This is a genomic window from Streptomyces sp. NPDC049879, from assembly GCF_044461265.1.
In the GTDB taxonomy this organism is placed as follows: domain Bacteria; phylum Actinomycetota; class Actinomycetes; order Streptomycetales; family Streptomycetaceae; genus Streptomyces.
This window is the reverse complement of record NZ_JBITKT010000005.1, coordinates 524,321-565,248: the sequence shown is the minus strand read 5'-3', so window position 1 is coordinate 565,248 and position 40,928 is coordinate 524,321. Positions and strand designations below refer to the sequence as shown.

Here is a 40,928-nt window from a genome sequence, read left to right as displayed (position 1 = left end):
CGCCCGGTTACATTCCGAACCCGGAAGCTAAGCTCTCCAGCGCCGATGGTACTGCATGGGGGACCGTGTGGGAGAGTAGGTCACCGCCGGACAATTATTGAAAGAGTAGGGCCCGTTGACACCTCAACGGGCCCTACTCGCATTTGTGTGCCGCCGCCGGGCGGTGTGCGGGCGGGCGATAATGTGGCGTCCATGAGCGGCACAACGCGACTGATGTGGCATCCCGACGTCATGGGATACGACTTCGGTCCGACGCATCCCATGAACCCCGTCCGGCTCGTGCTGACCATGCGGCTGATCGAGGCCTTCGGGCTCGACAGCCGGCTCGACGTCGTCGCGGCCCCGCAGGCCGGTGAGTTCACGCTCGGCCTGGTCCACGACGCCGACTACCTGGCGGCCGTGAAGCGCGCCGGGGCCCGACCCCGGGACGCCGACGAGTCGTTCGGCCTCGGGACCGAGGACACCCCCGCGTTCCCCCGCATGCACGAGGCCGCCGCGCTCATCGCGGGGCAGACCGTCGCCGCCGCCGAAGCGGTCTGGAACGGCGACGCGGCCCACGCCGTCAACTTCACCGGCGGCCTCCACCACGCCATGCCCGGCGCCGCCTCCGGGTTCTGCGTCTACAACGACGCCGCCGTGGGCATTGCCCGCCTCCTGGAGCTGGGTGTCGAACGCGTCGCGTACATCGACACCGACGCCCACCACGGCGACGGCGTACAGGCCGCGTTCTGGGACGACCCGCGCGTCCTCACCATCTCCCTCCACGAGCACCCCCGCACGCTCTTCCCCGGCACCGGACTGCCCTCCGAGACCGGCGGCGGCGGGGCGGACGGCTCCGCGGTGAACGTCGCCCTCCCCGCGGGCACATCCGACGCCGAGTGGCTCCGGGCCCTCCACGCGACCGTGCCCGAACTCCTCGCCGCCTTCCGCCCCCAGGTCCTCGTCAGCCAGCACGGCGCCGACTCCCACTTCGAGGACTGGCAGAGCAACCTCACCCTCAGCCTCGACGCGCAGCGCGCCGCCGCCGACGCCTGCCACAGCTGGGCCCACGAGTACGCCGACGGACGCTGGCTCGCCCTCGGCGGCGGCGGGTACGCGGTCGTCGACGTCGTGCCGCGCAGCTGGACGCACCTCGTCGCCATCGCCGCCCACAGCCCCCTCGAACCCGGCACCCTGGTGCCCGACGAGTGGCTGCGGACCGTCTACGCGCTGACCCGCCAGCAGGGGCCGCGGCGCATGACCGACGGCCGGACGCCGGCACCACGTCCCTGGACGGCGGGCTACGATCCGGCCAGCGCCGTCGACCAGGCCGTCCTGGCCACACGGGGCGCCGTCTACCCCGCACACGGGCTCCTGCCCTGACGGACAGCGGGCGGTCCACACCCAGGCGCCGGACCCTCCTGGCCACCGAGCGCAGGCCGGCTCAGCCCGATGCACGCGTCCACTGTCGACATAGCGACCCTATTCCGCCTACGCAGGCGGTGGTCGAGGACCGGGTCGCGCACGGGTCGGGTCATGCGCGCGGCATATGCGCGGCGGTGGTCGTGCGCCGGTGCGCGGGGGCGCTCGCCGGACGGCGGCGGCCGTACGCGCGGCGGGCCGCGGAGGCGGGCCGTTGGGCCGCGTTTGCCCTGGGGTGCGGCCGATCCGCAGGTCAGCCCCGTGGGTGACGGCGGCCGCCGCGTGCCGCGCAGGGTGGCGCATCGTCAGCACAAGGGGCGCACAAGGCAGTTGAACGTGTTGTGTGAACGCTGTGGACGGCGCACGTCGATCTTCGCGAGCCGCCCACGCGCTATGTGTTCAATCGGGCTTCTCTGTCACGGTAAGAGCCCCCTCGTAGTAAAAGGGTGGTTGCGGCACCTCTTCCCCACTCGCATCACCCGCACCTAACCTGGGGAGGAGCGCACATGCGAGAGGGAGTCACCGGAGGGGAAGCCGGTGTCCGACATGTGCGGAAGGTCAGGTGTGACATGGCTGCTGAAAGGCTTCTAAGCGAGGCCAAGTTCCTGACCGTGGCGGAGGTCGCCGCGGTGATGCGAGTCTCCAAGATGACTGTGTACCGCCTGGTGCACGCCGGTCATCTGCCCGCGATCCGGGTGGGAAGGTCCTTCCGGGTCCCCGAGCAGGCCGTCCACGAGTACCTCCGGGAATCGTTCGTGGGCGTCGAAAGCGCGTAAGCCCGCACGCAGGGAAGCAGAGAGCAGGGAAGCCGGGAAATGCCACCCGGACCGCGGTGACCGCCGTAATCGCGCACAGCGGTGACGGGCGTGCCGCCGCGGCCGGGGGATTCCCGCACCCCTCGATTAACCCGCACCACTCGGTGACCGGTAGGCTGGCCCCATGTAGGTCGTGTGGGCTCCGACGCCCCGCACCGGGAAAGCGAAGTGAGCGAGGGTAGTCGTGGGCTCTGTTATCAAAAAGCGGCGCAAGCGGATGGCGAAGAAGAAGCACCGCAAGCTGCTCAAGCGGACGCGCGTTCAGCGCCGCAACAAGAAGTGAGCGAGCGCCGCTGACCGGCCCTCCCGTCCGAACGGCGACGGGAGGGCCGTACGCTTGGGACCCTGAAGCCTGGGGCAGGGGGGTCTCGTGGGCAGGACCGTGCTCGTCACCGGCGCCGCCCGGCAGCTCGCCGGCCGGTTCGTCCGCCGCCTCCTGCGGGAGCAGGACGACCGTGAGGAACTGCGGGTCGTCGGGGTGGACGCCGTGCCGCCCGACCGGCTGCCCGAGGACGCGGAATCGTTCCGCTTCGTCCGCGCCGACATCCGGCAGCCCTCCGTCGTCACCGTCCTCGCGCAGCACGCGGTGGACACCGTGGTGCACCTCGACGTGCACGCGTCGTCCGGGCCGCACGGCGGCGGGCGGGCGACCGCCAAGGAGATCAACGTCCTCGGGACGCTCCAACTCCTCGGCGCCTGCCAGAAGATCCCGACGCTGCGCCGGGTCGTCGTCGCGTCCAGCACCCAGGTCTACGGGAGCACGCCGCGCGATCCGGCGGTCGCGGACGAGGCCAGCCGCCTCGCCGCCCCCGCCGGGGGCGGGTTCGCGCAGGACGTCGTGGAGATCGAGGGATACGTACGGGGCTTCACGCGGCGCTGCCCCGATGTCGCGGTGACCGTGCTGCGGTTCGCGCACGTGCTCGGCCCCGGCGCCGAGACCCCGCTCGCCGCCTACTTCCGCCTGCCGGTGCTGCCCACCGTCCTCGGCTACGACCCGCGGCTCCAGTTCGTGCACGAGCAGGACGCGGTCGACGTGCTGTGCCGGGCGGTGCGCGGCGAGGGGCCGGGCGCCGTGGGGCCCGGCGCGTACAACGTGGCGGGTGAGGGCGTCCTGCTGCTGTCGCAGGCCGCGCGGCGGCTCGGAAGGCCCGTCGTGCCCGTCCTGCGGTCGCTGACGCCCTGGCTCGGGCCCGGCGCCCGGGCGCTGGGCGTGCACGGGGTGTCGGGCGAGCTGTTCAGGACGCTGACGTACGGCCGTGTCGTGCGGACCGACGCGCTGCTGGCCGCGACGGGCGGGCCGCTGGAGTACTCCACCGCCGGGGCGTTCGCCGACTTCGCGTCCGTCCACGGCCCCGGGCTGCTGCCGCCCGCCCTGCTCGGGCGGGCCGTCGACCGTATCGAAGGGGCGCTGCGCCATGGCTGACGCGAAGGTCATCCCGATCCAGGAGGGCACCCGCAGGCTGCGGGAGCAGCGGGTCGCGGACGGCGCCGCGCCTGGCGGGGAGGACCGTACGGGGGCGGGGGACGGGCTGGACCGGGCGCTGGCGCGGGGGCTGGCGTTCCTGCGGCGGCGGGTCACGGGCGACTACGAGGTGGACGACTTCGGCTTCGACCGCGACCTCACCGACGAGGTGCTGATGACGGCGCTGCGGCCCCTCTTCGAGAAGTACTTCCGGGTGGACGTGCGCGGCATCGAGAACGTGCCCGCGACCGGCGGCGCCCTCCTCGTCGCCAACCACTCCGGCACCCTGCCCTGGGACGGCCTGATGCTCCAGGTCGCCGTCCGCGACCGGCACCCGGCGGAGCGGCACCTGCGGCTGCTGGCGGCCGACCTGGTGTTCCGGCTGCCGGTGGTGAACGGGCTGGCGCGCAAGGCCGGGCACACCCTCGCCTGCGCCGAGGACGCCAGGGAGCTGCTCGACCGGGGCGAGCTGGTGGGCGTCATGCCGGAGGGCTTCAAGGGCCTGGGCAAGCCGTACGCCGAGCGGTACAAGCTCCAGCGGTTCGGGCGGGGCGGGTTCGTCGCGACGGCGCTGCGGGCGGGCGTGCCGATCGTGCCGTGCGCGATCGTCGGCGCCGAGGAGATCCACCCCATGGTGGGGAACTCGCGGGTCCTGGCGCGGCTGCTGGGGCTGCCGTACTTCCCGGTGACGCCCACGTTCCCCTGGCTGGGGCCGCTGGGCGCGGTGCCGCTGCCGACGAAGTGGACGATCCAGTTCGGCGAGCCGATCGAGACCGGGGACCGGCCCGCCGAGGCGGCCGAGGACCCGATGCTGATGTTCCAGCTGACCGACCAGGTGCGGGAGACGATCCAGCACACGCTGTACAAGCTGCTGGTCGGGCGGCGTTCGGTCTTCTTCTGAGGGCGGGGCGGCGGGGCGCTCACGCCTGGCGGGTGGGCAGGGCGACGATCTGCCGCAGGTTGACGTGCCGGGGGCGGCTGACGGTGTACGCGACCAGGTCGGCGATGTCGTCGGCGGACAGGGTGCCGAACGCGTCGGCCATGCCGTCGAGCTGGCCGGCGAGCCGGGCGTTGTCGACGTGCCCGGCCAGCTCCGACTCGGTGAGGCCCGGCTCGATGTTGGTGACGCGCACGTCGCGCGGGCCCAGTTCGGTGCGCAGCGACTGGGACAGGTAGGTGAGCGCGGCCTTCGTCGCGCCGTAGACCGCGTAGTCGGGGAACGGGATGTGCGCGCCGATCGAGGAGATGTTCACGAGGTCGGCGGGCGCGCCGTCGGCCGCGGCGGCGACCAGGTCGGGCGTGAGGGCGCCGATGACGGTCAGGGCGCCGGTGAGGTTGGTGTCGATCATGCGCCGCCACTCGTCGGCGCGCCCGGCGGCGACGGGGTTGGGCAGCATGACTCCGGCGGCGTTGACGACGAGGTCGACACGGCCGAACGCCTCGTGGGCGCGGTCGGCGGCGGCCCGTACGGCGGCGGGGTCCGTGACGTCGGCGGTGACGGCCAGGGCCTGGCCGCCGTGCGCCGTGACGGTGTCGGCGAGGGCGGTGAGGCGGTCGGCGCGGCGGGCGGTGAGGACGACGCGGGTGCCGTGGGCGGCGAGGGCGCGCGCGGTGGCGGCGCCCATGCCGCTGGCGGCTCCGGTGACGAGGGCGGTGCGGCCGGCGAGGGTGGCGTAGGACATCGGTGGTCTCCTGGGGAGTCGGGGCCGGGCGGGGGGTTGTTCCGTCCGGCGGGGACCACACTCGTACGGCGCGGGGAGCGGAGGCAGGGGGATGGTTTTCCTGGGTCTGGCAGAACCAGTCTGGGCTGTCGGCCGGGCGGTCTACGATCGGGCGCATGGCGACGGACGCGCACATAGGGGACTTCCTGCGGTCGCGCCGTGCGCGGATACGGCCCGCCGATGTCGGGCTGCCCGAGTACGGCAGGCGGCGGGTGCAGGGGCTGCGCCGGGAAGAGGTCGCGCAGTTGGCCGGGGTCAGCGTGGACTACTACGTGCGGCTTGAGCAGGGGCGCGGGCTCAGTGTCTCGGACGCGGTGCTCGACGCCGTGGCGCGCGTGCTGCGGCTGGACGCGACGGAGCGGGAGTACCTGTACGCGGTGGCGCGCCCGGACAGGAGCGGCGCTGGGGTGCCGGCGGTGCAGGACGTACGGCCGGGGCTGCGGCTGCTGCTCGACTCGCTGGCCGGGACACCCGCGTTCGTCCTCGGGCGCCGGATGGAAGTCCTGGGGTGGAACGCGCCGGGTGACGCGGTGATGGGCTTCAGCCGGATGGGGCCGGGGACGCCGGACATCCCGCGGCACTGCTTCCTGGACCCGGCGTCCCGCACGCTGTATCCGGAGTGGCCGCTGGTGGCCGCCGAGTGCGTCGCGTTCCTGCGGCTGGCGGCGGCGCGGCACCGGGACGACGGTGAACTCGCGGCGCTGGTCGAGGAGCTGTCGCTGCTGAGCGACGACTTCCGCCGCCTGTGGGCGGACCACGGGGTCACGGAGAAGACGTTCGGGGTGAAGCGGCTGCTGCACCGGACGGCGGGGGAGCTGACGTTCTCGTACGAGACGCTGCGGACGCCGTCCGACGAGGACACGCTGCTCGTCGTCTACACGCCGGAGCCCGGCACGGGGACGGCGGAGCGGCTCGCGGCGCTGACCGCGGGGGCCGTGGGCGCGCCGCCCGCCTGATCCTTCGCGGTGGCGGAGAGGGCGAGCGCGCGCAGGCGGCACGCGTACCAGCTCGTCGCCAGGCAGACCACGAGGTAGATGCCGACCGCCTGGAGGGCGAACGCCGGGTAGTGGAAGATCCAGCGGTCGGCGGCCGGGTCGGTGCCGAAGGCCGGGTTGTCCTCGATGTGCGGCACGAGCCAGGCGAGGGCGCCACCGGCGCACTGCGCGCCGATGTAGAGCGCGACGAACTCGCCGAGCCGCCGCGCGTACGCCCGGCGGTCGTGCCGTATCAAGGCGCGTACGCGGGCGCGTGCCGTGCCGGGGCGCCACCGTTCATCACCGGGCGCCACCCGGGCCGCGACCTCGGGTGCGACGACCACGGCGGCCACGACCAGCGCGCACAGCGCCGTGACGCAGAGGGCCATGGTCGTCTCGGAGCCGACGCGGCTGCGCATCTGGGGCAGCGACTGCACGGCGAGGATCGGCAGGTTGACCAGGAGGGAGGCGGCATAGACGCGGCCGAGGACGGTTCGGGGGGCGCTGACCATGGGCCGAGTCAAGCACAGGTATCTCACTTTGGTGAAGGGTTTTTCTTCACCGAAGTGAAAAAGGCGTAGGGTCGCGCCGTGGACACCGAGAAGGACAGGCCGCCGGACGGCGCGGCGCTCGGCGCCGAACTGAGCCTGCGCGTGGTGCTCTTCCACCAGGCCGTCGCCGACCGGCTGGGGCTCAACGCGACGGAGCACAAGGTCCTGGGCCTCATCAGCCGCAACCCCGGGATCTCGCCCGGCCGGCTCGCGGCGGAGACCCGGCTCAGCGACGCCGCCGTCACCAAGATCGCCCACCGCCTCGTCGCGCTCGGCTACGTCAGCAGGCGCCGTGACGCGGCGGACGGGCGGCGCGTGCGGCTGGCGGCGGGACCGGCGCACGGCCCGTCCATGGGCGCGCTGATGCGCCCGCTGGCCGAGCGCATGGCGCGGGTGACCGGGGAGTTCACCGAGGACGAGCTGCGGACGATCGGGCGCTGGATCGACGGCACCATCGGCGCGCTCCGCGACGCGACGGCGGCCCTGGGCGAGGAGGAACCGCGCGCCCAGGAGTGAGGCGGGGACGGGTGTGCCCTCCCCAGGGCCGGGGAGGGCACACCCGCGTACCGGACGGCGCGCCTAGTCGGTGTCCCGCTCGCCGACGTCCAGGCCGAGCCCCGGCAGGAGGTCGTCCACCAGCGGCGGGATCGTGATGTCCGGCCGCGGCAGGCCCGTGCCCGGGGTGCTCGGCTCGGCGCTCGGCGAGGGCCCGGCCGACTCGCTCGGCGCGCCCGCCGAGGGGCCGAGCAGGTCCACGCCGTCGAGGAGGCCGTTCCGCTCCGCCGGGGAACGCCGCTCGTCCGGGTCCGCCGCCGGGCTGTCGTCACCGCTCGGGGGGCTGGGCGACGACGGGGCGGTGGGCGCGGACGCGGTGGCGTCCGTACGGGCGGGCGGGCCGCCGCGGTCGTCGGCGGCCGCCGTGCCCCGCGGCTCGTCGGGCAGGAGGGACTGGAGGGGCGCGATGTCGTCGTCCATGCGGTCGAAGACGTGGCTGACCTCCGTGCCGACGTCCCGCAGCTCCGGGGGGAGCTGGCGCCGGATGAGCGTCCAGGTCGCCCGGTGGCCCTCGGAGAAGGCGGAGAGCGACTGCATCGGGCCGAGCGAGCCGTCCGCCTCGTACGCCTGGGAGAGCAGGCGGTGGCCCTCCGCGGCGTCGTCGCGCATGTTGGACAGGGCGCGGCGGATCTCGGCGAGGTCGTCGATCCCGAACGGCCCCGACCTGCCGCGCTCCAGGAGGCGGCGCGCCTCGTGCAGCCGGGTGGAGGCGTGGTCGAGGTAGACGCGGCCCCGGTCCGTGTCGCCGTCGGCGAAGTCGAGCCTCAGGTCCTCCATCCCGCGCTTGAGGCCGTAGAGCGTGTCCCCGGGGAGCGCGTCGGTGCTGGCGGCGGCGACGCCGCCGAAGGCACCGGCGGCCACGCCCATGGTGAGCCCCCCGGCGGCGAGGCCCTTGGTCAGCCGCGACCTGGGCCGCAGTCTGGCCAGCGCGCCGCCCTGGACGGCGCGGTGCAGTCCCCGGCCGCCGCGGGCGCGGCGCTGGGCGGGGACCTGTTCGGGGCGCGGCGGGCTCTCGGCCGCGCGGTCACCGGCGAACGCCTCCTGCATCGCGGCGATCAGTCCGGCGCGCTGGGCGGCCCTGGTATCGGGCGCCAGCTCCGGCCCCGGCAGCGCGGCGAGCCGGTCAGCGACCGACAGCAGCGCGGCCTGTTCGCGGGCGTCCGCAGGGATGTCCGCCGCCGTCGCCGCGTCCCCGGGCCGCGGCTCGGCGAGCCGCGGTTCGTCGAGGAGATGGGCGAAGGCGTTGGCCCGGCGGTTCGCCGACACGGAACCGATCACGGGCGGCACCTCCTCTCGTCACAGGCTGCTTCTCTTCACAAGGCGGGCTCCTCGTCACCAGGACGACTCCCTGCGCGGCGCAGAGGTTTCCGGTCCCGGCCATGTCCACCCGGACGGGTGAGAAGCCATGGCCAGGACCCGGCTGTGGGAAGCCCACGAACCCGACAACGAGCAGACAGGCACTCGGGTTACGGCTGGCAGATTATGTGACTGATTGGCGGAGCTTGCTCACGAAGCGTGCGGAGGTGTGCCGGAAGCGTCGCTCAGCGGGCGTCGTCGGGCAGCAGACGGGCCAGGGTGCGGACCGCGCGGTACTGCAGCGTCTTGATGGCGCCCTCGTTCTTCCCCATGACCCGGGCGGTCTCGGCGACCGAGAGGCCCTGGAGGAAGCGCAGGGTGACGCACTCCTGCTGCTGCGGGTTGAGCTTGCGGACGGCTTCGAGCAGGGCGGAGTTGGCGAGGGACTCGAGGACGGACTCCTCGGGGCTGCGCTCGACCTCGTTCGCGTCGAGCATTTCGCCGGTGGTCACTTCGAGGCGGAACCGGCTCGACTTGAAGTGGTCGGCGACCAGGTTGCGCGCGATGGTGACCAGCCACGCGCCGAAGTCGCGGCCCTGCCAGGTGAACGTGCCGATCCGGCGCAGCGCGCGCAGGAAGGTCTCGCTGGTGAGGTCCTCGGCCGTCGCCCGGCCGCCGACGCGGTAGTAGATGTACCGGTAGACGGTGTCGGCGTAGTGGTCGTACAGCTGGCCGAACGCCTCCGCCTCGCCGCCCTGGGCCCGTTCGACCAGGTCCATCATGCGGCGGCTGTCGCTGTCCGCCGCCGGGCGGCGGGCGGTGGAGGTGCCGGCGGCGCCGGAGCGGGCACGTCTGCCCGCGGTGCCGGTGGCCGGTCCCGCCGGGGCGGGTGCGGGGGACTGCGCCACGGCGCCGGCGTCCGCGGTCCGGTCGGCGAGCGCGTAGGCGGGGGCCGCGGGCGCGGGGGGGCGTACGGGGACTGCGGGAACTGCCGGGACTGCGGGGACGGGGACTGGTGTGGCGGCGAGGGGGGGGACGGCATACGCGGTGGGGACGAGGGCGCGCAATCGGTCGAGGACCGTTGAGCGCGGCGCAGCCAGGCCCGAGGCGTCAACCCCGACGTGTGGGTACACGGGACTCCCAGAGGCTTAAGCTTCCAACACGTGCAGTGGTGGGTCCGTCACCCGTCACCTGGCTGGGAACGGCTGGGGACCGGATTGCGTCTGAGGAGAATAACGCTTCGTGCTGACGGTGCTACGCGTAGTTGCGAAAATCGCCGAATAGCTTTGATCTGTGACACGTTGTGGTCGCATCGCCACGCATACGCCATGCCAAAGCTGATCACTTGGTGATCGGGCGTGTGATCGCGTGACCGAGATTGATCAATGGCCGTGCGGAGGTCTGCCGGGCGCCGCCGCGGGGTAAGGCACTCGGAATGCGGGGCACCGCCCTGCGGCCGACCCCGGTACGCGGCGCGGGAAAGCGCTAGCGGCGGCGCCGTTGCAGGGCGAGGGCGGCCATCGCGCCCCCCGCCACGGCACCCGCTCCGGCCGCCGCTGGGACCCCTACGCGGACCGCCTTCCGGCCCGTTCGGTAGTCCCGCAGCCGCCAGCCCATCTCCCGGGCGTGCGCGCGCAATTTGCTGTCAGGATTGATCGCATAGGGATAACCGACAAGCGACAGCAGCGGGATGTCGTTGGCCGAGTCGCTGTACGCGGCGCAGCGCGACAGGTCCAGGTCCTCCGCCTCGGCCAGTGCCCGCACGGCGATCGCCTTGGCGGGACCGTGCAGCGGCTCGCCGACGAGGCGGCCGGTGTAGACGCCGTCCACGGACTCGGCGACCGTGCCGAGCGCCCCCGTCAGCCCCAGGCGGCGGGCGACGATGCGCGCCGTCTCGACCGGCGCGGCCGTGACCAGCCAGACGCGCTGCCCCGCGTCGAGGTGCGCCTGGGCGAGGGCCCGCGTGCCCGGCCAGATGCGGGCGGCCATGTACTCGTCGTAGATGTCCTCGGCGATCGCGGTGAGTTCCTCGACGCTGTGGCCGCGCACGATGCCGAGCGCGCTGTCCCGCGCGTCCTGCATGTGGCCCGCGTGCTCCGCCCCGGCGAGGCGGAAGTACGCCTGCTGCCAGGCGAACCGCGCCAGCTCGCGCTTCTGGAAGAACTTCCGCTTGTACAGCCCGCGGCCGAGGTGGAAGATCGCCGCGCCCTGCATCACCGTGTTGTCGAGGTCGAAGAACGCGGCGGCCCGTGTGTCGCCCGGCGTGGGGAAGACGGGCTCGCCGGTGTCGCCCGCCTCGGCCGCCTCGGCGACCTGTGCCACCGCCGCCTCGGCGGCGGCCTCGCCCGCCAGTTCCTGCCGCGCGCTGCGCGGGGCGGGCGTGGTGGCGTGCTCGCGTTCGGCGGCCTGCTCACCGGCGCTTTCCGTGGCCGTGCGCCTGCGAAGGGTGAACCAGCGTCCCCTGGCGGCGGACTGGGCGGTGCGCGGCTCGGAGGGGCGTGGCCTGGCCATGCGTCGAGCATAGCCACCGCTTCCCGAAGTCCCGGTTGCGTGGGCATGACCACACGGGGCTCCCGCGCGGCACAATGGGCCCATGACTCCCTTGCTCCGCCCGCGCCGCGACCGTTCCGCCGGTGCCGCGCGTCCCGTCACGGCGCCCGCCGACCGGCTCGTCACGCTGATCGGGCGCCCCGGCTGCCACCTGTGCGACGACGCCCGCGCCGTCGTCGAGGCCGTGTGCGCCGAAACGGGCGCGGCCTGGGAGGAGAAGGACATCACGGCCGACGAGGAGCTGCACCGGCTCTACTGGGAGCAGATCCCCGTGGTCCTCGTGGACGGCGAGCAGCACGACTTCTGGCGCGTGGACGCCGGGCGGTTGCGCCGCGCGTTGGGAGCTTGACCCGGTTTGGATTACGATACGAGGTCGTTTTATCCGCCCGTGAGGCAATGGCAGCAATGGTGAGGAGTGTGGCCCGGTGTCCCCGTTGATCCGTGTGGCACCGGTCACTTTGGGCGGACAAAATGGACACCATCTTTGTGCACGCGTTCACAAAGACATAGCCTGGTCACGACGGAACGGTCCCGGTGCACGCTCGCGCGCCAGGGGCGCCCGCCCTCCGCTTGGCCCGACCGGCAGGAGCACCGTGGCAACTGGCCGACAACACCGACCGGCGACCCGTAGCCGGGGAATCCCCGAGGCTACCGTCGCCCGGCTCCCGCTGTACCTGCGGGCGCTGACCGCGCTCTCCGAGCGCTCGGTCCCCACGGTCTCCTCGGAGGAGCTGGCCGGTGCCGCCGGCGTCAACTCGGCGAAGCTCCGCAAGGACTTCTCCTACCTCGGCAGCTACGGCACCCGCGGCGTCGGCTACGACGTCGAGTATCTCGTCTACCAGATCTCCCGTGAACTGGGCCTCACCCAGGACTGGCCCGTCGTCATCGTCGGCATCGGCAACCTGGGCGCCGCCCTCGCCAACTACGGCGGCTTCGCCTCCCGCGGCTTCCGCGTCGCCGCGCTGATCGACGCCGACCCCGCCATGACCGGCAAGCAGGTCGCGGGCATCGCCGTGCAGCACGTGGACGACCTGGAGACGATCATCCACGCGGGTGGCGTCTCCATCGGCGTCATCACCACTCCGGGTGGCGCCGCGCAGCAGGTGTGCGACCGGCTGGTGGCCGCCGGGGTCACCTCCATCCTCAACTTCGCCCCGACCGTGCTGACCGTGCCCGACGGCGTGGACGTGCGGAAGGTGGACCTGTCCATCGAGCTGCAGATCCTCGCGTTCCACGAGCAGCGCAAGGCCGCCGAGGACCTCGGCGGGCCGATCGGCCGCGACCTCCCCGCGCCCGGCGGCGACGACGAACCCGGCCCCGGGGACGGCATGCAGGCGGTGGTGCCCGCATGACGCTGCTCGTCATCGGCATCAGCCACCGCGGCGCGCCCGTCAGCCTCCTGGAACGGGCCGCGCTCGCGCCGGAGGAGCGGCCCGCGCTGCTGCACGCGGCCGTGGGGACCCGCGGCCTCGGCCCGGCCGCCGAGGCCGCCGTGCTGTCCACCTGCAACCGCATCGAGCTGTACGCCGCCGTGGAGCAGGATGCGCGCGACGGCGCGGACGCCCTCACCGCCCTCCTGGCGCGGCACAGCGGCGTCCCCGCCGCCGAGCTGGCGCCGTACCTCTACCTGCACCACGAGGACGACGCCGTCCGGCACCTCTTCGACGTCGCCTGCGGGCTGGACTCGATGGTCGTCGGCGAGGGGCAGATCCTCGGCCAGATCAAGGCGGCCCTCGCCCTCGCCCAGGACGAGCACACCGCGGGCCGCCTCCTCAACGACCTCTTCCAGCAGGCCCTGCGCGTCGGCAAGCGGGCGCACAGCGAGACCGCCATCGACCGCGCCGGGCAGTCGCTCGTCACGGTCGGCCTCGACCAGCTCGCCCCGGCCGCCGGGACGGAGTGGCCGCGCGGGCGGCGCGCCCTCGTGATCGGCGCCGGTTCCATGTCCTCGCTGGCCGCGACGACGCTCGCCCGCGCCGGTGTGTCCGAACTGGTGATCGCCAACAGGACGCTGGACCGCGCCGAACGCCTTGCCGGGGCCCTCGGCGCCGGCGAGGGCACCCGCGCCCGCGCCGTCCCGATCAACGCCATCTCCATGGCCGCCGAGCTGGCCCTCGCCGACATCGTCGTGTCCTGTACGGGCGCCACCGGCCTCGTCCTGACCGCGGGCGCCGTCGCCGGAGCCCTGCGCGAACGCGCCCGCCGTGCCGCCGCCAGGCCCTGCCCCGCCGTCGAGGGCCACACCGACCCGGCGCCCGAACTGGCCGTGCTCGACCTGGCGATGCCCCGCGACGTGGACGCCGACGTGCACCGCCTCACCGGCGTCCGGCTCGTGGACATCGAGTCGCTCGCCGCCGCCTCCGCCGACGCGCCGATGGCCGCCGACGTGGACGCCGTGGGCCGCATCGTCGCCGAGGAGGTCGCGGCCTTCCGCGCCGCACGGCACGCCGCGTACATCACGCCCACCGTGGTCGCCCTGCGCGCCATGGCCGCCGACGTCGTCGCCGCCGAACTCGCCCGGCTGCACGGCAGGCTGCCGGGACTCGACGACAAGGAACGGACCGAGATCACCAGGACCGTGCGCCGCGTCGTCGACAAGCTGCTGCACTCGCCGACCGTCCGCGTCAAGGAACTGGCGGGCGAGCCGGGCGGCGCGTACTACGCGGCGGCCCTGCGCCAGCTGTTCGACCTCGCGGGCGCCGACGCCGGGGACGGCACGGCCACCCCCGGCACCCCCGTCACGCTCGGCGCGGGACGACTGCCGGAGACCGTTCCGGCCCCCACGCCGTACGCCCACCACACCCACCACGCCCACCCGGAACAGGAGCGGTCATGAACGCGACGCACCGGCCCCTGCGGCTCGGCACGCGGCGCTCCCAGCTCGCCATGGCGCAGTCGGGGGGCGTCGCCGAGCAGGTCACCCGGCTGACCGGCCGCCCCGTCGAACTGGTCGAGATCACCACCTACGGCGACGTCTCCCGTGAGGCGCTCGCCACCATCGGCGGCACCGGCGTCTTCGTCTCCGCGCTGCGCGAGGCACTGCTCGCCGGGGAGATCGACTTCGCCGTGCACTCCCTGAAGGACCTGCCCACCGCCGAGCCCGAGGGCCTGGCGCTGGCCGCGCTGCCGACCCGCGCCGACCCGCGCGACGTCCTCGTGGCACGCGACGGGCTGACGTTCGACGGGCTCACGGCGGACGCCACCCGCCCGGTGCGCATCGGCACCGGCTCGCCGCGCCGCGCGGCACAGCTCAACTCCTGGGCACGCTCGCTCGGCCGCCCCGTCGAGACGGTCGCGATCCGGGGGAACGTGGACACGAGGATCGGCTTCGTCCGCTCCGGCGAGCTGGACGCCGTCGTGCTCGCCGCCGCCGGGCTGCACCGCCTCGGCCGCGCGGGGGAGATCAGCGAGGCGCTGTCCCCCGACATCATGCTGCCCGCCCCCGGCCAGGGGGCACTGGCGATCGAGTGCGCCGCGTCCGACGCGGACCTCGTCACCCGACTCTCCGGCCTCGACGACCCGCACACCCGGGCCGCCGTGACCGCCGAGCGCGCCCTGCTCGCCACCCTGGAAGCCGGTTGCAGCGCGCCCGTGGGCGCGTACGCCGACCTGCTCCCGGGCGACGGAACGCACGGGCAGAACGTCACCGAACTGCGCCTGCGCGGCGTCGTCGGCACCACCGACGGCACCACGCTGGTGCAGCTGTCCACCACCGGTCCCCTGCCGGCGTCCCCCGGAGAGGCGGCGGCCGTCGGCCGTGCGCTCGCCGAGGAGATGCTCGCCAAGGGCGCGGCCGGTCTGATGGGGGAGCGAGAACATTGAGCCCCACCGCCGCACGCACCACACGCCCCCAGCCGCACGTCACCGCGAAGCCGGCCGGCGAAGTCCACACAGCCCTCGGGCACGTCACCTTCCTCGGCGCGGGACCCGGTGACCCGGGTCTGCTGACGTTGCGCGCCGTCGACGCGCTGCGGCAGGCCGACGTGCTGGTCGCGGACCCGGAGGCGTACGAGGTCGTCCGCGAGCACGTACGGCCGGAGACGGACACGCCGCTGCAGGACGCCGCGGCAGCCGTCGCCGGTGATGTCGCCGATCTTGTCATGCGGGCCGCGCGCTCCGGCAGCCGGGTCGTCCGTGCGGTCGCGGGCGATCCCGGCCTCGACACGGACGCGACGGCCGACATGCTGGCGCTCGCCGGCGAGGGCATCACCTTCGAGGTCGTGCCCGGCGTCTCCCACGCGGTGGGCGTGGCCGCCTACGCGGGGGTGCCGCTGCGGCGCCCCGAGGGCGGCGACGTGCGCTTCGTGGACGCCGCCACGGCCGACGAGCGCTGCTGGAACGAGGTCGGCACGTCCGACGCGACCGTCGTCGTCAGCACGTCCCTCGACACCGTGGGCGTCACGGCGGCCCGGCTGGTCGCCGCCGGGCGCAAGCCGGACACCCCGCTGTCCGTCACCGTCGCGGGCACGACGACGCGCCAGCGCACCTGGTCGGCGACGCTCGGCACGGTCGAGCGGACCCTGAAGTCCGCCAAGGTGCTGCCGTCCCCGGAGGGCGACCGCTCCGTCATAGCGGTCGTCGGCGCGGGCGGCGCGGCCGAACGGCGTGAGCCGCTGTCGTGGTTCGAGTCGAAGCCGCTGTTCGGCTGGCAGGTCCTGGTGCCGCGCACCAAGGAGCAGGCGGCGTCGCTGTCCGAGCAGCTGCGCTCGTACGGCGCGGTGCCGAGCGAGGTGCCGACGATCGCCGTCGAGCCGCCGCGTACGCCGCAGCAGATGGACCGGGCGGTCAAGGGCCTGGTCACCGGCAGGTACGAGTGGATCGCGTTCACGTCGGTCAACGCGGTGCGGGCGATCCGCGAGAAGTTCGAGGAGTACGGGCTCGACGCGCGCGCGTTCGCCGGGATCAAGGTGGCGGCCGTCGGGGAGCAGACGGCGCGGGCGCTGCGCACGTTCGGCGTACGGCCCGACCTGGTGCCGAGCGGCGAGCAGTCGGCCGCCGGGCTGCTGGAGGACTGGCCACCCTACGACCCGGTGTTCGACCCGATCGACCGCGTCTTCCTGCCGCGCGCCGACATCGCCACCGAGACGCTGGTGGCGGGCCTGGTCGAGCTGGGCTGGGAGGTGGACGACGTGACCGCCTACCGGACGGTGCGCGCCTCGCCGCCGCCCGCCGAGACGCGGGAGGCCATCAAGGGCGGCGGGTTCGACGCGGTGCTGTTCACGTCGTCGAGCACGGTGCGCAACCTCGTCGGGATCGCGGGCAAGCCGCACAACGTGACGGTGATCGCCTGCATCGGCCCGGCGACCGCGCGGACCGCCGAGGAACACGGCCTGCGCGTCGATGTGATGGCGCCCGAGCCCTCGGTGCAGAAGCTGACCGAGGCCCTGGCGCAGTACGGTGCCGACCGGCGGCTCGCGGCCCTGGAGGCCGGCGAGGTGCTGAAGCGGCCGAGCGAGAAGCGCCCGCAGCGCAGGCGGACCCGCACCCCGTAAGGCGGTGGTGCGGGCCCGCGCGCCGCGCGGCGCGTGAGAGGACGTCATGAACTACCCCCGGACGCGCCCCCGGCGGCTGCGCACCACCCCCGCGATGCGGCGGATGGTGGCGCAGCACCGGCTGGACGCGGCGGACCTGATCCTGCCCGCCTTCGTGCGCGAGGGGATCTCCGAGCCGGTGGCCATCTCCTCCATGCCGGGGGTGTCCCAGCACACGCTGGACTCCCTGCGGAAGGCGGCGGCCGAGGCGGTGGAGGCCGGGGTCGGCGGCATCATGCTCTTCGGTGTCCCCGAGGACGCGAAGAAGGACGCGGTGGGCACGCCGGGCACGGACCCGGACGGCATCCTGCAGCGCGGCCTGCGGGCGGTGCGCGAGGAGGTCGGGGACGACCTGGTCGTGATGTCCGACGTGTGCCTGGACGAGGTGACCGACCACGGGCACTGCGGCGTGCTGGACGCGCGCGGGCGGGTGGACAACGACGCGACGCTGCTGCGGTACGCGGAGATGGCCGTGGTGCAGGCCGACGCGGGCGCGCACGTGCTGGGCCCGAGCGGCATGATGGACGGCCAGATCGGCGTGATCCGCGACGCGCTGGAGGCGGCGGGGCACCAGGACGTGGGCGTGCTGGCGTACTCGGTGAAGTACGCGTCGGCGTTCTACGGCCCGTTCCGCGAGGCCGTCAACTCGTCGCTCAAGGGCGACCGCAGGACGTACCAGCAGGACCCGCCGAACGCCCGCGAGGCGCTGCGCGAGCTGGAACTCGACGTCGCCGAGGGCGCCGACATGGTGATGGTGAAGCCGGGCATGCCGTACCTCGACGTGCTGCGGAGCGTCGCGGACGCGTCGCCGGTGCCGGTGGCGGCGTACCAGATCTCCGGTGAGTACGCGATGGTCGAGGCGGCGGCGGAGCGCGGCTGGCTGGATCGTGAGCGGGCGATCGAGGAGACGCTGATGTCGTTCCGGCGCGCCGGTGCCGACATGGTGCTGACGTACTGGGCCACGGAGTTCGCGCAGCGGCTGCGGGCGGCGGGCGGGTGAGCGTCGCCCGGTCGATCGCGCTGTTCGTGCTGGCCGCGCTGTGCGAGATCGGCGGGGCGTGGCTGGTGTGGCAGGGGGTGCGGGAGCACCGCGGCTGGCTGTGGATCGGCGGCGGTCTGGTGGCGCTCGGGGTCTACGGCTTCGTGGCGACGCTCCAGCCGGACGCCGAGTTCGGCCGCATCCTGGCCGCGTACGGCGGGGTGTTCGTCGCCGGGTCGCTCGCGTGGGGCATGGTGGCGGACGGGTTCCGTCCCGACAGGTGGGATGTGATCGGGGCGCTGATCTGCCTCGTGGGCGTCGCGGTCATCATGTATGTGCCACGGGAGCACTGAGAACGCGGGAGGCACACGTGTCGGACAGGCCCATCGCCGTCGTGACGGGCGCGAGCAGCGGGATCGGGGCGGCCACGGCGCGGCGCCTCGCGGCCGAGGGGTACGAGGTGGTGCTGACCGCCCGCCGTGCCGAGCGGATCGAGGAGCTGGCCGCCACGCTGACGGGCGGCGGCCGGGCGGCGCGCGCCCACGCGCTGGACGTCACGGACCGGGCGGCCGTGGACGCGTTCGCGGCGTCGCTTGAGCGGTGCGACGTGCTGGTGAACAACGCGGGCGGCGCCCTCGGCATGGACAGCGTCGCCGACGCCGACCCGGGCGACTGGCGCGCGATGTACGAGGTCAACGTCCTCGGCGTCCTCCACGTGACGCAGGCCCTGCTGCCCGCGCTGACCGCCTCGGGCGCGGGGACGGTGGTGGTCGTCTCCTCGACGGCCGGGCACGGCACGTACGAGGGCGGCGCCGGGTACGTCGCCGCGAAGCACGGGGCGCACGTGCTGGCGGAGACGCTGCGCCTGGAGATCGTGGACCGTCCGGTGCGGGTGATCGAGATCGCGCCGGGCATGGTGCGGACCGAGGAGTTCTCGCTCGTGCGCTTCGGCGGCGACGAGGCGCGGGCCGCGAAGGTGTACGAGGGGGTCGCCGAGCCGCTGACGGCCGACGACGTGGCGGACACCGTCGCGTGGGCCGTGACGCGGCCGCCGCACGTGAACGTCGACCTGCTGGTGCTGCGTCCGCGCGCCCAGGCGTCCAACACGAAGGTGCACCGGGAGGCATGACGCACGTCCTGCGGTACGGGTCGCCGCGCGAGGCCGGGCTCGATCCGGCGGGCGTCGCGCGGATCGTCCCGGCGGCGCGCGGGCACCTGCTGCGCGAAGGGGCGGGCGCGTACCCGGGGTTCGTCGTGCTGGCGGCGCGGCGCGGGGTGGTCGTCGTGCACGAGGCGGGCGGCTCGGCGGTGCGGTTCGGGGGCGAGGACGTCGCGATGCGGCGTGACACGGTGTTCGATCTCGCGTCGCTGTCCAAGCTGTTCACGGCCGTGGTGGCGGTGGCGCTGGCGGAGCGCGGGGAGTTGGACCTGGACGCGCCGGTCGCCGCGTACCTGCCGGGCTTCCCGCAGGCGCCCGGGCTGACGCCGCGCGGGCTGCTGACACACACGGGCGGCCTGCCGCCGGTGATCGACCTCGCGCCGTACGACGGCCGGGACGCCGTGCTCGCCGCCATCGCCGGGCAGCCGCTGACGCCGGGGTACGCGTACTCGGATCTCGGGCTGATCGCGCTGGGCGCGTGCTGCGAGGCGGTGGCGGGGCGGGGGCTCGACGCGCTGGTGGCCGAACTGATCACCGGGCCTCTGGAGTTGGCCGACACCGGCTACCGGCCGCCCGCGTCGCTGCTGCCGCGCGTCGCCGCGACGGAGGCGCAGCCGTGGACGGGCCGCGCGCTGGTGCGCGGCACGGTGCACGACGAGAACGCCCACCACCTCGGCGGTGTCGCGGGCCACGCGGGGATCTTCTCCACCGCCCACGACCTGGCCGTCTTCACGCAGACGGTGCTGAACGGCGGCGCGTACGGCGACCGGCGCGTCCTGTCGCCCGCGTCCGTACGGGAGATGCTCAGACCGCAGAACGGCGCGCAGCTCGGGCCCGAGGCGGCGCGCGGCCTGGGCTGGCAGCTCGACCAGCCGGGCTGGATGGGGGAGTTGGCGTCGCCCACCGCGTTCGGCCACACCGGCTTCACCGGCACGAGCGTCGTCGCCGACCCGGCGACGGGCGTGCTCCTCGTCCTGCTGACCAACCGCGTGCACCCCACGCGCGCGCAGGGCGTGGGGCACGACTACCGCCGCGCCCCCGCGCGCGAGCTGGCACGAGCCGTGCTGCCGCTCTGACGCGCGGGGGCCGGTGGTGGGGGTCAGCTCACCTGGAGGAGGGTGCGCGTGGTGCTCGCGCCCTGGTTGGTGACGGTGTTGGGCTCGCCCAGGGCGACGACCGCGTTGCGCACGGCCGCCGGGCTCGCCGTCGGGTTGGACGACAGGTAGATGGCGGCGACGCCCGCGACGTGCGGCGTGGCCATCGACGTGCCGGAGATGTTGTTGGTGGCGGTGTCGGACGTGCTCCACGCCGACGTGATGCCGGTGCCGGGGGCGTAGATGTCCACGACCGCGCCGATGTTGGAGAACGAGGAGCGCGCGTCGTTGCTCGCGCTCGACGCCACCGTGATGGCCTCGGTGACGCGGGCCGGGGAGTAGTTGGCCGCGTTGGCGCCGTAGCTGTTGCCGGCGGCGATGGCGTAGGTGACGCCGGAGGCGATGGAGGCGCGGACGGCCGCGTCGATCACCGGGTCGGGGCCGCCGCCGAGGCTCAGGTTGGCGACGGACGGTCCGTCGGCGTTCTCGGTGACCCACTCGACGCCGTTGGCGACGGTCTCGGTGGTGCCGTAGCCGGAGTTGTCGAGGACGCGGACGGAGACGAGGTCCGCGTTCTTGGCGACGCCGTAGCGGGTCCCGGCGGCGGTCCCGGCGACGTGGGTGCCGTGGCCGTAGCCGTCGGAGCCGTTGCCGCCGAAGGCGTCGTAGCCGAACGTGGCCTGGCCGCCGAAGTCCTGGTGCGTGTAGCGGATGCCGGTGTCCACGACGTAGATCGTCACGCCCGAGCCCGCGCTGTTCGGGTACGTGTAGGACTGGTTGAGCGGGAGGTCGGGCTGGTCGATCCGGTCGAGGCCCCAGGACGGCGGGCTCGGCTGGGTCGCGGCGACGCGGACGCGCTGGTTCTGGACGACCTGGGCCACGGCCGGGTCGGCGGCGAGCGCCACGGCCTCGGCCTCGGTGGCCTCCACCGCGAAGCCGTTCAGCACGGTGTCGTACGTGCTGGTGATCTCCGTCTCGTAGGAGGCGGCGAGGCGTTCGGCGCGGGGCGAGCCGGCGGCGAACGCGGACTGCTCCAGCAGGACGATGTAGCTGCCCTTGACGGTGCCGGGGGCGCCCGCGTTCGCGATCAGCGCGCGGGCGTCGGCCGGGGCGGCGTCCTGCCGGACTCCGGCCTCGGCGGGGAGGCTGAACGCGGCGCCGAGCGTGAGCGCGGCGGCGGCGAGCGCGGTGGTGCGGAGGGTGGTACGCAGCACTGCCATGCGAGGGGTCTCCTCCTCATCGGTGGTGCGTTGCGGGGGTGTGGTGCGGGGTGCGCGGTGCGGGAGGGCGCGCGGCGGCATCCTCGGAGTGGCATGGGCATGACATTCCTGGGGCCGGAACTGTTGTACGTCCGTTCGCCGTTCGCTCACCTGTCGGAAGCATCGGCTGCCGGGAGGCGCCACGGCAAGGGCGCCTCCCGGTCGGTCACGCGATGTTCATCAGGAACTGACGCTGCGCAACAGCCGCTTCACAGCCGCTCGGGCGTCTCGATCCCGAGCAGCGCCATGCCCTGCGCCAGCGTCCGCGCCGTCAGCCCGCACAGGAACAGGCGGTTGGCGACCGTCGCCGCGTCCTCGGCGCGCAGCACCGGGCACTGGTCGTAGAACGTCGTGAAGTGCGAGGCCAGCGCGTAGAGATACCCCGCCAGCTTGTGCGGCTCGTAGCTCGCCGCGACCCCTTCGAGGGTCTCCGCGAAGTCGTCCAGGTGCAGCCCGAGCGCCCGTTCGGCCGGGGCGAGCGCCAACTCCCGGTGCGCGGCGGCCGGTCCGGCCGACCGCTCAGCGGCGCGCCGCAGGATCGACTGGATACGGGCGTACGCGTACTGGAGGTAGACGCTCGTGTCGCCGTTGAGGGACACCATCCGGTCGAGGTCGAAGACGTAGTCGCGCGTCCGCGAGGTCGACAGGTCCGCGTACTTGACCGCGCCGATGCCGACCTCGCGCGCCCGTTCCGCCGCCTCGGCCTCCGGCAGGTCAGGCGCCTTGGAGCGGACGACCTCGGCGGCCCGTTCGACGGCCTCGTCCAGCAGGTCCATCAGCCGCACGGTCTCGCCCGAGCGCGTCTTGAACGGCTTGCCGTCCTTGCCGAGCACCGTGCCGAACGGCAGGTGGTGCGCGACCCCTTCGGGCAGCCAGCCCGCGCGCCGCGCCGTCTCGAAGACCATCTTGAAGTGCAGCGCCTGCCGGGCGTCCACGATGTAGAGCATCGTGTCCGCGCCGAGGACGCCGACCCGGTTGCGGATCGCCGCGAGGTCGGTCGCCGCGTACCCGAAGCCGCCGTCCGCCTTGCGCACGATCAGCGGCACCGGCTCGCCGTCCTGGCCGCGCACGTCGTCGAAGAACACGCACAGCGCGCCCGCGGACCGCACCGCGACGCCCGACTGCTCCAACTCGTCCGCGAGCGTGGCGAGATCGGAGTTGTACGCGGACTCGCCGACGATGTCGTCGTCCGTCAGCAGCACGTCCAGCCGGTTGTACACCGCGTTGAAGTACACCGTGGACTCGTCCACGATGCGCCGCCACAGCGCGACGGTCTCCGGGTCGCCCGCCTGGAGCGCGACGACGCGCCGCCGCGCGCGCTCCTTGAACTCGGCGTCGCTGTCGAACACCGCGCGCGACGCACGGTAGAGCCGGTTCAGCCGGGACATGGCGGCGTCGCCCGCGTCGGCGTCCGCGCCGTGGTCGAGTTCGCCCGGGTGCTCGGTCAGGTACTGGATGAGCATGCCGAACTGCGTGCCCCAGTCGCCGATGTGATTGCGCCGGATCACCTTCTCGCCGCGGAACTCCATGATCCGCACGAGCGCGTCGCCGATGACCGTCGAGCGCAGGTGGCCGACGTGCATCTCCTTGGCGACGTTCGGCTGCGAGTACTCGATGATCATCGTGCCGGGGGCGGCGGCCAGCGGGACGCCGAGCCGCTCGTCGGCGGCGCGCGCGGCGAGGGTGGAGACCAGCGCCTCGTCGGTCACCGTGATGTTGAGGAATCCGGGCCCCGACACCTCGATGCCGCCGATCAGCCCGTCACGCGCCACACCGGCGGCGACCGTGCCGGCCAGCTCGCGCGGGTTGCCCTTCAGCCGCTTGGCGAGGGCCAGCAGGCCGTTCGCCTGGAAGTCCGCGCGGTCGCTCGGTCGCAGCAGCGGATCGGCGCCGGCCGCGTCGGGCAGGGCGGCGTCGATGGCTGCGGAGAGGAGGCGCTGGACTGAGGTGCTGAGGGAGGGGACCGCGGTCATGGGCGCCAGTATCCCACGGGCGTCCGCCCGCCCGCTGGTGGAAGAATGGGGGCCGTCGGCCCCACCGCCGACGTCCCGGACGCCCCTGACAGGGGCCCTCCGATACCCATCCGATCCCCATTCGATCCCAAGAAAGTGTGTGCCTGCTGTGGTTCAGACCACCCCGGAGACCGCGGACTGGGTCTCCCGACTCGCGGACGAGGTCATCGCCGAGGCGGAACGACGCGCCCCCGGCAAACCCGTCGTCTGCGCCTCCGGGCTGAGTCCGTCGGGCCCCATCCACCTCGGGAACCTGCGCGAGGTCATGGTCCCGCACCTCGTCGCCGACGAGATCAGGCGCCGCGGCATCCCCTGCGACCACCTGGTCTCCTGGGACGACTACGACCGCTTCCGCAAGGTCCCGGCCGGGGTCGGCGTGGACGCGTCCTGGGCCGAGCACATCGGCAAGCCGCTGACCGAGGTGCCCCCGCCGCCCGGCAGCCCGTACGCCAGCTGGGCCGAGCACTTCAAGGCGCCGCTGGTCGCCGCGCTCGCCGAGCTGGGCGTCGAGGTCCGCGCCATCTCGCAGACCGAGCAGTACACGTCAGGCGCCTACCAGGAGCAGATCCTCTTCGCCATGCGCGAGCGGCGCCGCATCGACGCCGTCCTGGACCGCTACCGCACCAAGCAGGCCAAGGAGGCGCCCGAGGCGTCGGACGACGCGGCGGAGCAGGCGGCCGTGGAGGGTTCGGGCGCGGCCAGCGAGGACGACGGCAGCGGCGGCAGCGGCGAGTACTACCCGTACAAGCCCTACTGCTCCGTCTGCGGCCGCGACACCACGGCCATCACCGCGTACGACGACGAGACGACCGACCTCGACTACGTCTGCGAGTGCGGGCACCGGGAGAGCGTGAAGCTCGCCGTCCACACGCGCGGCAAGCTCGTGTGGAAGGTCGACTGGCCCATGCGCTGGACGTACGAGGGCGTGGTCTTCGAGCCCGCCGGTGTCGACCACCACTCGCCCGGCTCGTCCTGGGTCGTCGGCGGGCAGCTCGTCAAGGAGGTCTTCGGCGGCGAGCGGCCGATCGGCCCGATGTACGCGTTCGTCGGCATCACCGGCATGGCCAAGATGTCCAGCTCGCGCGGCGGCGTGCCGATCGCGGCCGACGCGCTGGAGATCATGGAGGCGCCGCTGCTGCGCTGGCTGTACGCGCGGCGGCGGCCCAACCAGTCGTTCAAGATCGCCTTCGACGGCGAGATCCAGCGGACCTACGACGAGTGGGACGCGCTCGACCGCAAGGTCGCCGACGGGACCGCCCAGCCGGGCGACCTCGCCGCCTGGACCCGCGCGGTCGGCACGGCGGCGGGTGCCCTGCCCGCGACGCCGCGGCGGCTGCCGTACCGGACGCTCACGTCCGTCCTCGACATCACCACAGGGGACGAGGAGCAGACGCTCCGCATCCTCGCCGACCTCGACCCGGAGCACCCGGTCGGCTCGCTGGACGAGGTGCGGCCCCGGCTCGACCGGGCGGCGCGCTGGGTGGAGACGCAGATGCCGCCCGAGGCGCGCACCCGCGTGCGGGCGACGCCGGACGAGGAACTGCTCGGGTCGCTCGACGAGCAGCGGCGCGAGTCGCTGCGACTGCTGCTCGCCGGGCTCGACAGCCACTGGTCGCTCGACGGGCTGACGTCGCTCGTCTACGGCGTGCCCAAGGTGCAGGCCGGGCTGACGCCCGACGCGAAGCCGACGCCCGAACTGAAGGCGGCGCAGCGGGCGTTCTTCGCGCTGCTGTACCGGCTGCTGGTCGGCGGCGAGACGGGGCCGCGGCTGCCGACGCTGCTGCTGGCGGTGGGCGCCGACCGGGTGCGGGCGCTGCTCGGCGGCTGAACGGGGCGCGGGGGCGCCGGCGGTCAGACGCCGGTGCCCATCTCGCCGCTGTAGCGCTGCTTGAAGCTGCGGATGAACTCGCGGAGGTACTGCTCGCTCAGCAGCGAGCCCTGGCCGTCCGTGATGCCGAAGCGCTCGTTGAGGAACCGCGAGAGGAGCCGCGCGTTGGGGAACTCGCCGTTCTCCAGCACGTACTGGCGGAAGGCGGCGTAGTACGCCTCGGCGTCGGCCGCGCTGAGGGGCGTGGCCGGGTCGGCGGGCTGGGGCTGTTCGGGCTGGAGCTGCTGGGGCTCGGGGACGGGCTCGGGCTCGGGTTCCGGTTCGGCGGGCCTCGGTTCCTGCCGCGCCTGCGGGACGATCTGCGGCGGCGCCTCCGGGCGGTGGTACTGCGCGTGGCCGTTGACGGGGGCGCTGCCGAGGGGACGCACCCTGCCGCCCGATCCGACCGGCACGGTCATCTGCGGCTGGGGCTCCGGCTGCGGCTGGAGCTGGTGTTGCGGCTGGTTGTCCACCCACCACGGCTCGCCCGGCCCGCCCTCGTCCACCGGCGCGGTCGGCGCCGCCGGGGCCTGCGCGCGCGGCGCCTGGCCGTACGTCCGCTGCTCGGGGACGTACGCGCCGCCCGGCGGCAGCGCCTCGCGCTCCGCCGCCGCGAGGCCCGCGGGGGCGGTCTCGTGCAGCGGGACCCCGTACCGCGCCAGCTTCAGCGGCATGCGCGCCTCGACGGGCGCCCGCCGCCGCCACCCGCGCCCGTAGTCCGCCCGCAGCCGCGCCTGGTACACGAGCCGGTCACGCTCCATCCCGATGACCTCCTCGTAACTGCGCAGCTCCCACAGCTTCATGCGCCGCCACAGGCGGAACGTCGGCAGCGGCGAGAGGAACCAGCGCCAGATGCGCACGCCCTCCATGTGCTTGTCCGCCGTGATGTCCGCGACGCGGCCGATCGCGTGCCGCGCCGCCTCCACCGTGATGACGAACAGCAGCGGGATGATCGCGTGCATGCCGACGGCGAGCGGATCGCCCCAGGCGGAGGCGCCGTTGAACGCGATCGTCGCCGCCGTCAGCAGCCAGGCCGACTGCCGCAGCATCGGGAACGGGATGCGCAGCCACGTCAGCAGCAGGTCGAGCGCCAGCAGGACGACGATGCCCGCGTCCACGCCGATCGGGAAGAACGGCGAGAAGGCCCCGAAGCCCTTCTCCTCGGCCAGCTCGCGCACGGAGGCGTAGGAGCCCGCGAAGCCGATCGCCGCGATGACGACGGCACCGGCGAGGACGATGCCGACGAGTATGCGGTGTGCGCGTGTGAGCTTGATCGCGGCCACCCGCGGTCCCTCCCGACTCGACTGGACAACTGAACGAACGGAGAGAACTCCGGCCGCCAGACTGGCACATGCGTCAAGAGAGGTCAGCCGCGGATCCGCACAAACGCGCGAACTCCCGCCGGGGGATCACCCGTTGTCGTCGGGCTTGTCCTGAGCGTTCCCCGGGGGCTCGTTCTCCTCCGACTCGCCGGAATCGCCCGACTCGTCCGGTGCCTCGGACCCGTCCGACTCCGGCGCGCCGCCCGCGTTCTCCTCGCCCCACGCGTCCAGCCGGGCGGTGGCCTCGCGCGCCACCGCGACCGCGCCGTCCGCGATCGCGTCCGCGCCCGGCATGTCCTCGCCTTCGAGGCCCGCGCCCGAGTAGTCCACGGTCAGCACGACGTTGTCGACGCGCGCGACGACGCGGTTCTCGCGGTAGTCCTGCTCGTTGTCGTCCTCGTCGGTCTTGGTGACGGAGTAGCCGATCCAGCCGGCCTCGTCGCCCGCCTCGTCCAGCGCGCCCGTCTCGACGTCCTGGTTGGCGTCGTCGCCGGTGACCTCCTCGGTGACCTGATCCGCGTAGCCCGCCGCGCGCTCGTCGCCGCTGCCGATGGACAGGTCCGAGTCGAAGCGCCGCAGCGAGACGGTCAGCGAGCGGAACTGGTAGTCGTCCAGGCCGCTCCACAGGCAGGTCGCCGAGCTGGTCGTGTCCGAGGAGGTGAGCGTGTCCCCGTCCTCCGGGTCGGCGCGGGGCACGTACTCCCCGATCAGATCGGCCCCGACCGTCGCGCAGACGTCCGGCAGCGCCGCGAACCGTACGGGCTCGGGCGTCGGCGCCGCGCTCGTGGGGCCGTCGGAGCCCGCCCCGTCGTCGGAACCGGACGAGTCCGAGGAACAGCCGGCGGCGAGCAGCACGGGCACGGCTGCCCAGGCCGCCGTCCGCACGGCGAGGCGCTTGGCGTTGCGGTCCATGAGGTTATCGCTCCTGTGGTCGGTGGCAGGCCGCCTCCACGGCGACCCGTCCCGGCTAGGCGTCGAAGCCGTCCGCGAGCCCCCGGGCGACGGTCCCGGCCCGCTGCTGGAGCGGTTCGCTCTCCGGCACGGCGTCCGGCGCGCTGGTCGAGACGGCGTACTGCACAGTGACGATAACGTTCGCGCTCCTGAAGGTCAGATCGATCTCGCGCGTCGGGCCGCCGTCTGACGCGATCAGCCGGTCGTCGACGTACGCGATCTGGCCGATGCCCTCCAGCATCCGCGGCGCGAGCGCGCCCCCCGCCGGGGCGTCCGCGGGGATGCCCGCGTCGGTGGCGCGTTCCTCGAAGTCCCGTTCCGCCTGGTCGTCGTCGCTGACCGCCGGGTCGTAGGAGACGACGCGCAGCATGCCGATCGCGAGCCGGTACGCGTCGGCGCCGTCCACCGTCCCCCAGGAGCAGCCGACGCGGCGGCCCGTGTCGTATGTCACGCGCGGCTCGCCCGCGTAGTCCTCGGCCGCGCCGCCCGGCAGCAGCTCGCGGAGCGTCTCGGCCGGGATGGCGCCGCAGGGCTCCGGCAGGCCGGAGAAACGTCCCGGCGCCGGCTCCTGGGCGCGGGGCGCCGCGGGCTGCTCGCCCGGGTCCTCCGTGTCGCCGCCGCCGAGCCCGGGGGAGCAGGCGGCCAGGAGCACCGCCGTCAGCCCCCCGAGAAGCGCCTGCGTCGTGGTCGCGGTGCGCCGCACCGGTCGCCCTCCCTCGATCGAACCGGCAGGGCCACCATGTCTACCGCATGGGGTCAGGGCCAGACCAGGCAGTACGGCTGATGACCGGCCTCGTGGAGGCGGCGCGAGAAGTCCTGCCACTCGTTGAGCAGCCGGTAGACGCCGAACGCGTCGCTGGGGCCGCTGCGGTCGGGGACCGTGGACCAGATGAACGCCGCCGCGCCGACCGTCTCGTCCCCGATGCCGCGCAGCGGGTCCACGGCCGTTGTGGGCAATTTCACGACCGCGTAGTCGGGGTGGAGGACGACCAGCTCCAGCGGCGGGACGCGGTGCAGCGGGATGCCCTCGATGCCGGTGAGGACCATGGCGGCCATCGTTTCCGGCTTGATGCGCGTGAACATGCCCTGGCCCAGCTCGTCGCCGCCCAGCTCCTCGGGCCGCATCGACAGCGGCACACGGGCGGCGGTGGCGCCGTCGGGGGCGCCGAAGTACTTGTAGGTCACCGCCATCCGGCCGCTCCGGCCCCTGGGGTCGAAGTCTCCGGTGACACCGTCGGCCCCCTTGCGGCGATGCCTGCCGCGGCGGGCCCGCGCGCGCGGCCCCGCGGGCTCCGGCCCGAGATCCCCGGTTCCCTCGCCCACTTCGCCACCGCGCTGCATGTCACCACCTGACTACTCGCGACCCCCGCCGCGCGACCCGATCATCGTTTCGGAAGACCTCCCCCGTCAGGCCGCGGCGAAACGCCCTGAGACCGACCTGTACGCGGCTCTGTCACCATGGATCGCGTGACGCCATCCTACGCAGAAGCCCCAGTTTCGCAGACGCTGTTCGCCCGCGCCTCCGCCGTGACCCCCGGCGGCGTGAATTCGCCGGTCCGTGCCTTCGGCGCGGTGGGCGGCACGCCGCGGTTCATGGCGTCGGGCTCCGGTCCCTACCTGACGGACACGGACGGACACGAGTACGTGGACCTGGTGTGCTCCTGGGGACCGATGATTCTCGGCCACTCCCACCCCGAGGTGCTGGCCGCCGTACGGGAGGCCGTGGGGCGCGGCACGTCGTTCGGCACGCCCACGGCGGGCGAGGTCGAGCTGGCCGAGGAGATCACGGCGCGCGTCACGCCCGTCGAGAAGGTCAGGCTCGTCTCGTCAGGAACCGAGGCGACGATGTCGGCGATCCGGCTGGCGCGCGGCTTCACCGGGCGGGCGAAGGTCGTGAAGTTCGCCGGCTGTTACCACGGGCACGTGGACGCGCTGCTGGCGTCGGCCGGTTCCGGCGCGGTGACGTTCGCCCTGCCGGACACCCCGGGCGTCACCGGCGCGCAGGCGGGCGAGACGCTCGTGCTGCCGTACAACGACCTGGACGCCGTGCGGGCCGCGTTCGCCGCGCACCCCGGCGAGATCGCCTGCGTGATCACCGAGGCGGTGCCGGGCAACATGGGCGTCGTCCCGCCGCTGCCCGGCTTCAACCAGGGGCTGAAGGACCTGTGCGCGGCCGGGGGCGCGCTGCTGATCTCGGACGAGGTGATGACCGGCTTCCGCATGAGCCGCGCGGGCTGGTTCGGCGTCGAGGGCGTCGTCCCCGACCTGATCACGTTCGGCAAGGTGATGGGCGGCGGCTTCCCGGCGGCGGCGTTCGGCGGCCGGGCCGACGTGATGGCCAGGCTGGCGCCCGAGGGGCCGGTCTACCAGGCGGGCACCCTGTCGGGGAACCCCGTCGCGACCGCCGCCGGGCTCGCCCAGCTGCGGCTGCTGGACGACGCGGCGTACGCGCGGCTCGACGCGACCGCCGCCGAGCTGCGCGGCCTCGCGGGCGCGGCGCTCACCAAGGAGGGCGTGCCGCACGTCGTCTCGGGGGCGGGGAACATGTTCTCCGTCTTCTTCACCGACGCGCCGGTCACCGACTTCGAGGGCGCCAAGGCCCAGCGGACCGACCGCTACACGGCCTTCTTCCACGCGATGCTGGAGCAGGGCGTCTACCTGCCGCCGTCCGCGTTCGAGGCGTGGTTCGTCTCCACGGCGCACGACGCGCAGGCGATGGAACGGATCGCCGCCGCACTGCCCACGGCCGCCCGCGCGGCCGCCGAGGTCTGAGGGGGCGGCGACGGTGACGGAGGAGAACGGGATAGCGGACGGGCACGGGCGGATGAACACAGCGGACAGCGCAGGGCCGGACAACAGTGCAGGACAGGACAGCGGCGCGGCGGAGAAGGCCACGGGGCGCACCGTCGTCCACGTGATGCGGCACGGCGAGGTGGAGAACCCCACCGGCGTCCTCTACGGGCGGCTGCCGGGCTTCCATCTCTCCGCCCTCGGCGTGGAGATGGCGGAACGCGTCGCCGTCCACCTCGCCGACCGCGACATCACCGAGGTCGTCGCCTCGCCCCTCGAACGCGCGCAGGAGACCGCCGCCCCCATCGCGGCGGCCCACGGCCTCACCCTGCGCACCGACCCCCGGCTCGTCGAGGCGGCCAACGTCTTCCAGGGCAGGACCTTCGGCGTCGGCGACGGCGCCCTGCGCCGCCCCGGCAACTGGCGGCACCTGCGCAACCCGTTCCGCCCCTCGTGGGGCGAGCCGTACACCGAGCAGGCGCGGCGGATGCGCGAGGCGCTCGACGCGGCGCGCGACGCGGCGCGCGGCCACGAGGCGGTCCTCGTCAGCCACCAGCTGCCGGTGTGGGTGCTGCGCTGCCACGTCGAGCACCGCAGGCTGTGGCACGACCCGCGCTCGCGCGAGTGCACCCTCGCGTCGCTGACGAGCTTCACCTACGAGGGCGACGAGATCGTCGCCGTCACCTACTCCGAGCCCGCCGCCGACCTGCTGCCCGCGCACCTGCGGGCCGGGGCGCGTCCCGTCAAGGGGGCGAAGGGCTTCGGCGCCTGAGGCGCCTGGCCACCGGGGGCTCACCGGCCCCCGGACAGGCCGTCCCACCTGGGGAAACAATGGGACAAGGGGGGCACCGAAGATCGCCCGTACACGCATGGGAAACTTTTCACATGATCCAGTTCCGGTCTCTGGCCGTGGGCGTCGCCGGGCTCGCTGCCGGGGTGCTGACGCTGACGGCCTGCACGGGCCAGCAGGCGGGTTCCTCCGGTGACAACACCAACATCGTCCACGGCACGGGCGAGCTGATCGCGGTCGCCGAGGCCGACCGGCAGGAGCTGCCGGACATCGAGGGCGAGACCCTGGAGGGCGACCGGCTCCGCCTCGCCGACTACCGGGGCGAGGTCCTGGTGCTGAACGTGTGGGGCTCCTGGTGCGCCCCCTGCCGCGCCGAGATGCCGCACCTGGTGGAGGTCGCCAACGACACCGCCGACCAGGGCGTGCAGTTCGTCGGGCTGAACGTCCAGGACCGGTCCAAGGACCAGGCCAACGCCTTCGAGGAACGCTTCGACGTCCCCTACCCGAGCCTCTACGACGCGGACGGGCAGCTCCTCCTCGACTTCCCCGAGGGCACCCTCAGCCCGCAGGGCATCCCGTCCACGCTCATCGTGGACCGCGAGGGCCGCGTCGCCGTGCGCGCGCTGAAGCCGCTCGCCGAGCAGGAACTGCGCGACGCCCTCGACCCGATCATCGCCGAGGGCTGACCCGGTCATGGGCCAGAACGAGACGATCCTCACCGGCGCGCTGCTGCTCGCGATCCCCGTGGCGGTCTTCGGCGGGCTGGTGTCGTTCTTCTCGCCGTGCGTCCTGCCGCTCGTGCCCGGCTACCTCTCCTATGTGACGGGCGTCGGCGGCGCCGACCTCGGGACCGCCAAGCGCGGCCGGATGCTCGCGGGCGCCTCGCTCTTCGTCCTCGGCTTCACCGCCGTCTACGTCTCCTCCGGCGCGCTGTTCGGCGAGTTCAGCCGCAACCTGCTGCGCCACCAGACGGGCCTCCAGCAGATCTTCGGCGCTCTCACGATCGTGCTCGGGATCGTCTTCATGGGCGTCGTCCCCCGGCTGGGGCAGCGGGAGTTCCGCCTGCACCGCAGGCCGTCGATAGGGCTCGCGGGCGCGCCGATGCTCGGCGTGGTCTTCGGCATCGGCTGGACGCCCTGCATCGGCCCGACGCTCAGCAGCGTCCAGTTCCTGGCCCTCCAGCAGGGCACCGCCGAGCGCGGCGCGCTGCTCACGTTCGCCTACTGCGTCGGCCTCGGGCTGCCGTTCATCCTCACCGCCCTCGCCTTCCGCCGGGCGCTGGGGGCCTTCGCCTGGGTGAAGAAGCACTACGTGTGGGTGATGCGGATCGGCGGCGGCATGCTGATCGTCACCGGACTGCTCCTCGTCACGGGCGCCTGGAACGACGTGACGTCCGAGCTGCGCTACTGGACCAGCAACTTCACCACAGGGGTCTGACCGCCATGACCGACGACGCCACCCCGCCCGACGAGACCAGGACCGACGACGCCGCGCGCGACGCCGACGAGGCCACCGCGGGCAGCGGGCTGACCACCGCGCCCGCCGAGGAGGAGCCCACGGCGTCCGCCCCCGGCTCGTTCGGCGGCGTACGCGCCCCCGGTGTGGGCGGCGCGCTGGCCTGGACGGCGCGCGAGACCCTCGGCTGGGCCCGCTGGTTCTGGCGGCAGCTCACGTCGATGCGCGTCGCGCTGGTCCTGCTCTTCCTGCTCGCCCTCGCCAGCGTCCCCGGCTCGCTGATCCCCCAGGAGGGCACGGACGAGCTGGGCGTCCGCGACTTCCGCGAGCGCAACCCCCGGCTGTCGGACTTCTACGACACCTTCCAGCTCTTCCACGTCTACTCGTCGGTGTGGTTCTCGGCGGTCTACCTGCTGCTGTTCGTCTCGCTGGTGGGCTGCATCCTGCCGCGCTCCTGGCAGTTCGTCGGCCAGCTGCGCGGCCGCCCCGCCCGCGCGCCCCGGCGGCTGACGCGCATGCCCGCGTACACCACCTGGCGCACCGACGCCCCGCCCGAGCAGGTGCTCGACGCCGCGCACGGGCTGCTGAAGCGGCGGCGCTTCCGCACCGACAGGCCCGAGGACGCGGCGGGCCGCCCGCACGTCGCCGCCGAGAAGGGCTACCTGCGCGAGGCCGGCAACCTCGTCTTCCACCTGTCGCTCGTCGTCCTGCTGATCGCCTTCGCCATCGGCCGCCTCTTCTACGCCGAGGGCGGCAAGCTCGTCGTCGAGGGCAGCAGCTTCGCGAACAACATCACCATGTACGACGACTTCGAGTCGGGCACCCTCTACGACCTGGACGACCTGGAGCGCTTCGGCTTCACCCTGAACGACTTCCACGCCTCCTTCGCCCGCTCGGGACCCGACCTGGGCACCCCCACCGAGTTCACCGCCGACGTCACCTACCGCACCGACGACGGGCGCGAGCACGACACGACGATCGACGTGAACACGCCGCTGCGCATCGGCGACACCCGCGTCCGCCTCATCGGCCACGGCTTCGCACCCGACGTCACCGTGCGCGACGGCCAGGGCGACGTGGTGTACAGCGGCCCGGTCCCGTTCATCCCGCAGGACTCGGCGCTCACCTCCACCGGCGTCATCAAGGTCCCCGACGCGGTCGGCCCGGACGGCGAGCCGGACCAGCTCGCGTTCCAGGGCTTCTTCAACCCGACGTACGGGGTGGACGAGGTGCGCGGCCCGCACTCCACGTTCCCCGAGCCCGACTTCCCCGTCCTCACGCTCAACGCCTTCCACGGCGACCTCGGCGTGGACTCGGGCCTGCCGCAGAACGTCTACCAGCTCGACACGACCCACATGGAGCAGTTCACCGGCGACGACGGCGACCTGCTGCGCTTCGACATGCAGCCGGGCGAGACCGTGGACCTGCCGGACGGCATGGGCTCCATCACGTTCGAGAGCTTCGACCAGTGGGCGACCTTCCAGATGGCCTCCCGGTCGGGCAACACCTGGGCGCTCACCGGCGCGCTCGCCGCCATCGCCGGGCTCGTCGGCTCGCTGATGCTGCGCCGCCGCCGCGTGTGGGTGCGCGCCTGGACGGGCGACGACGGGCGGACCGTCGTCGAGATGGCCGCGCTGGGCCGTACCGAGTCGGCGCGCGTGCCCGCCGAGCTGGCCGCGCTCGCCGACGCCCTCGTACCCGACGCGCCCCTGCTGCCGGACGACCCCGCGCACGGCGACGCCGCAGACGACCCCTCCACCGAGTCCGCCGCTGCCGAAGGAGCACGCACATGACTCTCGCCGCCGCCAACGAAGGGCTGGCCGACCTCAGCAACACCCTGGTCTACTCCGCCATGGCGGTCTACGCCCTGACGTTCCTCGCCTACACGGCCGAGTGGATCTTCGGCAGCCGCAGCCGGGTCGCGCGCACGGCGGCGGCCCTCACCGGCGGGGACGCCGGGGAGGAGACGGCCGCGGTCCCCGCCCAGCGTCCCGCCGTCACCGTCCGCAAGGGCGGCGGCACCAGCGTGCTGGAGCGGCCCCGCATCGTCAGCCGCTCCACGACGCCGTCCCGCGACGTGGTGCCGGACGGCCCCGGCGCGGCGGGCGAGGACGCGCAGGGCGACACGTACGGGCGCATCGCCGTCTCCCTGACGGTGCTCGCGTTCCTGCTGCACATGGGCGCCGTGGTCACCCGCGCCGTGGCCGTGGGCCGCGGGCCGTGGGGGAACATGTACGAGTTCTCCGTGGCGCTCGGCGTCGTCGGCATCGCCGGGTACCTGGGCTTCCTCGCCGCCCGCACGCCGGTCCGCTGGCTCGGCCTGCCGCTGGTGACGACCGTCCTGCTCGACCTCGGCCTGGCCGTCACCGTCCTCTACAACGAGTCGACGCAGCTCGTTCCCGCGCTCGACTCGATGTGGATGTGGATCCACGTGCCGCTGGCGATCGTCTGCGGCGGCCTCTTCTATCTCGGCGCGGTCAGCGCGGTGCTCTACCTCTTCCGCGACCGGTACGAGGCGAAGCTCGCCGCGGGCGGGCAGCCGGGGCGGCTCGCCACCTCCGTGCTGGAGCGGCTGCCGTCCGCGCTGAGCCTCGACCGGTTCAGCTACCGGGTGAACGCGGCCGTCTTCCCGGTGTGGACGTTCACCATCGTCGCGGGCGCCATCTGGGCCGAGACGGCGTGGGGCCGGTACTGGGCGTGGGACCCCAAGGAGACGTGGGCGTTCATCACCTGGGTCGCGTACGCCTGCTACCTGCACGCGCGGGCCACGGCGGGCTGGAAGGGACGGCGGGCCGCGTACCTGGCGATCGCCGGCATCGTCTGCTTCCTGATCAACTACTACGGCGTGAACATCTTCTTCGACAGCCTCCACGGCTACGGCGGCGTCTGACCCGCCGGTGACACGCGAAGAGGCCGGAACGGGATTATCCGTTCCGGCCTCTCGCCGTGTCGCGGGGGCGGGCTCAGCCCTTGCCGCCCGCCGGATTGTCGTCGTCGGTGTCGTCCCGCTGCCGCAGCTCCTCCTCGCGGCGGCGCAGGTCCTCCTCCCACGTCTCCAGCAGCTCGCGGTCCTTCTCCGCCTCGTCACGCCGCGCGGGCGAGTCGGGCGAGGTGTCGTCGCCGAGGGAGCGCAGGAACTCGGGGTTGTCGTCAGGGGCGACGAAGCGGACCCCGCCGCGCCCGCGGGCGGCGGCGGTGCCGCGCTTGCGGCCCACCAGGATCCAGGCGAGCGGCCCGATCACCCAGGCCAGTGCGATCAGCGCGATCCACACGAGCTTGGGGAGGTGCCTGACCTCTTCGTCCTTGGAGCTGATGCAGTCCACCAGGGCGTAGACGGCCAGCGCTAGCGGTACCAGAAACAGCAGCACCCTGAGCATGGTAGTCCCCCTGGGTGAAGTGAACCGGGGCCTGCGGGCGGGCCCCCTGACCAAATCCAGGGTAATGCGTCGGCAATACTGAGCGGCATGGCGTACGACGACCTGCGCGGCCTGCTGAAGGCGCTGGAACGGGACGGGGACCTCAAGCGGGTCAAGGCCGAGGTCGATCCGCACCTGGAAGTGGGCGAGATCACCGACCGGGTGAACAAGGCCGGCGGCCCGGCCCTGCTCTTCGAGAACGTCAAGGGCTCGGACCTGCCGCTCGCGATGAACGTGTACGGCACCGACCGGCGGCTGCTGAAGGCGCTCGGCCTGGCGTCCTACCAGGAGATCGGCGAGAAGATCGCCGGGCTGCTCAAGCCCGAGCTGCCGCAGGGCTTCGTCGGCGTGCGGGAGGCGTTCGGCAAGCTCGCGTCGGTCGCGCACGTGCCGCCGAAGAAGGTGAAGAACGGGCCCGTGCAGGAGGTCGTGCTGCGCGGCGACGACGTGGACCTCACGCGGCTGCCCGCGCTGTTCACCTGGCCGGAGGACGGCGGCTCGTTCTTCAACCTGGGGCTGACCCACACCAAGGACCCCGAGTCCGGCGTCCGCAACCTCGGCCTCTACCGCCTCCAGCGCCACGACGCGCGGACCATCGGCATGCACTGGCAGATCCACAAGGACAGCCGCAACCACTACCAGGTCGCCGCCAGGCGCGGCGAGCGGCTGCCCGTCGCCATCGCGTTCGGCTGCCCGCCCGCCGTGACGTACGCGGCGACCGCGCCGCTGCCGGGCGACATCGACGAGTACCTGTTCGCGGGCTTCGTGCAGGGCAAGCGCGTGGAGATGGTGGACTGCGTGACGGTCCCGCTCCAGGTGCCCGCGCAGGCGGAGGTCGTGCTGGAGGGCTGGCTGGAGCCGGGGCAGGAGCTGCCCGAGGGCCCGTTCGGCGACCACACCGGCTTCTACACGCCGCAGGAGCCGTTCCCGGCGCTGACGATCGACTGCGTGACGATGCGGAGGAAGCCGCTGTTCCAGTCGATCGTCGTCGGCCGCCCGCCGACCGAGGACGGGCCGCTCGCGCGGGCGACGGAACGCTTCTTCCTGCCGCTGCTGAAGGTGATCATCCCCGACATCGTGGACTACCACCTGCCGGAGGCGGGCGGCTTCCACAACTGCGCGATCGTCTCGATCGACAAGAAGTACCCCAAGCACGCGCAGAAGGTCATGTCCGCCGTGTGGGGCGCGCACATGATGTCCCTCACGAAGCTGGTCGTCGTCGTGGACGCCGACTGCGACGTCCACGACCTGCACGAGGTCGCCTGGCGGGCGCTGGGCAACGTGGACTACGCCCGCGACCTGCTGCTCACCGAGGGTCCGGTCGACCACCTCGACCACGCCTCGTACCAGCAGTTCTGGGGCGGCAAGGCAGGGATCGACGCCACGGCGAAGTGGCCCGGCGAGGGGTACACGCGGGACGGCGGCTGGCCGCGGATGATCGTCTCCGACCCGGAGACGGCGGAACGGGTCGACCGGCGGTGGAAGGAGTACGGGCTGTGACGGCGACGGTGGCGGGTGGCTCCGAGACGGGGCGGGTCAAGGCGTTCCTGCGGCTGGTGATGATCGAGCACTCGGTCTTCGCGCTGCCGTTCGCGTACATCGCGACGCTGACCGCGATGTTCCTGGACGGGCGGGACGAGACCGTCGAGTGGGGGACGCTGCTGCTCGTCACCGTCGCGATGGTGGGGCTGCGCACGTTCGCGATGGCGGCGAACCGCATCATCGACCGGGAGATCGACGCGCGGAACCCGCGGACCGCCGGGCGCGAGCTGGTCACCGGCGCGGTGTCCGTGCGGACGGCGTGGACCGGCTCGGCGGTGGCGCTCGCCGTCTTCCTCGGCGCGGCGGCGCTGCTGAACCCGCTGTGCCTCGTGCTCGCGCCGGTGGCCGTGGTGCCGATGGTGGTCTACCCGTACGGCAAGCGGTTCACGGACTACCCGCACGCGATCCTGGGCCTGGCGCAGGCGATGGGCCCGGTCGGCGGCTGGCTGGCGGTGACCGGCTCGTGGTCGTGGGACGCGGTGATACTGGGCGCGGCGGTCGGGCTGTGGATCGGCGGCTTCGACCTGATCTACGCCTGCCAGGACGTGGCGGCGGACCGGGGGCAGGGCGTCAGGTCGGTCCCGGCGCGGTTCGGGATCGCGGGCGCGCTGTACGGGGCGCGGGTGTGCCACGCGCTGACGATGGCGCTGTTCGTCTGGTACGCGGCGGCGACGGACGCGGGCGCGTTCTTCTGGGCCGGGCTCGCGGTGGTGGCGGGGGCGTTCGTCTACGAGCACGCGATCGTGAAGCCGGACGACCTGTCGCGGCTGAACCGGGCGTTCTTCTCGGTCAACGGCTTCGTGGGGATGGCGCTGTTCGCGTTCGCCCTGCTCGACCTGGCGGCGCGCGGCCTGCGCGGGTGACGCACGGTAGCCGTGTGAATCAGGACACGTCGGTACGGAGCAGGTCGCCCGTTCCGCCGTCGAGGAGCCACAGACCGCCGTCGCCGTCCGGGCCCGGCTGGGCGGCGGAGGGGGCGGTGAGGCCCTCGTCGGCGAGGAGCAGCTGCGGGTCGGCGGTCAGCTCGGTGCCGTTCAGGGGGACGCGCCACAGGCCCGGGTCGCCCGCGGCGGGCAGCCAGAGGGACCCGGCGGTGAAGGCGAGCGTGCCGGGCGTGAAGGGCTCGGGCCAGGTGTGGACGGGGGGCATGGCCGCGTAGTCGCCGCCGGGGGCGATCGAGTTCAGCTCGACGCCGTCGGCGCCGCCCGCGTCCACGGCCCACAGGCGGTCGAGCGCGTCGAACGCGAAGCCGGTGACGTCGCCGTGCCCGGACGCGTAGACGAGGGAACCTTCCTGCGGGTTGTCGGCGGGGACGCGGCCGTCGGGCTGCATGCGGAGGATCTTGCCCGCGTACGACTCGGGGTCGGTGGCCTGCGCGGCGACACCGGCGTCGCCCGTGCCGACGTACAGCATCCCGTCGGGCCCGAACCCGAGCGCGCCCCCGTCCCGGCCCGAGCCGAGGGGGATGCCCGTGACGAGCGCGTCCGTCGCGGAACCGAGCTGCTCGCCGGGGTCGTTCGCGCCGTAGTAGGTGAGCCGGGCCACCCGGGCGGAGCTGCCCTGTGCGTAGGAGAGGTACAGCCAGCCGCTGTCCGACGGGTCGAAGCCGGGCTCGACGGCGAGGCCGAGGAGGGCGGTCGCGCCGTTGACGGTGCCCACGGGGGTCACGGTGCCTTCCGCCGTCACGCGCTGGATGACACCGCCGTCGGCGGAGCCCGTCAGCACGCTGCCGTCCGGGAGCGCCACAAGGCAGCACGACGCGTCGGCGCCCGCGGGGAGCCGTTCGGCCACGGTGGCCGTGCCGGTGGCGGGGGCGGGTTCCGGGGGTGGTTCCGGCGCCTCGGTCGGCTCGGGGGAATCGGTGGGCTCGGGTATGGTCCCGCCGCCGGTGCCTCCGGCGTCGTCGCCTTCCGGGGAGTCGCCGCCGCCCGTTCCGTCGTTCCCCGCGGGGACGACGCCCTCGCGCGCGGCGCGGTCGGACGCCGGGCCCACCGAGCAGCCGGCGGCCAGCGCGACGACCACGGCCGCGGCCGCCACTCGTACCGGCGTGCGCATGCGCTAGATCGACATCCCGTAGATGATGGTGAACAGCGTGCCGAGGGAGCCGATGATGAACACCCCGGTCAGCCCGGCCACGATCAGGCCCTTGCCCTGCTCGGCGCTGAAGCTGTCCCGCGTCGCGGTGGAGCCGATGCGCTGCTGCGCGGCACCCCAGATGGCGATGCCGAGACAGATCAGGATGGCGAGCGCCATGATCACCTGGATCATGGTCCGCGCCTGGTCACCAACGGCGGCGAACGGTCCCCAGTCGGGCGCGATCCCACCGATGATGCTGTCGATGTTCTCCTCGTTCTCATCCACCGAACTCACCGCCCTACAGGCACCTGTTGCCGCTACTCCATCGGATTGTGCCACGCCCGGCCGACAGAAGCGGCGTTGTGGCGGCACGGCTTGGCCGATGCCTGTGACCTTCCGTCACGACCCGGCCGACCGGCCCGGCCCCGACGGCCTTGCGTATCAGTCCTGTTCCACACCGGCATCGGCACCGGCACGGCGGTGACGGGACCCTCCGCGCCGGGCGCGGCGCGCCCTACAGTGGCCCCGTGGAGCCGCTGCGCGGGGAAGACCCCGCCACCGTGGGCCCGTTCGCCCTGCTCGGGCGGCTGGGGGCCGGGGGTATGGGACGGGTGTACCTCGCCAGGTCGCCCGGCGGGGTGCTGACGGCCGTGAAGGTGATCCGCGAGGACATCGCCGAACGGCCGGATTCGCTCGCCAGGTTCCGCCGCGAGGTGGACCTGCTGGGGACCGTGCGCAGCCCGTACACCGCGCATCTCGTGGACGCCGGGCTCGACGCGGCCCCTTACTGGCTCGCCACCGAGTACGTCCCCGGGCCGACGCTGCTGGCCGCCAGCCGGGGCCGCCCGCTGCCCCCGGACATCTGCGCCGCCGTCCTCGCCGCGCTGGCGGAGGCGCTGGCGGCCGTGCACCGCGTGGGCGTCGTCCACCGCGACGTGAAGCCGCACAACGTCATCCTGGCGTCGGGCGGTCCGCGCCTGATCGACTTCGGCATAGCGTGGGCCGCCGACCTCACGCCGCTCACCGACACCGGGCACACGCCGGGCACGCCGGGGTACGCGGCTCCCGAGGCGATGACCGGCGGGCGCGCGGGCCCGGCGGCCGACGTGTTCGCGCTCGGCGCGACCGTCGCGGCGGCGGCCACCGGCCGGCCGCCGTTCGGCACCGGCGAGTGGGCGGCAGTCGGCTACCGGGTGGTGCACGGCGAGATCGACGTGGAGGGCGTGCCCGCGCCGCTCGCGGACCTGATCCGCGACTGCACGGCCAAGGACCCGGCGGAACGGCCGTCGCCCGGGGAGATCGTGCGCCGCTGCGCCGTGGACCGCCCGCTGGCGCTGCTGCCCGCGTACCGGGAAGCCGT

40 protein-coding genes and 1 rRNA gene (1 of these 41 cut by a window edge) are annotated in these 40,928 nt (G+C 73.6%); 27 read left to right on the top strand and 14 right to left on the bottom strand.

The window, feature by feature from the left end; translation table 11 throughout:
• The 6 genes from rrf to ACIBPC_RS20730 form a co-directional block, all read left to right on the top strand.
• Nucleotides 1–92 (top strand): 5S ribosomal RNA (gene rrf / locus ACIBPC_RS20755); the annotation flags it as partial.
• 100 nt (nt 93–192) lie between these two features.
• Complete coding sequence (locus ACIBPC_RS20750) at nt 193–1,362, top strand: acetoin utilization protein AcuC (RefSeq protein ID WP_362965776.1); 1,170 nt, start codon at nt 193–195, stop codon at nt 1,360–1,362.
• A gap of 608 nt (nt 1,363–1,970) precedes the next feature.
• Nucleotides 1,971–2,177, top strand: a complete 207-nt coding sequence (locus tag ACIBPC_RS20745; RefSeq protein WP_052849337.1) for a helix-turn-helix domain-containing protein — start codon at nt 1,971–1,973, stop codon at nt 2,175–2,177.
• 223 nt (nt 2,178–2,400) lie between these two features.
• On the top strand, nt 2,401–2,499 hold the full coding sequence (locus ACIBPC_RS20740) for a 30S ribosomal protein bS22 (RefSeq protein WP_003948845.1): 99 nt from the start codon (nt 2,401–2,403) through the stop codon (nt 2,497–2,499).
• 87 nt (nt 2,500–2,586) lie between these two features.
• Complete coding sequence (locus ACIBPC_RS20735; RefSeq protein WP_398846552.1) at nt 2,587–3,639, top strand: NAD-dependent epimerase/dehydratase family protein; 1,053 nt, start codon at nt 2,587–2,589, stop codon at nt 3,637–3,639.
• Nucleotides 3,632–4,579 carry a lysophospholipid acyltransferase family protein gene (locus tag ACIBPC_RS20730; RefSeq protein WP_362965772.1) on the top strand — a complete coding sequence of 316 codons (948 nt, stop codon included), beginning with the start codon at nt 3,632–3,634 and terminating at the stop codon, nt 4,577–4,579. The genes ACIBPC_RS20735 and ACIBPC_RS20730 overlap by 8 nt, the downstream gene beginning before the upstream one ends.
• A gap of 19 nt (nt 4,580–4,598) precedes the next feature.
• Here the strand turns inward: ACIBPC_RS20730 and ACIBPC_RS20725 are convergent, their stop codons facing one another.
• A complete protein-coding gene (locus tag ACIBPC_RS20725) occupies nt 4,599–5,360 on the bottom strand; it encodes an SDR family oxidoreductase (RefSeq protein ID WP_398846550.1) in 762 nt (253 codons plus the stop codon).
• 155 nt (nt 5,361–5,515) lie between these two features.
• Here ACIBPC_RS20725 and ACIBPC_RS20720 point away from each other — a divergent pair, with 155 nt between their 5' ends.
• Complete coding sequence (locus ACIBPC_RS20720; protein ID WP_398846548.1) at nt 5,516–6,355, top strand: helix-turn-helix domain-containing protein; 840 nt, start codon at nt 5,516–5,518, stop codon at nt 6,353–6,355.
• Here the strand turns inward: ACIBPC_RS20720 and ACIBPC_RS20715 are convergent.
• A complete protein-coding gene (locus ACIBPC_RS20715) occupies nt 6,274–6,885 on the bottom strand; it encodes a hypothetical protein (protein ID WP_398846546.1) in 612 nt (203 codons plus the stop codon). The genes ACIBPC_RS20720 and ACIBPC_RS20715 overlap by 82 nt on opposite strands.
• A 78-nt stretch (nt 6,886–6,963) precedes the next feature.
• Between ACIBPC_RS20715 and ACIBPC_RS20710 the strand changes: the two genes are divergently transcribed.
• Entirely contained in the window at nt 6,964–7,440 is a 477-nt protein-coding gene (locus ACIBPC_RS20710; RefSeq protein ID WP_398846544.1) for a MarR family transcriptional regulator, read from the top strand.
• Nucleotides 7,441–7,503: 63 nt separating this feature from the next.
• On the opposite strand, the gene ACIBPC_RS20705 is transcribed toward ACIBPC_RS20710, so the two are convergent.
• The 3 genes from ACIBPC_RS20705 to ACIBPC_RS20695 form a co-directional block, all read right to left on the bottom strand.
• A complete protein-coding gene (locus ACIBPC_RS20705) occupies nt 7,504–8,757 on the bottom strand; it encodes a DUF5667 domain-containing protein (RefSeq protein ID WP_362965761.1) in 1,254 nt (417 codons plus the stop codon).
• Nucleotides 8,758–9,020: 263 nt separating this feature from the next.
• Nucleotides 9,021–9,908 carry an ECF subfamily RNA polymerase sigma factor, BldN family gene (locus tag ACIBPC_RS20700; RefSeq protein WP_362965759.1) on the bottom strand — a complete coding sequence of 296 codons (888 nt, stop codon included), beginning with the start codon at nt 9,906–9,908 and terminating at the stop codon, nt 9,021–9,023.
• 352 nt (nt 9,909–10,260) lie between these two features.
• Nucleotides 10,261–11,286, bottom strand: coding sequence for an HAD family hydrolase (locus ACIBPC_RS20695; RefSeq protein WP_398846542.1), 1,026 nt, complete (start codon nt 11,284–11,286; stop codon nt 10,261–10,263).
• An 82-nt stretch (nt 11,287–11,368) separates the two neighbouring features.
• Between ACIBPC_RS20695 and ACIBPC_RS20690 the strand changes: the two genes are divergently transcribed.
• The 9 genes from ACIBPC_RS20690 to ACIBPC_RS20650 all read left to right on the top strand — a co-directional run bounded on the left by ACIBPC_RS20690 (nt 11,369) and on the right by ACIBPC_RS20650 (nt 20,070).
• Entirely contained in the window at nt 11,369–11,674 is a 306-nt protein-coding gene (locus ACIBPC_RS20690) for a glutaredoxin family protein (RefSeq protein ID WP_362965755.1), read from the top strand.
• 244 nt (nt 11,675–11,918) lie between these two features.
• The gene (locus ACIBPC_RS20685; RefSeq protein WP_362965753.1) at nt 11,919–12,677 is read left to right on the top strand and encodes a redox-sensing transcriptional repressor Rex; all 759 of its coding nucleotides are present in this window, start codon (nt 11,919–11,921) and stop codon (nt 12,675–12,677) included.
• Nucleotides 12,674–14,161 carry a glutamyl-tRNA reductase gene (locus ACIBPC_RS20680; protein ID WP_398846540.1) on the top strand — a complete coding sequence of 496 codons (1,488 nt, stop codon included), beginning with the start codon at nt 12,674–12,676 and terminating at the stop codon, nt 14,159–14,161. Before ACIBPC_RS20685 ends, ACIBPC_RS20680 begins: the two co-directional genes overlap by 4 nt.
• On the top strand, nt 14,158–15,147 hold the full coding sequence (hemC, locus tag ACIBPC_RS20675) for a hydroxymethylbilane synthase (RefSeq protein WP_398846538.1): 990 nt from the start codon (nt 14,158–14,160) through the stop codon (nt 15,145–15,147). The genes ACIBPC_RS20680 and hemC overlap by 4 nt, the downstream gene beginning before the upstream one ends.
• Nucleotides 15,144–16,817 carry a uroporphyrinogen-III synthase gene (locus ACIBPC_RS20670; protein ID WP_362965747.1) on the top strand — a complete coding sequence of 558 codons (1,674 nt, stop codon included), beginning with the start codon at nt 15,144–15,146 and terminating at the stop codon, nt 16,815–16,817. Before hemC ends, ACIBPC_RS20670 begins: the two co-directional genes overlap by 4 nt.
• 46 nt (nt 16,818–16,863) lie before the next feature.
• Nucleotides 16,864–17,856, top strand: a complete 993-nt coding sequence (hemB, locus tag ACIBPC_RS20665; protein WP_398846536.1) for a porphobilinogen synthase — start codon at nt 16,864–16,866, stop codon at nt 17,854–17,856.
• Complete coding sequence (locus tag ACIBPC_RS20660; RefSeq protein WP_362965743.1) at nt 17,853–18,188, top strand: YnfA family protein; 336 nt, start codon at nt 17,853–17,855, stop codon at nt 18,186–18,188. Before hemB ends, ACIBPC_RS20660 begins: the two co-directional genes overlap by 4 nt.
• 17 nt (nt 18,189–18,205) lie before the next feature.
• The gene (locus ACIBPC_RS20655; RefSeq protein ID WP_398846534.1) at nt 18,206–18,964 is read left to right on the top strand and encodes an SDR family NAD(P)-dependent oxidoreductase; all 759 of its coding nucleotides are present in this window, start codon (nt 18,206–18,208) and stop codon (nt 18,962–18,964) included.
• Complete coding sequence (locus tag ACIBPC_RS20650; RefSeq protein WP_398846532.1) at nt 18,961–20,070, top strand: serine hydrolase domain-containing protein; 1,110 nt, start codon at nt 18,961–18,963, stop codon at nt 20,068–20,070. The genes ACIBPC_RS20655 and ACIBPC_RS20650 overlap by 4 nt, the downstream gene beginning before the upstream one ends.
• A 23-nt stretch (nt 20,071–20,093) precedes the next feature.
• Here ACIBPC_RS20650 and ACIBPC_RS20645 read toward each other — a convergent pair whose 3' ends face one another.
• Nucleotides 20,094–21,308: a S8 family peptidase gene (locus tag ACIBPC_RS20645; protein WP_398846530.1), complete on the bottom strand. Its 1,215-nt coding sequence runs from the start codon at nt 21,306–21,308 to the stop codon at nt 20,094–20,096.
• Between the two features lie 248 nt (nt 21,309–21,556).
• Nucleotides 21,557–23,320, bottom strand: a complete 1,764-nt coding sequence (gene argS, locus ACIBPC_RS20640; RefSeq protein ID WP_398846528.1) for an arginine--tRNA ligase — start codon at nt 23,318–23,320, stop codon at nt 21,557–21,559.
• A gap of 148 nt (nt 23,321–23,468) precedes the next feature.
• Between argS and lysS the strand changes: the two genes are divergently transcribed.
• The gene (gene lysS, locus ACIBPC_RS20635) at nt 23,469–25,187 is read left to right on the top strand and encodes a lysine--tRNA ligase (RefSeq protein ID WP_398846591.1); all 1,719 of its coding nucleotides are present in this window, start codon (nt 23,469–23,471) and stop codon (nt 25,185–25,187) included.
• Nucleotides 25,188–25,210: 23 nt separating this feature from the next.
• Here lysS and ACIBPC_RS20630 read toward each other — a convergent pair whose 3' ends face one another.
• The 4 genes from ACIBPC_RS20630 to ACIBPC_RS20615 form a co-directional block, all read right to left on the bottom strand.
• On the bottom strand, nt 25,211–26,509 hold the full coding sequence (locus ACIBPC_RS20630; RefSeq protein WP_362965733.1) for a DUF2637 domain-containing protein: 1,299 nt from the start codon (nt 26,507–26,509) through the stop codon (nt 25,211–25,213).
• Nucleotides 26,510–26,635: 126 nt separating this feature from the next.
• The gene (locus tag ACIBPC_RS20625) at nt 26,636–27,460 is read right to left on the bottom strand and encodes a DUF3558 domain-containing protein (RefSeq protein WP_398846526.1); all 825 of its coding nucleotides are present in this window, start codon (nt 27,458–27,460) and stop codon (nt 26,636–26,638) included.
• A 55-nt stretch (nt 27,461–27,515) separates the two neighbouring features.
• The gene (locus tag ACIBPC_RS20620) at nt 27,516–28,202 is read right to left on the bottom strand and encodes a hypothetical protein (RefSeq protein ID WP_362965729.1); all 687 of its coding nucleotides are present in this window, start codon (nt 28,200–28,202) and stop codon (nt 27,516–27,518) included.
• A 53-nt stretch (nt 28,203–28,255) separates the two neighbouring features.
• Nucleotides 28,256–28,840: a hypothetical protein gene (locus tag ACIBPC_RS20615; RefSeq protein WP_398846524.1), complete on the bottom strand. Its 585-nt coding sequence runs from the start codon at nt 28,838–28,840 to the stop codon at nt 28,256–28,258.
• A gap of 126 nt (nt 28,841–28,966) precedes the next feature.
• Here ACIBPC_RS20615 and hemL point away from each other — a divergent pair, with 126 nt between their 5' ends.
• The 6 genes from hemL (at nt 28,967) to ccsB (ending at nt 35,424) form a co-directional block, all read left to right on the top strand.
• Nucleotides 28,967–30,271 (top strand): glutamate-1-semialdehyde 2,1-aminomutase, encoded by a 1,305-nt coding sequence (gene hemL / locus ACIBPC_RS20610; RefSeq protein WP_398846522.1) that lies wholly within the window; start codon nt 28,967–28,969, stop codon nt 30,269–30,271.
• A 145-nt stretch (nt 30,272–30,416) separates the two neighbouring features.
• A complete protein-coding gene (locus tag ACIBPC_RS20605) occupies nt 30,417–31,061 on the top strand; it encodes a histidine phosphatase family protein (protein ID WP_398846589.1) in 645 nt (214 codons plus the stop codon).
• Between the two features lie 113 nt (nt 31,062–31,174).
• Complete coding sequence (locus ACIBPC_RS20600) at nt 31,175–31,765, top strand: TlpA family protein disulfide reductase (RefSeq protein ID WP_398846521.1); 591 nt, start codon at nt 31,175–31,177, stop codon at nt 31,763–31,765.
• Between the two features lie 7 nt (nt 31,766–31,772).
• Nucleotides 31,773–32,516: a cytochrome c biogenesis protein CcdA gene (locus ACIBPC_RS20595; protein WP_362965721.1), complete on the top strand. Its 744-nt coding sequence runs from the start codon at nt 31,773–31,775 to the stop codon at nt 32,514–32,516.
• 5 nt (nt 32,517–32,521) lie between these two features.
• Nucleotides 32,522–34,327, top strand: a complete 1,806-nt coding sequence (locus ACIBPC_RS20590; protein WP_398846519.1) for a cytochrome c biogenesis protein ResB — start codon at nt 32,522–32,524, stop codon at nt 34,325–34,327.
• Nucleotides 34,324–35,424, top strand: a complete 1,101-nt coding sequence (gene ccsB, locus ACIBPC_RS20585) for a c-type cytochrome biogenesis protein CcsB (protein WP_398846517.1) — start codon at nt 34,324–34,326, stop codon at nt 35,422–35,424. Before ACIBPC_RS20590 ends, ccsB begins: the two co-directional genes overlap by 4 nt.
• A gap of 73 nt (nt 35,425–35,497) precedes the next feature.
• Here the strand turns inward: ccsB and ACIBPC_RS20580 are convergent, their stop codons facing one another.
• Nucleotides 35,498–35,911: a PLD nuclease N-terminal domain-containing protein gene (locus ACIBPC_RS20580; protein ID WP_398846515.1), complete on the bottom strand. Its 414-nt coding sequence runs from the start codon at nt 35,909–35,911 to the stop codon at nt 35,498–35,500.
• Nucleotides 35,912–35,998: 87 nt separating this feature from the next.
• Between ACIBPC_RS20580 and ACIBPC_RS20575 the strand changes: the two genes are divergently transcribed.
• Nucleotides 35,999–37,450, top strand: coding sequence for a menaquinone biosynthesis decarboxylase (locus tag ACIBPC_RS20575; RefSeq protein ID WP_362965712.1), 1,452 nt, complete (start codon nt 35,999–36,001; stop codon nt 37,448–37,450).
• Nucleotides 37,447–38,355, top strand: a complete 909-nt coding sequence (gene mqnP, locus ACIBPC_RS20570) for a menaquinone biosynthesis prenyltransferase MqnP (protein WP_362965710.1) — start codon at nt 37,447–37,449, stop codon at nt 38,353–38,355. The genes ACIBPC_RS20575 and mqnP overlap by 4 nt, the downstream gene beginning before the upstream one ends.
• Nucleotides 38,356–38,374: 19 nt before the next feature.
• Here the strand turns inward: mqnP and ACIBPC_RS20565 are convergent, their stop codons facing one another.
• Both ACIBPC_RS20565 and ACIBPC_RS20560 read right to left on the bottom strand, forming a co-directional pair.
• Complete coding sequence (locus ACIBPC_RS20565; RefSeq protein WP_398846513.1) at nt 38,375–39,547, bottom strand: PQQ-dependent sugar dehydrogenase; 1,173 nt, start codon at nt 39,545–39,547, stop codon at nt 38,375–38,377.
• 3 nt (nt 39,548–39,550) lie between these two features.
• Complete coding sequence (locus ACIBPC_RS20560) at nt 39,551–39,853, bottom strand: hypothetical protein (protein WP_362965782.1); 303 nt, start codon at nt 39,851–39,853, stop codon at nt 39,551–39,553.
• A 242-nt stretch (nt 39,854–40,095) separates the two neighbouring features.
• Here ACIBPC_RS20560 and ACIBPC_RS20555 point away from each other — a divergent pair, with 242 nt between their 5' ends.
• Nucleotides 40,096–40,928 carry the 5' portion of a serine/threonine-protein kinase gene (locus ACIBPC_RS20555; RefSeq protein ID WP_398846511.1) on the top strand. Its footprint extends 754 nt past the window's final position, so only the first 833 of its 1,587 coding nucleotides appear in the window; its start codon is at nt 40,096–40,098; its stop codon lies beyond the right edge, outside the window.

Coding starts and splice junctions, on each gene's coding strand:
- ACIBPC_RS20750 (WP_362965776.1), top strand. CDS start 193: ATGAGCGGCACAACGCGACTGATGTGGCATCCCGACGTCATGGGATAC.
- ACIBPC_RS20745 (WP_052849337.1), top strand. CDS start 1,971: ATGGCTGCTGAAAGGCTTCTAAGCGAGGCCAAGTTCCTGACCGTGGCG.
- ACIBPC_RS20730 (WP_362965772.1), top strand. CDS start 3,632: ATGGCTGACGCGAAGGTCATCCCGATCCAGGAGGGCACCCGCAGGCTG.
- ACIBPC_RS20725 (WP_398846550.1), bottom strand. CDS start 5,360: ATGTCCTACGCCACCCTCGCCGGCCGCACCGCCCTCGTCACCGGAGCC.
- ACIBPC_RS20720 (WP_398846548.1), top strand. CDS start 5,516: ATGGCGACGGACGCGCACATAGGGGACTTCCTGCGGTCGCGCCGTGCG.
- ACIBPC_RS20715 (WP_398846546.1), bottom strand. CDS start 6,885: ATGGTCAGCGCCCCCCGAACCGTCCTCGGCCGCGTCTATGCCGCCTCC.
- ACIBPC_RS20695 (WP_398846542.1), bottom strand. CDS start 11,286: ATGGCCAGGCCACGCCCCTCCGAGCCGCGCACCGCCCAGTCCGCCGCC.
- ACIBPC_RS20690 (WP_362965755.1), top strand. CDS start 11,369: ATGACTCCCTTGCTCCGCCCGCGCCGCGACCGTTCCGCCGGTGCCGCG.
- ACIBPC_RS20680 (WP_398846540.1), top strand. CDS start 12,674: ATGACGCTGCTCGTCATCGGCATCAGCCACCGCGGCGCGCCCGTCAGC.
- hemC (WP_398846538.1), top strand. CDS start 14,158: ATGAACGCGACGCACCGGCCCCTGCGGCTCGGCACGCGGCGCTCCCAG.
- hemB (WP_398846536.1), top strand. CDS start 16,864: ATGAACTACCCCCGGACGCGCCCCCGGCGGCTGCGCACCACCCCCGCG.
- ACIBPC_RS20650 (WP_398846532.1), top strand. CDS start 18,961: ATGACGCACGTCCTGCGGTACGGGTCGCCGCGCGAGGCCGGGCTCGAT.
- ACIBPC_RS20645 (WP_398846530.1), bottom strand. CDS start 21,308: ATGGCAGTGCTGCGTACCACCCTCCGCACCACCGCGCTCGCCGCCGCC.
- argS (WP_398846528.1), bottom strand. CDS start 23,320: ATGACCGCGGTCCCCTCCCTCAGCACCTCAGTCCAGCGCCTCCTCTCC.
- ACIBPC_RS20625 (WP_398846526.1), bottom strand. CDS start 27,460: ATGGACCGCAACGCCAAGCGCCTCGCCGTGCGGACGGCGGCCTGGGCA.
- ACIBPC_RS20615 (WP_398846524.1), bottom strand. CDS start 28,840: ATGCAGCGCGGTGGCGAAGTGGGCGAGGGAACCGGGGATCTCGGGCCG.
- ACIBPC_RS20605 (WP_398846589.1), top strand. CDS start 30,417: ATGCGGCACGGCGAGGTGGAGAACCCCACCGGCGTCCTCTACGGGCGG.
- ACIBPC_RS20600 (WP_398846521.1), top strand. CDS start 31,175: ATGATCCAGTTCCGGTCTCTGGCCGTGGGCGTCGCCGGGCTCGCTGCC.
- ACIBPC_RS20595 (WP_362965721.1), top strand. CDS start 31,773: ATGGGCCAGAACGAGACGATCCTCACCGGCGCGCTGCTGCTCGCGATC.
- ACIBPC_RS20590 (WP_398846519.1), top strand. CDS start 32,522: ATGACCGACGACGCCACCCCGCCCGACGAGACCAGGACCGACGACGCC.
- ccsB (WP_398846517.1), top strand. CDS start 34,324: ATGACTCTCGCCGCCGCCAACGAAGGGCTGGCCGACCTCAGCAACACC.
- ACIBPC_RS20580 (WP_398846515.1), bottom strand. CDS start 35,911: ATGCTCAGGGTGCTGCTGTTTCTGGTACCGCTAGCGCTGGCCGTCTAC.
- ACIBPC_RS20575 (WP_362965712.1), top strand. CDS start 35,999: ATGGCGTACGACGACCTGCGCGGCCTGCTGAAGGCGCTGGAACGGGAC.
- ACIBPC_RS20565 (WP_398846513.1), bottom strand. CDS start 39,547: ATGCGCACGCCGGTACGAGTGGCGGCCGCGGCCGTGGTCGTCGCGCTG.